Origin of the sequence: Mycobacterium sp. 4858 (genome assembly GCF_900240975.1) — a bacterium.
Taxonomy (GTDB): domain Bacteria; phylum Actinomycetota; class Actinomycetes; order Mycobacteriales; family Mycobacteriaceae; genus Mycobacterium.
Genome location: NZ_LT968776.1, coordinates 56,656 through 113,674, shown reverse-complemented (window position 1 = coordinate 113,674; position 57,019 = coordinate 56,656). Strand labels below are relative to the sequence as shown.

Annotated in this window: 53 protein-coding genes (2 of these 53 running past the window's edge); 35 read left to right on the top strand and 18 right to left on the bottom strand. The window is 69.5% G+C overall.

Annotation, left to right across the window (positions count from 1 at the left end; translation table 11 throughout):
* Positions 1 to 2,392, top strand: the 3' portion of a protein-coding gene (locus tag C1737_RS08680) for a fumarate reductase/succinate dehydrogenase flavoprotein subunit (RefSeq protein WP_102417890.1). The gene continues 296 nt to the left of window position 1, outside the view; the window shows 2,392 of its 2,688 coding nt (coding positions 297–2,688); its start codon lies off the left edge, out of view; its stop codon occupies positions 2,390 to 2,392.
* 90 nt (positions 2,393 to 2,482) lie between these two features.
* On the opposite strand, the gene C1737_RS08675 is transcribed toward C1737_RS08680, so the two are convergent.
* Genes C1737_RS08675 through C1737_RS08665 form a run of 3 tightly spaced genes read right to left on the bottom strand, consistent with a single transcriptional unit; the run spans position 2,483 to position 4,626 of the window.
* A complete protein-coding gene (locus C1737_RS08675; protein WP_067923656.1) occupies positions 2,483 to 3,022 on the bottom strand; it encodes a GNAT family N-acetyltransferase in 540 nt (179 codons plus the stop codon).
* A gap of 4 nt (positions 3,023 to 3,026) precedes the next feature.
* Positions 3,027 to 4,232, bottom strand: coding sequence for a serine hydrolase (locus C1737_RS08670; RefSeq protein WP_199182819.1), 1,206 nt, complete (start codon positions 4,230 to 4,232; stop codon positions 3,027 to 3,029).
* Positions 4,233 to 4,275: 43 nt separating this feature from the next.
* Entirely contained in the window at positions 4,276 to 4,626 is a 351-nt protein-coding gene (locus C1737_RS08665; RefSeq protein ID WP_067923654.1) for an STAS domain-containing protein, read from the bottom strand.
* A 173-nt stretch (positions 4,627 to 4,799) separates the two neighbouring features.
* Here C1737_RS08665 and C1737_RS08660 point away from each other — a divergent pair, with 173 nt between their 5' ends.
* On the top strand, positions 4,800 to 5,225 hold the full coding sequence (locus C1737_RS08660; protein WP_102417889.1) for a cellulose-binding domain-containing protein: 426 nt from the start codon (positions 4,800 to 4,802) through the stop codon (positions 5,223 to 5,225).
* Here C1737_RS08660 and C1737_RS08655 read toward each other — a convergent pair.
* A complete protein-coding gene (locus tag C1737_RS08655; RefSeq protein ID WP_102419859.1) occupies positions 5,222 to 5,854 on the bottom strand; it encodes a class I SAM-dependent methyltransferase in 633 nt (210 codons plus the stop codon). The genes C1737_RS08660 and C1737_RS08655 overlap by 4 nt on opposite strands.
* A 214-nt stretch (positions 5,855 to 6,068) precedes the next feature.
* Here C1737_RS08655 and pyrR point away from each other — a divergent pair, with 214 nt between their 5' ends.
* From pyrR to pyrF, 7 genes are all read left to right on the top strand, one after another.
* Complete coding sequence (gene pyrR / locus C1737_RS08650; protein ID WP_067923647.1) at positions 6,069 to 6,638, top strand: bifunctional pyr operon transcriptional regulator/uracil phosphoribosyltransferase PyrR; 570 nt, start codon at positions 6,069 to 6,071, stop codon at positions 6,636 to 6,638.
* Entirely contained in the window at positions 6,635 to 7,594 is a 960-nt protein-coding gene (locus C1737_RS08645; protein ID WP_102417888.1) for an aspartate carbamoyltransferase catalytic subunit, read from the top strand. The genes pyrR and C1737_RS08645 overlap by 4 nt, the downstream gene beginning before the upstream one ends.
* A complete protein-coding gene (locus C1737_RS08640) occupies positions 7,591 to 8,883 on the top strand; it encodes a dihydroorotase (protein ID WP_102417887.1) in 1,293 nt (430 codons plus the stop codon). The genes C1737_RS08645 and C1737_RS08640 overlap by 4 nt, the downstream gene beginning before the upstream one ends.
* Positions 8,880 to 9,380 (top strand): transporter, encoded by a 501-nt coding sequence (locus tag C1737_RS08635; RefSeq protein ID WP_067923722.1) that lies wholly within the window; start codon positions 8,880 to 8,882, stop codon positions 9,378 to 9,380. Before C1737_RS08640 ends, C1737_RS08635 begins: the two co-directional genes overlap by 4 nt.
* Entirely contained in the window at positions 9,377 to 10,507 is a 1,131-nt protein-coding gene (gene carA / locus C1737_RS08630) for a glutamine-hydrolyzing carbamoyl-phosphate synthase small subunit (RefSeq protein ID WP_067923637.1), read from the top strand. The genes C1737_RS08635 and carA overlap by 4 nt, the downstream gene beginning before the upstream one ends.
* A gap of 85 nt (positions 10,508 to 10,592) precedes the next feature.
* Positions 10,593 to 13,961, top strand: coding sequence for a carbamoyl-phosphate synthase large subunit (gene carB, locus C1737_RS08625; RefSeq protein WP_102417886.1), 3,369 nt, complete (start codon positions 10,593 to 10,595; stop codon positions 13,959 to 13,961).
* Positions 13,958 to 14,785, top strand: a complete 828-nt coding sequence (gene pyrF, locus C1737_RS08620; protein ID WP_102417885.1) for an orotidine-5'-phosphate decarboxylase — start codon at positions 13,958 to 13,960, stop codon at positions 14,783 to 14,785. Before carB ends, pyrF begins: the two co-directional genes overlap by 4 nt.
* Positions 14,786 to 14,792: 7 nt before the next feature.
* On the opposite strand, the gene C1737_RS08615 is transcribed toward pyrF, so the two are convergent.
* The gene (locus C1737_RS08615; protein WP_067923628.1) at positions 14,793 to 15,215 is read right to left on the bottom strand and encodes a molybdopterin-binding protein; all 423 of its coding nucleotides are present in this window, start codon (positions 15,213 to 15,215) and stop codon (positions 14,793 to 14,795) included.
* Positions 15,216 to 15,680: 465 nt separating this feature from the next.
* On the opposite strand from C1737_RS08615, the gene mihF reads away from it, so the two are divergent.
* The 5 genes from mihF (at position 15,681) to metK (ending at position 19,678) form a co-directional block, all read left to right on the top strand.
* Positions 15,681 to 15,995 carry an integration host factor, actinobacterial type gene (gene mihF, locus C1737_RS08610; RefSeq protein ID WP_007171927.1) on the top strand — a complete coding sequence of 105 codons (315 nt, stop codon included), beginning with the start codon at positions 15,681 to 15,683 and terminating at the stop codon, positions 15,993 to 15,995.
* A gap of 49 nt (positions 15,996 to 16,044) precedes the next feature.
* Entirely contained in the window at positions 16,045 to 16,704 is a 660-nt protein-coding gene (gene gmk / locus C1737_RS08605; protein ID WP_102417884.1) for a guanylate kinase, read from the top strand.
* Positions 16,705 to 16,759: 55 nt separating this feature from the next.
* Entirely contained in the window at positions 16,760 to 17,086 is a 327-nt protein-coding gene (gene rpoZ, locus C1737_RS08600) for a DNA-directed RNA polymerase subunit omega (protein WP_102417883.1), read from the top strand.
* Positions 17,087 to 17,106: 20 nt separating this feature from the next.
* The gene (gene coaBC, locus C1737_RS08595) at positions 17,107 to 18,369 is read left to right on the top strand and encodes a bifunctional phosphopantothenoylcysteine decarboxylase/phosphopantothenate--cysteine ligase CoaBC (RefSeq protein WP_068054235.1); all 1,263 of its coding nucleotides are present in this window, start codon (positions 17,107 to 17,109) and stop codon (positions 18,367 to 18,369) included.
* A gap of 97 nt (positions 18,370 to 18,466) precedes the next feature.
* Positions 18,467 to 19,678, top strand: a complete 1,212-nt coding sequence (metK, locus tag C1737_RS08590) for a methionine adenosyltransferase (protein WP_067928504.1) — start codon at positions 18,467 to 18,469, stop codon at positions 19,676 to 19,678.
* Here the strand turns inward: metK and C1737_RS08585 are convergent.
* Genes C1737_RS08585 through C1737_RS08575 form a run of 3 tightly spaced genes read right to left on the bottom strand, consistent with a single transcriptional unit; the run spans position 19,675 to position 23,143 of the window.
* Positions 19,675 to 21,171 (bottom strand): NAD(P)/FAD-dependent oxidoreductase, encoded by a 1,497-nt coding sequence (locus C1737_RS08585; RefSeq protein WP_102417882.1) that lies wholly within the window; start codon positions 21,169 to 21,171, stop codon positions 19,675 to 19,677. The two genes, metK and C1737_RS08585, sit on opposite strands and share 4 nt — an antisense overlap.
* A gap of 21 nt (positions 21,172 to 21,192) precedes the next feature.
* On the bottom strand, positions 21,193 to 22,158 hold the full coding sequence (locus C1737_RS08580) for an alpha/beta hydrolase (RefSeq protein WP_067928498.1): 966 nt from the start codon (positions 22,156 to 22,158) through the stop codon (positions 21,193 to 21,195).
* A gap of 22 nt (positions 22,159 to 22,180) precedes the next feature.
* Positions 22,181 to 23,143, bottom strand: a complete 963-nt coding sequence (locus C1737_RS08575) for an alpha/beta hydrolase (RefSeq protein ID WP_067928496.1) — start codon at positions 23,141 to 23,143, stop codon at positions 22,181 to 22,183.
* Between C1737_RS08575 and C1737_RS08570 the strand changes: the two genes are divergently transcribed.
* The 3 genes from C1737_RS08570 to C1737_RS08560 all read left to right on the top strand — a co-directional run bounded on the left by C1737_RS08570 (position 23,142) and on the right by C1737_RS08560 (position 26,555).
* Positions 23,142 to 23,876 carry a lysoplasmalogenase gene (locus C1737_RS08570; protein ID WP_102417881.1) on the top strand — a complete coding sequence of 245 codons (735 nt, stop codon included), beginning with the start codon at positions 23,142 to 23,144 and terminating at the stop codon, positions 23,874 to 23,876. The genes C1737_RS08575 and C1737_RS08570 overlap by 2 nt on opposite strands.
* 119 nt (positions 23,877 to 23,995) lie before the next feature.
* The gene (locus C1737_RS08565; RefSeq protein ID WP_067928514.1) at positions 23,996 to 25,939 is read left to right on the top strand and encodes a primosomal protein N'; all 1,944 of its coding nucleotides are present in this window, start codon (positions 23,996 to 23,998) and stop codon (positions 25,937 to 25,939) included.
* Between the two features lie 127 nt (positions 25,940 to 26,066).
* On the top strand, positions 26,067 to 26,555 hold the full coding sequence (locus tag C1737_RS08560) for a MarR family winged helix-turn-helix transcriptional regulator (protein ID WP_067928491.1): 489 nt from the start codon (positions 26,067 to 26,069) through the stop codon (positions 26,553 to 26,555).
* A 30-nt stretch (positions 26,556 to 26,585) separates the two neighbouring features.
* Here C1737_RS08560 and C1737_RS08555 read toward each other — a convergent pair whose 3' ends face one another.
* Positions 26,586 to 27,398, bottom strand: a complete 813-nt coding sequence (locus C1737_RS08555; RefSeq protein WP_102417880.1) for a class I SAM-dependent methyltransferase — start codon at positions 27,396 to 27,398, stop codon at positions 26,586 to 26,588.
* Between the two features lie 168 nt (positions 27,399 to 27,566).
* Between C1737_RS08555 and fmt the strand changes: the two genes are divergently transcribed.
* From fmt to ribD, 4 genes are all read left to right on the top strand, one after another.
* Positions 27,567 to 28,499: a methionyl-tRNA formyltransferase gene (gene fmt / locus C1737_RS08550; protein WP_102417879.1), complete on the top strand. Its 933-nt coding sequence runs from the start codon at positions 27,567 to 27,569 to the stop codon at positions 28,497 to 28,499.
* Positions 28,496 to 29,884, top strand: coding sequence for an RsmB/NOP family class I SAM-dependent RNA methyltransferase (locus C1737_RS08545; protein WP_102417878.1), 1,389 nt, complete (start codon positions 28,496 to 28,498; stop codon positions 29,882 to 29,884). The genes fmt and C1737_RS08545 overlap by 4 nt, the downstream gene beginning before the upstream one ends.
* 61 nt (positions 29,885 to 29,945) lie before the next feature.
* Positions 29,946 to 30,632, top strand: coding sequence for a ribulose-phosphate 3-epimerase (rpe, locus tag C1737_RS08540; protein WP_082973069.1), 687 nt, complete (start codon positions 29,946 to 29,948; stop codon positions 30,630 to 30,632).
* Positions 30,629 to 31,651: a bifunctional diaminohydroxyphosphoribosylaminopyrimidine deaminase/5-amino-6-(5-phosphoribosylamino)uracil reductase RibD gene (gene ribD / locus C1737_RS08535; RefSeq protein ID WP_102417877.1), complete on the top strand. Its 1,023-nt coding sequence runs from the start codon at positions 30,629 to 30,631 to the stop codon at positions 31,649 to 31,651. Before rpe ends, ribD begins: the two co-directional genes overlap by 4 nt.
* 6 nt (positions 31,652 to 31,657) lie before the next feature.
* Here ribD and C1737_RS08530 read toward each other — a convergent pair whose 3' ends face one another.
* Both C1737_RS08530 and C1737_RS08525 read right to left on the bottom strand, forming a co-directional pair.
* On the bottom strand, positions 31,658 to 33,220 hold the full coding sequence (locus C1737_RS08530) for an MFS transporter (RefSeq protein WP_102417876.1): 1,563 nt from the start codon (positions 33,218 to 33,220) through the stop codon (positions 31,658 to 31,660).
* Positions 33,217 to 33,924: an LppX_LprAFG lipoprotein gene (locus C1737_RS08525; RefSeq protein WP_067928474.1), complete on the bottom strand. Its 708-nt coding sequence runs from the start codon at positions 33,922 to 33,924 to the stop codon at positions 33,217 to 33,219. Before C1737_RS08525 ends, C1737_RS08530 begins: the two co-directional genes overlap by 4 nt.
* 129 nt (positions 33,925 to 34,053) lie before the next feature.
* Here C1737_RS08525 and C1737_RS08520 point away from each other — a divergent pair, with 129 nt between their 5' ends.
* The gene (locus C1737_RS08520) at positions 34,054 to 34,656 is read left to right on the top strand and encodes a riboflavin synthase (protein WP_068098171.1); all 603 of its coding nucleotides are present in this window, start codon (positions 34,054 to 34,056) and stop codon (positions 34,654 to 34,656) included.
* A 31-nt stretch (positions 34,657 to 34,687) separates the two neighbouring features.
* Here C1737_RS08520 and C1737_RS08515 read toward each other — a convergent pair whose 3' ends face one another.
* Entirely contained in the window at positions 34,688 to 34,963 is a 276-nt protein-coding gene (locus C1737_RS08515; RefSeq protein WP_067928469.1) for a hypothetical protein, read from the bottom strand.
* 217 nt (positions 34,964 to 35,180) lie between these two features.
* Here C1737_RS08515 and C1737_RS08510 point away from each other — a divergent pair, with 217 nt between their 5' ends.
* From C1737_RS08510 to C1737_RS08500, 3 genes are read left to right on the top strand one after another with little or no spacing between them, the layout of a single operon-like run.
* On the top strand, positions 35,181 to 36,458 hold the full coding sequence (locus tag C1737_RS08510; protein ID WP_067928467.1) for a bifunctional 3,4-dihydroxy-2-butanone-4-phosphate synthase/GTP cyclohydrolase II: 1,278 nt from the start codon (positions 35,181 to 35,183) through the stop codon (positions 36,456 to 36,458).
* Positions 36,455 to 36,937 (top strand): 6,7-dimethyl-8-ribityllumazine synthase, encoded by a 483-nt coding sequence (gene ribH / locus C1737_RS08505; protein WP_102417875.1) that lies wholly within the window; start codon positions 36,455 to 36,457, stop codon positions 36,935 to 36,937. The genes C1737_RS08510 and ribH overlap by 4 nt, the downstream gene beginning before the upstream one ends.
* A 47-nt stretch (positions 36,938 to 36,984) precedes the next feature.
* The gene (locus tag C1737_RS08500) at positions 36,985 to 37,395 is read left to right on the top strand and encodes a PH domain-containing protein (RefSeq protein WP_068098180.1); all 411 of its coding nucleotides are present in this window, start codon (positions 36,985 to 36,987) and stop codon (positions 37,393 to 37,395) included.
* A 57-nt stretch (positions 37,396 to 37,452) separates the two neighbouring features.
* On the opposite strand, the gene C1737_RS08495 is transcribed toward C1737_RS08500, so the two are convergent.
* Positions 37,453 to 37,791 (bottom strand): hemophore-related protein, encoded by a 339-nt coding sequence (locus C1737_RS08495; protein ID WP_067928460.1) that lies wholly within the window; start codon positions 37,789 to 37,791, stop codon positions 37,453 to 37,455.
* A gap of 282 nt (positions 37,792 to 38,073) precedes the next feature.
* Here C1737_RS08495 and uvrC point away from each other — a divergent pair, with 282 nt between their 5' ends.
* The 7 genes from uvrC to C1737_RS08460 all read left to right on the top strand — a co-directional run bounded on the left by uvrC (position 38,074) and on the right by C1737_RS08460 (position 47,215).
* Positions 38,074 to 40,044 carry an excinuclease ABC subunit UvrC gene (gene uvrC / locus C1737_RS08490; protein ID WP_068098170.1) on the top strand — a complete coding sequence of 657 codons (1,971 nt, stop codon included), beginning with the start codon at positions 38,074 to 38,076 and terminating at the stop codon, positions 40,042 to 40,044.
* The gene (rapZ, locus tag C1737_RS08485; protein WP_102417874.1) at positions 40,041 to 40,958 is read left to right on the top strand and encodes an RNase adapter RapZ; all 918 of its coding nucleotides are present in this window, start codon (positions 40,041 to 40,043) and stop codon (positions 40,956 to 40,958) included. The genes uvrC and rapZ overlap by 4 nt, the downstream gene beginning before the upstream one ends.
* 8 nt (positions 40,959 to 40,966) lie before the next feature.
* Positions 40,967 to 42,031 (top strand): uridine diphosphate-N-acetylglucosamine-binding protein YvcK, encoded by a 1,065-nt coding sequence (gene yvcK, locus C1737_RS08480; protein WP_102419858.1) that lies wholly within the window; start codon positions 40,967 to 40,969, stop codon positions 42,029 to 42,031.
* A complete protein-coding gene (gene whiA / locus C1737_RS08475; protein WP_102419857.1) occupies positions 42,028 to 43,005 on the top strand; it encodes a DNA-binding protein WhiA in 978 nt (325 codons plus the stop codon). Before yvcK ends, whiA begins: the two co-directional genes overlap by 4 nt.
* Positions 43,006 to 43,058: 53 nt before the next feature.
* On the top strand, positions 43,059 to 44,447 hold the full coding sequence (locus C1737_RS08470) for a wax ester/triacylglycerol synthase family O-acyltransferase (protein ID WP_067928583.1): 1,389 nt from the start codon (positions 43,059 to 43,061) through the stop codon (positions 44,445 to 44,447).
* A gap of 298 nt (positions 44,448 to 44,745) precedes the next feature.
* Complete coding sequence (gene hsaA, locus C1737_RS08465; protein WP_102417873.1) at positions 44,746 to 45,930, top strand: 3-hydroxy-9,10-secoandrosta-1,3,5(10)-triene-9,17-dione monooxygenase oxygenase subunit; 1,185 nt, start codon at positions 44,746 to 44,748, stop codon at positions 45,928 to 45,930.
* A 34-nt stretch (positions 45,931 to 45,964) separates the two neighbouring features.
* A complete protein-coding gene (locus C1737_RS08460) occupies positions 45,965 to 47,215 on the top strand; it encodes a cytochrome P450 (RefSeq protein WP_068098167.1) in 1,251 nt (416 codons plus the stop codon).
* A 9-nt stretch (positions 47,216 to 47,224) separates the two neighbouring features.
* Here the strand turns inward: C1737_RS08460 and C1737_RS08455 are convergent, their stop codons facing one another.
* The 5 genes from C1737_RS08455 to C1737_RS08435 form a co-directional block, all read right to left on the bottom strand.
* Complete coding sequence (locus tag C1737_RS08455) at positions 47,225 to 48,370, bottom strand: Rieske 2Fe-2S domain-containing protein (RefSeq protein ID WP_102417872.1); 1,146 nt, start codon at positions 48,368 to 48,370, stop codon at positions 47,225 to 47,227.
* 140 nt (positions 48,371 to 48,510) lie between these two features.
* Positions 48,511 to 49,875: an HNH endonuclease signature motif containing protein gene (locus tag C1737_RS08450; RefSeq protein ID WP_102417871.1), complete on the bottom strand. Its 1,365-nt coding sequence runs from the start codon at positions 49,873 to 49,875 to the stop codon at positions 48,511 to 48,513.
* A gap of 171 nt (positions 49,876 to 50,046) precedes the next feature.
* Positions 50,047 to 51,333 carry an alpha/beta hydrolase gene (locus tag C1737_RS08445; RefSeq protein ID WP_102417870.1) on the bottom strand — a complete coding sequence of 429 codons (1,287 nt, stop codon included), beginning with the start codon at positions 51,331 to 51,333 and terminating at the stop codon, positions 50,047 to 50,049.
* A complete protein-coding gene (fadD12, locus tag C1737_RS08440; RefSeq protein ID WP_102417869.1) occupies positions 51,333 to 52,973 on the bottom strand; it encodes an acyl-CoA ligase FadD12 in 1,641 nt (546 codons plus the stop codon). Before fadD12 ends, C1737_RS08445 begins: the two co-directional genes overlap by 1 nt.
* Before the next feature lie 3 nt (positions 52,974 to 52,976).
* Positions 52,977 to 53,717 carry a lysophospholipid acyltransferase family protein gene (locus C1737_RS08435; RefSeq protein ID WP_102419856.1) on the bottom strand — a complete coding sequence of 247 codons (741 nt, stop codon included), beginning with the start codon at positions 53,715 to 53,717 and terminating at the stop codon, positions 52,977 to 52,979.
* 233 nt (positions 53,718 to 53,950) lie between these two features.
* Here C1737_RS08435 and C1737_RS08430 point away from each other — a divergent pair, with 233 nt between their 5' ends.
* From C1737_RS08430 to C1737_RS08420, 3 genes are all read left to right on the top strand, one after another.
* A complete protein-coding gene (locus C1737_RS08430; protein ID WP_233214720.1) occupies positions 53,951 to 54,406 on the top strand; it encodes a hypothetical protein in 456 nt (151 codons plus the stop codon).
* 148 nt (positions 54,407 to 54,554) lie between these two features.
* Entirely contained in the window at positions 54,555 to 56,312 is a 1,758-nt protein-coding gene (locus tag C1737_RS08425; RefSeq protein ID WP_102417867.1) for a DUF3556 domain-containing protein, read from the top strand.
* Positions 56,309 to 57,019 carry the beginning of an NAD(P)/FAD-dependent oxidoreductase gene (locus C1737_RS08420; protein WP_102417866.1) on the top strand. The gene runs 717 nt beyond the window's last position, so 711 of the gene's 1,428 nt are visible here — the first part of the coding sequence; it begins with the start codon at positions 56,309 to 56,311; its stop codon lies beyond the right edge, outside the window. Before C1737_RS08425 ends, C1737_RS08420 begins: the two co-directional genes overlap by 4 nt.

The following is a 57,019-nucleotide window of genomic DNA, read 5'->3' as shown; positions in this document are numbered from 1 at the left end:
ATTCGCGATGGTGCAGCGGCTGGAGCGCTATGGGGTGAAGTTCGAGAAGGACGAACACGGCGAGTACGCGGTGCGCCGGGTGCACCGCTCGGGCTCCTATGTGCTGCCCATGCCGGAAGGCAAGGACGTCAAGAAGGCGTTGTACCGGGTGCTGCGGCAGCGGTCCATGCGGGAGAAGATCCGCATCGAGAACCGGCTGATGCCGGTGCGGGTGCTGGTGCAGGACGGCCGCGCGGTGGGGGCCGCCGCGTTGCACACCCGCACCGGCGAATTCGTGGCCGTCGGCGCCAAGGCGGTGATCCTGGCCACCGGCGCCTGTGGGCGGCTGGGCCTGCCCGCGTCCGGTTACCTCTACGGCACCTACGAGAACCCGACGAACGCCGGCGACGGGTACGCGATGGCCTATCACGCCGGCGCGGAACTGTCGGGAATCGAGTGTTTCCAGGTCAATCCGTTGATCAAGGACTACAACGGACCCGCGTGTGCCTATGTCGCCAACCCGTTCGGCGGCTACCAGGTCAACGCGCATGGGGAGCGGTTCGTGGACTCCGACTACTGGTCGGGTCAGATGATGTCCGAGGTGAAGAGCGAGATCGACTCCGCCCGCGGACCGATCTACCTCAAGGTGTCCCACCTGCCCGACGAGACCCTGTCCGCGCTGGAGAACATCCTGCACACCACCGAACGGCCGACCCGCGGCACGTTCCACGCCAACCGCGGCCACGACTATCGCACCCACGACATCGAGATGCACATCTCCGAAATCGGCTTGTGCAGCGGGCATTCCGCGTCCGGCGTGTGGGTCGACGAGCACGCCCGCACCACGGTGCCCGGGCTGTACGCCGCCGGGGACATGGCCTGCGTCCCGCACAACTACATGATCGGGGCGTTCGTCTTCGGCGACCTCGCCGGCACGGACGCGGCCGCGTCCTGCGCGGATACCGCTGCGCCGCAACGACTCCCGGAGGACCAGCTGCGCGCCGCGCACGAGCTGATCTACCGCCCACTGCGGCATCCGGACGGGCCACCCCAGCCGCAGGTCGAATACAAGCTGCGCCGGTTCGTCAACGACTATGTGGCGCCGCCCAAGACGGCGGCCAAGCTGTCCATCGCCGTGCGCACCTTCGACCGCATGCAAGGCGAGATCGCCGAGATGGGCGCGCGGAACCCGCACGAGCTGATGCGCGCCGTCGAGGTGTCCTTCATCCGGGACTGCGCCGAGATGGCCGCCCGATCCTCGCTCACCCGCACCGAATCGCGGTGGGGCCTCTACCACGACCGCGCCGACCTGCCCGGCCGCGACGACAGCGCATGGGGCTATCACCTCAACCTGCGCAAGAACGCCGACGGCGCGATGGTGTTCCTCAAGCGTCCGGTCGCCCCCTACTTCGTGCCGGTGCCGGAGCTGGACGGCCTGCCGCCCGTGGACCAGACCGTGCAGGCGGTGGAGCAGCCGCCACTGGTCGGCGGTCAGGCCCCCGCCACCACACGGTCCCGAATCGGCGCGCCCGTAACCACAGTCGAGCCGCCGTCGCCGCGCATCGCCGAGGTGCTTGCCCTCGAGGAGCCGACGATCGCCGGGCTGCGACCGTACCTGGCCGACCCCGACCCCGGGGTCCGCCGCACCGCGGTGGCCACGCTCACCGAGCACATTCCCGATGGCTACGCGACCGCCCTGGTCGCCGCGCTGGATGACGCCGACGCCACGGTGCGCCGCACCGCCGCCGACGGGATCCGCGAGCTGGTCGAGGTGTTGCCGGCCCCGGCCGAGGTCGGGTCACGCCTGGACTCCGGCGACACGGCGGTGCGTGCCGCCGCCCTCTACGTGCTGGCCGCGCGGCGCGTCGGCGACGCCGGGGACTACCGCCGCACGCTGAAAGATCCCGACCACCGGGTGCGCATCGAGGCCGTGCGGGCGCTGGTGTCGGTCGACGACGTGGCCGGTGTGGTCACCGCGACGGGTGACGACAACCGGGAGGTCCGGATCGCCGCGGCCGCCGGCCTGGGCACGCTGCGCGGCGGCGGCGAGGCCGTCAGCGCGCTGCTCGGCGACCCCGACCCGCTGGTGCGCGCCGCCGCACTGGCCGCGTTGGGCGAAATAGGCTGCAGCGCGGGCGATATCGCCGACGTCGCAGCGGCGTTGCGGGCGCCGGCGTGGCAGGTGCGGGAGGGCGCGGCGCGGGCGCTGTCGGGCGCGCCGGCCGACGTCGCGGTGCCGGCGCTGGCCGAGGCGTTGAACGACGCGCACCTCGACGTGCGGAAGGCCGCCGTGCTCAGCCTGATCCGCTGGTCCGCTCAACCCGCCGCCCGTGATGCGCTCGGCATCGCGCTCAAGGACGGCGACGCCGACGTGCGGGCCTACGCGCGCCGCGCGCTCGACCAAGCCGGGTAGCCGGCGATCGGGTGTGCGCTTACGGCGTCCGGTGTGCGTGCACGGCGGCGACACGCCGACGATGACCGCCCTGGCCGCACACTCAAAAGCTCAGCGCAGGATCCTGGCGTAGAGCAGGCTGTCCTGCGGCTCGGGGCCCAGGTTGGGGTAGACGGCGTGGCGGGCGAGTCGTCCTTCCAGGACGAAACCGGCGCGCTCCAGCAGCCGGGCCGACCGTTCGTTGTCGACGTTGCACGTGGCCCACACCCGATACACCGCCCGATCGCTGTCGAGTGCGGTCAGCAGCATGTCGAGCACCTCGGCCATCAAACCCTTGCCCCACCACCGCCGGCCCAGGCAGTAACCGATCTCGACCGAGTGCGGCACCGGACGCCGGCAGCTGGTCAACCCGACGATCTCGCCGCTGTGCCGCAACTCGATCACCCAGGTCCGGTCGTCGGGGGTGGCGTTGAGTTTCTCGGTGATCACCCGCCGCGTCGCCGCCACGTCGGGATGCGGCGCCCACATCAGATACTTGGTCACCTCGGGGTCGCGGGCCACGCGCTGAAACAGTGCGCCGGCGTCGTCGAGCACGGGCCGGCGCAGCACCAGCCGGGGACCGGTGATGCGGTCGGGTGGGTAATCGGCCACGGTGCTAGAGGCCGAGCGCCTGATAAGTGCGCCGAACGAATTTCGGTTGCACCGATTGGAGTTTCGCCAGCGAGGTGTTGCCGGCGACGGCCGCGGCCACGTCGGCGGACATGTCGGGCAGGTTCTGCACCAGATACAGCAGAACCAGGTCGGCGGTCGGGTCGGCCTGCCACCACGTCCCGTAGGCGCCCGGCCAGCTGAAGGTTCCGAGCCCGCCCGGACCGAACAGCGGCGCGCTCCTTGCCGGGTCGGTCACCACCGACAGGTTCAGCCCGAAGCCGCGGCCCACCCAGTACGGCGCCCCCAGGAAGTTGTGGCGCTTCTGCTCGTCGGTCAGCCGGTCGGTCCGCATCAGGCGGGTGGACTCGGCCGACAACACCCGCACACCGTCGATCGTTCCCTCGCCGAGCACCATCCGCACGAACCGCAGGTAGTCGTCGGCGGTGGACCACAGGCCCCCGCCCGCGTTGGCGAAGGAGGGCGGCTTGATGTGCGGCGGCCCCATCACGTCGTGGTGCAGTTGGCCCTGCTCGTCGAGCCGGTACATGGTCGCGGCGCGGCGGCGCGCCTCGGGGGAGACGAAGAACCCGGTGTCCGGCATGCCCACCGGGCCCAGCACCCGCTCGTCGAGAACCTGGTGGAACGGCTTGCCCTCGATGCGCGCCGCGATGACGCCAAGCAGGTCGATGGAATGGCTGTAGGTGAGCCGCTCACCGGGCTGATGCACCAGCGGCAGCTTGGCCAGCTCGGCCAGCCAGGTGTCGGGACCCTGACTGAACGGCAGCCGCATGTAGGCCTTGGCGATCGGCCCGGACACCGAGAAGCTGTAGGCCAGGCCGCTGGTGTGGGTGAGCAGGTCCTCGATCAGGATGGCGCGCTGCACCGGATGCGTCCGGTCCAGCGGGCCGTGCGGCTCGTCGAGCACCCGCACGTCGGCCAGCTCCGGGGCCCAGCGCACGACGGGGTCTTTCAGCGTCAGCTTGCCCTCGTCGACCAGGCTCATCACCGCGGCGACGGTCACCGGCTTGGTCATCGACGCGATCCGGAACAGCGTGTCCCGCTGCATCGGCAGGCCCGCGTCCACGTCCCGATAACCGATTTCGTTGACCTGCAGCACTTCTCCGCGCCGCCAGACCATCGTCACCGCGCCGGCAAGCATGCCGGCATCGCACACTTCGCGGATGGAGCCCGCGTTGACGTCGAGATTCACCCGAATCACGTTAGCGGCGTGCCCGGGGAGCGCGAACGTCACACTAGGACTCGCGCCCCTCCAGCGCCTCGTCCACCGTGGGATACAGCTCGATGAACTCGTCGAGGCCCACGATGCGCAGCGGCCGGCTGGTGGCCGAGCCGTCGGCCGCCACCCGCAGCGAGGTCGGGCTGTCCTGGGTCAGGCGCTGCACCTCGACCAGCACGGTGATGCCGGCCGAGGACAGGAAATCGACCTCGGTGAGGTCGATGACGAGCACCGCAGGCGTGCCGGACAGGGCGATGTCGATATGCGTGGCGAGCGAGGGCGCGGTGATGATGTCGACGACGCCGCTGACCTCCAGGATCACCGCCTCACCGGCATCGCGGCGGTTGACCCAAAACTCCTCGCTCATGACGATCCGAACCGTATCGCCTTCTCACCACGGCCGGTTAACCGGGCCGTTACCCGCTCGTTCCGTCGGCGACAAAGGCCAAAATTTCATGACGGTTTCGGTTGAGCAAAGGTACGGCAGCTACCCGCGATGCCAGGACCGGCGTCGCGTGTCCGGCTTTAGTGTTGGTTGCTATGGCCGCACTGAGCAATTGCGTGAAGCGCTGGCGCACAGCGCTTCACATCATGGTGTCGGCATCCGTCGTTGCCCTGGGGCTCGCCGTCGCGCCCGTGGCTCACGCGGCCGCGGCCGCGGCGACGTTGTCGGTGGAACATGCGTGGCAGACCGGTTTCATCGCCAACTTCACCGTCACCAATCTGAGCACGGTGCCGCTAACCGATTGGCGGATTGACTTTGACATGCCGGCCGGACAATCCGTCCTGCACACGTGGAACAGCACCGTCACCCAATCGGGCACCCACTACGTGCTCACCCCCGCGAATTGGAATCGCAGCATTGCGCCCGGTGGTTCGGCCACGGGTGGCATGAGAGGCGTGGTGACCGGTTCCTTCACGCCGCCGTCGAATTGCGTGCTCAACGGCCAGTATCCCTGCAGCTAGCGGCGCTGGGCGCGGACGTACCAGAACGCCATCTCGACCTGTGCGCCGTCCACCTCGCGGCGCATTGTGGCGGGCTCCAGTGACTCGATGTCCCACCCCGCGCCGCCGAGGACGTCGCGCAGCGTCTGCTCGGACACCGCCGGCCGGGGCCACCGTTCGTCGGGGGCGTTCGCGTCGGAGAAGCAGCTGATCAACAGCGTGGCGCCCGGCCTGGCGGCGCGGTGCGCCGCGGCGGCGTAGCTGCGCTTCCCGTCGTCGTCGAGGCAGTGGAACATGCCGCTGTCGATGACGGTGTCGAACGCGTCGGTGTAGCCCGCCAGCTGGGTGGAGTCGGCCACCGCGAACGTGATGTCGACGCCGGCATCGGCGGCCCGGCGCTCGGCGGTGACCAGGGCGGTGGGCGAGATGTCCAGCCCGGTCACCCGGAACCCGTTCAGCGCCAGGTAGATGGCGTTGTCACCGAGCCCGCAGCCGATGTCCAGGACGTCACCGTGGACCCAGCCCCCGCCAAGCCAGGCGATGACGTTGTCCTTGGGCGCCTTGGTGTCCCACGGCGGTGTCGTCATCGGCGGGATGCCCTCGCCGGGGCTCTCGCCGCGATAGAGCGCGTCGAAGTCCATTTGCTGCAGTCTGGAGAAGCCTGAGCCGGTCACTTTCGCCAGGGTAGCGCGGCCGCGTCCGCTCAAGCCGGGACACGTGGGGCGCAAGTGGCGCAGCGGGTGATCGAGCACGTCACGGCCCGTGCCGCGCGCCGCGTCCTTTCGAAGAAGTGCTACGCTGCCGGGCAGTCGACATCCTTTAACGATCCGTCCGGCGAGGCGGAGAAGGAGGTCAGGGTTTCGCATGGGTGCAGCGGGTGACACCGGCACCGGCCGCGAGTTGATGTCGGCGGCCGACGTGAGTCGCACCATTTCCCGTATCGCGCATCAGATCATCGAGAAGACCGCGTTAGATGACGCGAGCCGGTCCGCGCCCAGGGTGGTGCTGCTGGGAATCCCGACCCGCGGCGTGATCCTCGCCAGGCGGCTGGCCACCAACATCGCCGAATACAGCGGGGTCGACGTCGGTTGCGGCGCCCTCGACATCACCCTGTATCGCGACGACCTGATGCAGAAACCGCCGCGACCGCTCGAGGTCACCTCGATCCCGGCCGGCGGCATCGACGACGCGCTGGTCATCCTCATCGACGACGTGCTCTACTCCGGTCGCTCGGTCCGCTCGGCGCTGGACGCCCTGCGCGACGTCGGCCGCCCGCGGGTGGTGCAGCTGGCGGTGCTGGTCGACCGCGGCCACCGCGAGCTGCCGCTGCGCGCCGACTACGTCGGCAAGAACGTCCCCACCTCCCGCAGCGAGAGCGTGCACGTACTGCTCAGCGAGCAGGACGGGCGCGACGGGGTGGTGATCTCGCGATGACGCGCCACCTGCTGGCCGCCGGCGACCTGACCCGCGACGAGGCCATCGCCATCCTCGACGACGCGGACCGGTTCGCCGAGGCGCTGGTGGGCCGCGAGGTGAAGAAGCTGCCGACCCTGCGCGGCCGCACCGTGATCACGATGTTCTACGAGAACTCCACCCGCACCCGGGTGTCGTTCGAGGTGGCCGGCAAGTGGATGAGCGCCGACGTCATCAACGTCAGCGCCGCCGGGTCGTCGGTGGGCAAGGGCGAGTCGCTGCGCGACACCGCGCTGACGCTGCGGGCGGCCGGCGCCGACGCGCTGATCATCCGCCATCCGGCCTCGGGTGCCGCCCACCTGCTGGCCGACTGGACGTGCGCCGGCAACGACTCCGGCCCCTCGGTGATCAACGCCGGCGACGGCACGCACGAACACCCGACGCAGGCGCTGCTGGACGCGCTCACCATCCGCCAGCGCCTCGGCGGCATCGAGGGCCGGCGCATCGTGATCGTCGGCGACATCCTGCACAGCCGGGTCGCCCGCTCCAACGTCATGCTGCTGAACACCCTGGGCGCGGAGGTGGTGCTGGTCGCGCCGCCGACGCTGCTGCCGGCCGGGGTCGACTCCTGGCCGGTCACCGTCTCAGGCGACTTCGACGCCGAGCTACCCGCCGCCGACGCGGTGCTGATGCTGCGGGTGCAGGCCGAACGGATGAACGGCGGCTTCTTCCCGTCGGTGCGCGAATACTCCTCCCGCTACGGGCTTTCCGATCGCCGCCAGGCCATGCTGCCCGGCCACGCCGTGGTGCTGCACCCGGGTCCGATGCTGCGCGGCATGGAGATCGCGTCGTCGGTGGCGGATTCGTCGCAATCGGCCGTGCTGCAACAGGTTTCCAACGGCGTGCACGTGCGGATGGCCGTGCTGTTCCACGTGCTGGTGGGTGCGGAATCCGCCGGAAAAGAGGGGGCGGCGTGAGCGTGCTGATCCGCGGGGTCCGGTTGTACGGCGAGGGCGACCGGGTCGACGTGCTGGTCGATGACGGCCAGATCGCCGACATCGGCCCGGGCCTTGCCATCCCGGATACGGCCGACGTCATCGATGCGACGGGCCAGGTGCTGCTGCCCGGCTTCGTCGACCTGCACACCCACCTGCGCGAGCCGGGCCGAGAATACGCCGAGGACATCGAAACGGGCTCGGCCGCAGCGGCTCTCGGCGGATATACCGCCGTGTTCGCGATGGCCAACACCAATCCCGTCGCCGACAGCCCGGTGGTCACCGACCACGTCTGGCACCGCGGCCAGCAGGTCGGCCTGGTCGACGTCCACCCCGTCGGGGCCGTCACCGTCGGATTGGCCGGCACCGAACTCACCGAGATGGGCATGATGGCGGCCGGGGCCGCGCAGGTCCGGATGTTCTCCGACGACGGCAGCTGCGTACACGACCCGCTGGTGATGCGCCGCGCGCTCGAATACGCCACCGGCCTGGGCGTGCTGATCGCCCAGCACGCCGAGGAGCCCCGGCTGACCGTCGGCGCCGTCGCCCACGAGGGACCCACCGCCGCCCGGCTGGGCCTCTCGGGCTGGCCCCGGGCCGCCGAGGAGTCCATCGTCGCCCGGGACGCGTTGCTGGCGCGCGACGCCGGTGCCCGCGTCCACATCTGCCACGCCTCCACCGCCGGTACCGTCGAGCTGCTGAAATGGGCTAAGGGGCAAGGCATCTCGATCACCGCCGAGGTCACCCCGCACCACCTGCTGCTCGACGACAGCAGGCTGGCCAGCTACGACGGGCGCAATCGCGTCAACCCGCCGCTGCGCGAGGCCTCCGACGCTGTGGCGTTGCGCCAGGCCCTGGCCGACGGCGTCATCGACTGTGTGGCCACCGACCATGCGCCGCACGCCGAGCACGAGAAGTGCGTGGAGTTCGCGGCGGCGCGTCCCGGCATGCTGGGCCTGCAGACCGCGCTGTCGGTCGTGGTGCACACCATGGTGGCGCCCGGGCTGTTGACGTGGCGGGACGTCGCCCGGGTGATGAGCGAGAACCCGGCGCGCATCGTCGGACTGCCCGATCACGGCCGCCCGCTGGAGGTGGGGGAGCCGGCCAACCTGACGGTGGTGGACCCCGACGCCACCTGGACCGTCGCCGGGTCCGACCTGGCCAGCCGGTCGGCCAACACGCCCTTCGAGTCGATGGCCCTGCCCGCCACCGTCACGGCGACCTTGCTGCGCGGGAAGGTCACGGCTCGAGACGGGAAGTGCCCGGCATGAATTCGGGCACGCTGGTGGGGTCGCTGATCTTCGCGGCCGTGCTGGTGGTGGTGATCGCGGTGGTGATCCAGCTGATGATGCGCAGCTGGCGGCGCCGCTCGCAGCGGCAGGCCGAACTGATCGGCCGGCTGCCCGACGTGCCCGACCAGGTGGGTGCGGCGACGATCACCACCCAAGGCCACTATTGCGGGTCGATGATGGCCCCGGGCTGGAACGAGCGGATCGCCGTCGGCGATCTGGGGTACCGGAGCAAGGCGGTGCTGACCCGCTATTCGAGCGGTATCATGGTGGAACGCCTACGCGCCCAACCGCTTTGGATTCCACGCGACTCGATCACCCATATCCGCATGGAGCGCGGGATGGGCGGCCGGGCCGTAGCCCGGATCGGGATTCTGGCGATTCGGTGGCGGCTGCCGTCGGGAGTCGAGATCGACACCGGCTTTCGGGCCAACCACCGCGACGAATACACCGACTGGCTCAAAGAGGAAGTAGCGTGACGACAAAAGCAGTTCTGGTACTCGAGGACGGGCGCGTCTTCACCGGCACGCCGTTCGGCCAGGTCGGCCAAACCCTCGGCGAGGCCGTGTTTTCCACCGGCATGTCCGGCTACCAGGAGACGCTGACCGATCCCAGTTATCACCGGCAGATCGTGGTGGCCACCGCGCCACAGATCGGCAACACCGGCTGGAACACCGAGGACGCCGAAAGTCGCGGCGACAAGATCTGGGTCGCCGGCTACGCGGTGCGCGACCCGTCCCCGCGGGCGTCGAACTGGCGCGCCACGGGAACCCTGGAGGACGAGCTGGTGCGCCAGCACATCGTCGGGATCGCCGGCATCGACACCCGGGCGGTGGTGCGCCACCTGCGCACCCGCGGCTCCATGAAGGCGGGGGTGTTCTCCGGCGAGGCGCTGGCCGACCCTTTGAACATCGACGAGTTGGTGGAGCGGGTGCGGGGGCAGCAGTCGATGCTGGGTGCCGACCTCGCCGGCGAGGTCAGCACCGCGGAGCCCTACATCGTGGAACCCGACGGGGCGCAACGGTTTACGGTGGTGGCGCTGGACCTGGGCATCAAGACCAACACCCCGCGCAACTTCGCCCGCCGGGGAGTCCGCAGCCACGTGCTGCCGTCGTCGACGAGCTTCGAACAGATCGCCGACATCGCACCCGACGGCGTGTTCTTGTCCAACGGCCCCGGTGACCCCGCCACCGCCGACCACGTCGTCGCGCTCACCCGCGAGGTGCTGGGCGCCGGAATCCCGTTGTTCGGCATCTGCTTCGGCAACCAGATCCTGGGCCGGGCACTGGGCCTGTCCACCTACAAGATGGTCTTCGGCCACCGCGGGATCAATATCCCCGTCATGGACCATGCCACCGGTCGGGTGGCGGTGACCGCGCAGAACCACGGCTTCGCGCTGGAAGGCGAGGCGGGTCAATCCTTCGACACGCCGTTCGGGCCCGCCGTCGTCAGCCACACATGCGCCAACGACGGGGTGGTCGAGGGCGTCAAACTCGCCGACGGGCGGGCGTTCTCGGTGCAGTACCACCCGGAGGCCGCCGCCGGCCCACACGACGCGGAATACCTGTTCGATCAATTCATCGAGCTGATGGCCGGTGAGAGATGACCGCGAGCGACCGTGTTTGTACGGCGACACGCCGTAAACGGTGTACAAACGCGGTCGCTCGCGCCAAGAAAGAAGGAGGGCGCTAGTGCCGCGGCGCAGCGATCTCAACCACGTGCTGGTGATCGGCTCGGGGCCGATCGTCATCGGCCAGGCGGCCGAATTCGACTACTCGGGCACCCAGGCCTGCCGGGTGCTGCGAGCGGAGGGGCTGCAGGTCAGCCTGATCAACTCCAACCCGGCGACCATCATGACCGACCCCGAGTACGCCGACCACACCTACGTCGAGCCCATCACCCCGGCCTTCGTGGAGCGGGTGATCGCGCAACAGGCCGAGCGCGGCAACAAGATCGACGCGCTGCTGGCCACGCTGGGCGGGCAGACCGCGCTCAACACCGCGGTCGCGCTGTACCAGAACGGCGCGCTCGAGCGCCACGGGGTCGAGCTCATCGGGGCCGACATCGACGCCATCCAGCGCGGCGAGGACCGGCAGATGTTCAAGGACATCGTCGCCAAGGTCGGCGGTGAATCCGCCCGCAGCCGAGTGTGTTTCACCATGGAAGAGGTCCGCGAGACGGTCGAGGAACTCGGTCTTCCGGTGGTGGTGCGGCCCAGCTTCACCATGGGCGGCCTCGGCTCGGGCATGGCGCGATCCGTCGAGGAGGTCGACCGGATGGCCGGCGCCGGCCTGGCCGAAAGCCCCAGCGCCAACGTGCTGATCGAGGAGTCTATCTACGGCTGGAAGGAATTCGAGCTCGAGCTGATGCGCGACGGCAACGACAACGTCGTCGTGGTCTGCTCGATCGAGAACTTCGACCCGATGGGCGTGCACACCGGCGACTCGGTCACCGTCGCGCCGGCCATGACGCTGACCGACCGGGAATACCAGCGGATGCGGGACCTGGGCATCGCGATCCTGCGCGAGGTCGGGGTCGACACCGGCGGCTGCAACATCCAGTTCGCCGTCAACCCGAGCGACGGCCGGCTGATCGTCATCGAGATGAACCCGCGGGTGTCGCGGTCCAGCGCGCTGGCCTCCAAGGCCACCGGCTTCCCGATCGCCAAGATCGCCGCCAAGCTGGCCATCGGGTACACCCTCGACGAGATCGTCAACGACATCACCAAGGAAACGCCGGCCTGCTTCGAACCCACCCTCGACTACGTCGTCGTCAAGGCGCCGCGGTTCGCGTTCGAGAAGTTCCCCGGGGCGGACCCCACCCTGACCACCACGATGAAGTCCGTCGGCGAGGCGATGTCGTTGGGCCGCAACTTCATCGAGGCGCTCGGCAAGGTGATGCGGTCTCTGGAGACCACCCGCGCCGGGTTCTGGACCAAACCGGACGGCCCGGACTGCAACGTCGGCGAGGTGCTCGACCGGCTACGGACCCCGACCGAGGGCCGGCTCTACGACATCGAGCTGGCGCTGCGGCTGGGCGCCTCGATCGAGCAGGTCGCCGAGGCCAGCGGCGTCGACCCGTGGTTCGTCGCCCAGATCGGCGAGCTGGGCACGCTGCGCGCGGAGCTGGTCGACGCCCCGGTGCTGGACACCGACCTGCTGCGGCGGGCCAAGCACAGCGGGCTGTCGGACCGCCAGATCGCCGCCCTGCGGCCCGAATTGGCGGGGGAGAACGGGGTGCGCTCGCTGCGCGAGCGGCTGGGCATCCACCCGGTGTACAAGACGGTGGACACCTGCGCGGCCGAGTTCGATGCCAAGACGCCCTATCACTACAGCAGCTACGAGCTCGACCCGGCGGCCGAGACGGAGGTGGCCCCGCAGGCCGAGCGGCCCAAGGTGCTGATCCTGGGATCCGGGCCCAACCGCATCGGCCAGGGCATCGAATTCGACTACAGCTGCGTGCACGCGGCAACCACGTTGAGCCAGGCCGGTTTCGAGACCGTCATGGTCAACTGCAACCCGGAGACGGTGTCCACCGACTACGACACCGCCGACCGGCTGTACTTCGAGCCGCTGACCTTCGAGGACGTCCTGGAGGTGTTCCACGCCGAACAGCAGTCGGGGGGTGACGGGCCCGGGGTGGTCGGCGTCATCGTGCAGCTGGGCGGCCAGACCCCGCTCGGGTTGGCGCAGCGCCTGGCCGACGCCGGAGTCCCGATCGTGGGCACGCCGCCGGAGGCGATCGACCTGGCCGAGGACCGCGGCGCCTTCGGTGACGTGCTGACCGGCGCCGGATTGCCGGCGCCGAAATACGGCATGGCAACCACTTTCGCGCAGGCCCGCCGGATCGCCGAGGACATCGGCTACCCGGTGCTGGTGCGGCCGTCGTACGTCCTGGGCGGCCGAGGGATGGAGATCGTCTACGACGAGGAGACACTGGAGGGCTACATCACCCGCGCCACCGAGCTCTCGCCCGAACACCCGGTGCTGGTCGACCGCTTCCTCGAGGACGCGGTCGAGATCGACGTCGACGCCCTGTGCGACGGCACCGAGGTCTACATCGGCGGCATCATGGAGCACATCGAGGAGGCCGGCATCCACTCCGGCGACTCGGCGTGCGCGCTACCGCCCGTCACGCTGGGCCGCAGCGACATCGAGAAGGTGCGCCGCGCGACCGAGGCCATCGCGCACGGCATCGGGGTGATCGGCCTGCTCAACGTGCAGTACGCGCTGAAGGACGACGTGCTCTACGTCCTGGAGGCCAACCCGAGGGCCAGCCGCACCGTTCCCTTCGTCTCCAAGGCCACCGCGATCCCGCTCGCCAAGGCGTGCGCCCGGATCATGTTGGGCGCCACCATTCCCCAGCTCCGCGCCGAGGGCATGCTGGCGGCGTCCGGGGACGGCGCCCACGCGGTCCAGAACGCCCCGATCGCGGTCAAGGAGGCGGTGCTGCCGTTCCACCGCTTCCGGCGGGCCGACGGCGCCGCCATCGATTCCCTGCTCGGCCCGGAGATGAAATCGACCGGTGAGGTGATGGGCATCGACCGCGACTTCGGCACCGCCTTCGCCAAGAGCCAGACCGCCGCCTACGGTTCGCTGCCGGCCGAGGGCACCGTGTTCGTCTCCGTCGCCAACCGGGACAAGCGGTCGCTGGTGTTCCCCGTCAAGCGCCTGGCCGATCTGGGCTTCCGTGTGCTGGCCACCGAGGGCACCGCGGAGATGTTGCGCCGCAACGGGATTCCCTGCGACGAGGTCCGCAAGCACTTCGAGCCGCCGCAGCCGGGCCGCCCGGCCGTGTCCGCCGTCGACGCGATCAAGGCCGGCGAAGTCGACATGGTGATCAACACGCCGTACGGCAATTCCGGCCCGCGTATCGACGGCTACGAGATCCGTTCGGCCGCGGTGTCGGTCAACATCCCCTGCGTCACCACCGTGCAGGGCGCGTCCGCCGCCATCCAGGGCATCGAGGCCGGTATCCGCGGCGACATCGGCGTCCGGTCCCTGCAGGAGCTGCACAGCCTGATGGGGCAGGGCGCCGCGCCCGGCGAAGGCGCCCGGTGACGGGCTTCGGCCGGCGGCTGGCCGAGGCCAAAGCGCAGCGCGGCCCGCTGTGTGTGGGGATCGACCCGCACCCCGAGCTGCTACGCGCCTGGGATTTGCCGGCGGCCGCCGACGGGCTGGCCAAGTTCTGCGACATCTGTGTCGAGGCGTTCTCCGGTTTCGCCGTCGTCAAGCCGCAGGTGGCGTTCTTCGAGTCCTACGGCGCCGCCGGGTTCGCGGTGCTGGAACGCACGATCGCGGCGCTGCGTTCGGTCGGGGTGCTGGTGCTGGCCGACGCCAAGCGCGGCGACATCGGCACGACGATGGCGGCGTACGCCGCCGCCTGGGCGGGTGACTCGCCGCTGGCCGCCGACGCCGTGACCGCCTCGCCATACCTCGGGTTCGGCTCGCTGCGGCCGCTGCTCGAGGCCGCCGCCGCGCACGATCGGGGCGTGTTCGTGCTGGCCGCCACTTCCAACCCCGAGGGCGCGACCGTGCAGCGCGCCGCGTTCGACGGCCGCACGGTGGCCCAGCTGGTCGTCGACCAGGCGGCGGTGGTGAACAAGTCCGCCACGCCGTCCGGTCCCGGATATGTCGGCGTGGTGGTGGGCGCGACCGTCCTGCAGGCCCCCGATCTGAGCGCGCTGGGCGGGCCGGTGCTGGTGCCGGGCCTGGGTGTGCAGGGCGGACGGCCCGAGGCGCTCGCCGGGCTGGGCGGGGCGGATTCCGGCCAGCTGCTGCCCGCGGTGGCCCGCGAGGTGCTGCGTGCCGGGCCGGGGGTGGCCGAACTGCGGGCGGCCGGCGAGCGGATGCTGGACGCCGTCGCCTATCTGGGAGCGCCGTAGAGGCGGGTCAGTCCGATGCGGCCGCCGAGCTGGGCCGGGCGGTCTCCACGATCACCGTGGTGGCCTTGACGACCGCGACCGCCACACTGCCGGGCCGCAGCTGCAGCTCCTCGGCCGCCTCGGTGCTCATCAGCGACACGACGGTGAACGGGCCGCACTGCATCTCCACCTGGGTCATCACCTTGTCACTGGTGACCTTTGTGACCAGCCCGACGAAGCGGTTGCGGGCCGAGCTGCCGATGCTCAGCGGGTCGGGCGGCGGGGTGGGGGCGTTGGTCCGGGAGAACCGGGCCAGGTCCTCGCTGGCGATGACCTTGCGGCCGGCCGCGTCCTGCCCGACCGTCAACGATCCCTGGTTGATCCATCGCCGGACAGTGTCGTCGCTGACCCCGAGCAGCTCAGCGGCCTGACGGATCCGCAGGTTCGACACCGCTAGATCCTAACTCCGCGAGTGTTAGCTGGCTGTCGTACCAGCAATCCACGCGTGATCGCGCCCGGCCGGTCGGCGCGGCGCGACACGCGCGACACGCGACGAAAAATGCGTGACCCCCCGCACGAGGCGTTTCGGCGCGCCTCCGGCGTCGTTTCCCGCCGCCCCCACAGCGACCCCGCGGCGGTCCGTCGCGCTAAAATCCCTGGTCAGAGCGGTGGCGTGGGGGTTCGAGGTGGCCACACCGCCGCCCCCGCACCGCGGGGCGCGCCCGGCGCCCACGATGCCCGACGGCCTGCTTTTTCGGGCCACACGCCGGGCTCATGCTGGGACTTTGTCCCCTTAACCAGGGGGTCGGGTTAGATTTCGTCAGGAGGCCTGAGTACGGTCGTCTCCGCTGGCTGAAGTACCCGGCAGAGACAAAAAGAGATCGATTGACAGTGATTGATCAGATACGGAGGAATCGTGGCCCTTCCCCAGTTGACCGACGAGCAGCGCGCGGCCGCGTTGGAGAAGGCGGCTGCCGCACGTCGAGCGCGAGCAGAGCTCAAGGACCGGCTGAAGCGCGGCGGCACCAACCTCACCCAGGTGCTCAAGGACGCCGAGACCGACGAAGTCCTGGGCAAGATGAAGGTTTCCGCGCTGCTTGAGGCGTTGCCCAAGGTGGGCAAGGTCAAAGCGCAGGAAATCATGACCGAGCTGGAGATCGCCCCTACCCGCCGCCTGCGCGGCCTCGGCGATCGGCAGCGCAAGGCCCTGTTGGAAAAGTTCGGCTCCTAACCCGGCCTCGGCCAACCCGCCCTGTGGGCGCGCCGGCCCAGGAGGGCCAGTGAGCGCCGGCGGGGGACCGGACGCCGAGCACGGGACGCGTCCCACACCACCGGGTAAGGGACGCGTGGTCGTGCTGTCCGGTCCCTCCGCGGTCGGCAAGTCGACGGTGGTCCGGTGCCTGCGCAAGCGGATTCCGGACCTGCATTTCTCCGTCTCGGCCACGACGCGGTTGCCGCGGCCGGGCGAGGTCGACGGCGTCGACTACCACTTCGTCAGCCCCGCCCGTTTCCAGCAGCTCATCGACGACGGCGCGCTGCTGGAGTGGGCCGAGATCCACGGCGGACTGCACCGATCGGGCACCCTGGCCGAGCCGGTGCGAAAAGCCACCGCCGCGGGGATCCCGGTGCTCATCGAGGTCGACCTGGCCGGCGCGCGGGCGGTCAAGCGGGCGATGCCCGAGGCCATCACCGTGTTCCTGGCGCCGCCCAGTTGGGAAGACCTGGAGGCCAGGCTCGTCGGCCGCGGCACCGAAACGCCGGAGGCCATGCGGCGTCGGCTGGAGACCGCCCGCGTCGAGATGGCGGCCCGGGACGACTTCGACGAGGTCGTGGTCAACCGTCAATTGGAGTCTGCGTGCGCTGAATTGGTATCCTTGCTGGTGAATACTGCGCCGGCTCCGCATGACCCGTCCGGCCAGACCAAATCCGATCGAGACTGAGCATCGAATCGCCGGCGGTACCAGCCGCTGTAATCCGCCAAGGAGAACGACCTAAGTGACTACTTCGCAGTCCGACGCGGCATTGGCCGCCGTCCCCGACCGGTTCGACCCGTCGGCGGGCGGACAACGCGCCTACGACACCCCGCTGGGCATCACCAACCCGCCCATCGACGAGCTGCTGGACCGCGTGTCGAGCAAATACGCCCTGGTCATCTACGCGGCCAAGCGCGCCAGGCAGATCAACGACTACTACAACCAGCTCGGCGAGGGGATCCTCGAATACGTCGGGCCGCTGGTCGAGCCGGGGCTGCAGGAGAAGCCGCTGTCGATCGCGCTGCGCGAGATCCACGCCGACCTGCTCGAGCACACCGAGGGCGAGTAACAGGCTGGGCCGGGCGCGCTGTGGACAACCGCGATCGGGTCGCGAAAAACGTCATCGTCGGCGTCTCCGGTGGTATCGCCGCCTATAAGGCGTGCACGGTCGTCCGTCAGCTCTCCGAGGCCGGTCACCGGGTGCGGGTCATCCCCACCGAATCCGCGCTGCGGTTCGTCGGGGCCGCCACGTTCGAGGCGCTGTCCGGCCAGCCGGTGCACACCGGGGTCTTCGAGAACGTCCCAGACGTGCCGCACGTCCAGCTCGGCCAGAAGGCCGACCTGGTCGTGGTGGCGCCGGCCACCGCGGATCTGCTGGCCCGCGCGGTGCACGGCCGCGCCGACGACCTGCTGACCGCGACCCTGCTCACCGCGCGCTGCCCGGTGCTCTTCGCGCCCGCGATGCACACCGAGATGTGGTTGCACCCGGCCACCGTCGACAACGTGGCCACCCTGCGGCGGCGCGGAGCCGTGGTGCTCGAACCCGCGTTCGGCCGGCTCACCGGCGCCGACAGCGGCTCGGGACGGCTGCCCGAGGCCGAGGAGATCACCACGCTGGCCGAGCTGCTGCTCGAACGCCACGACGCGCTTCCCTACGACCTGGCCGGCTGCAAGGTGCTGGTGACCGCCGGCGGCACCCGCGAGCCGATCGACCCGGTCCGTTTCATCGGCAACCGCAGCTCGGGCAAGCAGGGCTATGCGGTGGCCCGCGTCGCCGCCCAGCGCGGCGCCGAGGTCACGCTGATCGCCGGGCACACCGCCGGACTGATCGATCCCGCCGGCGTCGAGGTCGTCCACGTCAGCTCCGCCGAGCAGCTCGGCGACGCGGTGGCCAAGCACGCCCCGGCGGCCGATGTGCTGGTGATGGCGGCGGCCGTCGCCGACTTCCGGCCCGCACAGGTTTCCGCCGCCAAGATCAAAAAGGGTCCGGACGACCGGGACGAGCCGCCCGTTATCGAGCTGGTGCGCAACGACGACGTGCTGGCCGGCGCCGTGCGGGCGCGCGCCCACGGCGAGCTGCCCAACATGCGGGCCATCGTCGGATTCGCCGCGGAAACCGGCGACGCCAACGGCGACGTGCTCTTCCACGCCCGCGCCAAGTTGCGCCGCAAGGGCTGCGACCTGTTGGTGGTCAACGCGGTGGGCGACGGCAGGGCGTTCGAGGTGGACAGCAACGACGGGTGGCTGCTTACCGCCGACGGCACCGAGTCCGCGCTGCAACACGGTTCCAAGACGCTGATGGCCAGTCGTATCGTGGATGCGATCGGCGCGTTCCTGCACGGCGGCGGGTAATACGGTTCGGTTTCCCTGTGGCGCCAGGCCAGGTGCCGGCTGGCGCCATGCCAGCCGATATAATTCGGTTAACTAACTATTCGGAAGGGTTGAGATTGTGAGCGAAAAGGGTCGCCTGTTTACCAGTGAGTCGGTGACTGAGGGACATCCCGACAAGATCTGTGACGCGATCAGCGACTCGGTTCTCGACGCCCTGCTGGCGCAGGACCCCCGCTCACGTGTCGCGGTGGAGACGCTGGTCACCACCGGTCAGGTGCACGTCGTCGGTGAGGTGACGACGACGGCGAAGGAGGCGTTCGCCGACATCACCAACACGGTCCGCGAGCGCATCCTCGAGATCGGCTACGACTCGTCGGACAAGGGTTTCGACGGGGCGTCGTGCGGGGTGAACATCGGCATCGGCGCCCAGTCGCCCGACATCGCCCAGGGCGTCGACACCGCCTACGAGGCCCGGGTCGAAGGTGAGCGGGACCCGCTGGATGCCCAGGGCGCCGGTGACCAGGGCCTGATGTTCGGCTACGCGATCGCCGACACCCCCGAACTCATGCCGCTGCCCATCGCGCTGGCCCACCGCCTGTCCCGGCGGCTGACCGAGGTGCGCAAGAACGGTGTGCTGCCGTACCTGCGCCCGGACGGCAAGACGCAGGTCACCATCGAATACGAGGACAACGTCCCCGTCCGGCTCGACACCGTGGTGATCTCCACTCAGCACGCGGCCGACATCGACCTGGAGAAGACCCTGACCCCCGACCTCCGGGAAAAGGTGGTCAACACCGTGCTCGACGATCTGGCGCACGACACGCTGGACACCTCGCAGACGCGGCTGCTCTTCAACCCGACCGGCAAGTTCGTCCTGGGCGGCCCGATGGGCGACGCGGGGCTGACCGGCCGCAAGATCATCGTCGACACCTACGGCGGATGGGCCCGCCACGGCGGCGGCGCCTTCTCCGGCAAGGATCCGTCCAAGGTGGACCGCTCGGCCGCGTACGCGATGCGCTGGGTGGCCAAGAACATCGTCGCCGCCGGTTTGGCGGAGCGGGTCGAGGTTCAGGTGGCCTACGCGATCGGCAAAGCCGCCCCCGTCGGCCTGTTTGTCGAGACGTTCGGCACCGCCACGGTCGACCCGGTCAAGATCGAGAAGATCGTCCCGGAGGTCTTCGACCTGCGGCCCGGCGCCATCATCCGCGACCTGGACCTGTTGCGCCCGATCTACGCGCAGACCGCCGCGTACGGCCACTTCGGCCGCACCGACATCGAGCTGCCGTGGGAGCAGCTCAACAAGGTCGACGACCTCAAGCGCGCCGTCTAAGGCGCGCCGGCGTTGGTGAACCGGTAGTCGTCGAGGTCGAACCGCCGGCTGCGCCAGTAGGCCTCCACCGTGGTGGTGGGGCGCAGCGGCACGTCGCCGTTCTTGTCGAAGTAGTAGCTGTTGGCCAGCCGGCAGCTGTCCTGCCAGAAGATCTGCCGGTGCCGCCGGCGCATCATCTCGGCGAAGTAGCGCTCGTTGGCTTCCTCGGTGACCTCGACGCGCGTCGCACCCTCACGCTCGGCGCGCTTCAGGCACCGCACGATGTGGTGGGTCTGCGTCTCGATGAGCGCGAAATACGAAGAGCCGACGTAGCCGTAGGGGCCGAACACCGTGAACAGGTTGGGGAAATCGGGGACGCTGACACCCTCGTAGGCCTGCAGCCGGTGTTCGTCCCAGAACCGGCTCAGCGACTTGCCGCCGCTTCCGGTGACCGCGAACGTCGGGACGTCGTCGGGGTCCATCACTTTGAACCCGGTGGCCAGGATCAGCACGTCTACCTCGTGGTCCTCGCCGTCGGTGGTGGCCACCGCCGTGGGCGTGATCTTGTCGATCGGCTCGGTGACCAGCCGCACGTTGTCGCGGTTGAACGTGGCCAGGTACTCGTTGTGAAAGCCCGGGCGTTTGCAGCCGACGGCGTAACGCGGGGTGAGCTGGTCGCGCACCGCCGGATCGTGCACCTGTTTGCGCAGATAGGCCCGCCCGGCCGACTCCATCCGTTTGGCCAGCGGCACCACCGTGAAGTAGTGCGCGGAGATCGGGAAGGTGACTTCGACGAAGGCCTGGCTGAGTAGCCGCTGCACGACCTTGCCTCCGGGGACCCGCATCGCCCACCGGGCCGGCGCGGGCAACGCGACGTCCAGCTTGGGGAAGCACCAGATCGGGGTGCGCTGAAACACGGTGAGCCGCTTGACGATCGGTGCGATCTCGGGGATGACCTGGACGGCCGAGGCGCCGGTGCCGATGATCGCGACGCGCTTGCCGCTCAGGTCCTGGTCGTGATCCCAGCGCGCGGTGTGCATGGTGACGCCGCCGAAGCTGTCCACGCCGTCGATGTCTGGGAGCTTGGGGACGGTCAGGACGCCGCACGCACTGATCAGGAACCGGGCGGTGACCGTGCCCCCGGGATCGGTCTGCACCCGCCAGAGGCACTGCTCGTCGTCGAACTCGGCCGACTGCACCTTGGTGTTCAACCGGATTCGCGACCGCAGGCCGTACTTGTCGACGCAGTGTTCGGCGTACGCCTTGAGCTCGCGCCCCCGCGCGTACGTCCGCGACCAGTCCGGGCTCTGCTCGAAGGAGAACTGGTAGGAGAACGACGGGATGTCCACGGCGATACCGGGATAGGTGTTCCAGTGCCAGGTCCCGCCCACGCCGTCGCCCGCCTCGACGACGAGATAGTCGGGAAGTCCGGCGTTGTCGAGCTTGATGGCGGCGCCGATCCCGGAGAAGCCGGCGCCCACGATCAGCGTGTGGTAATCGGGTGTGCTGCTCATCGTTCGCCGCCTAGGGGTCGACTAAGGGTGTAGTGCCTTCTTCAGCGCGGCCAGTCCGCGGTCGGTGGCGTCGCCGGCCGCGGGTATGACCATGGCGAAGCTGGCGTAGCCGTGCACCAGGTCCGGCTCGTTGCTCAGCTCGGCGGGCACACCGGCGGCATCCAGCAGCTCGGCGTAGCGGGCCCCGTCGTCGCGCAGCGGATCGTGTTCGGCGGTCGCGATGTAGGCGGGCGGCAACCCGGACAAGTCCGTCGCGTTCGCCGGGGCAAGCGTGACGGGCAGTGCCGTCGGGTCGCTGAGGTCGATGTCCGGCAGGTACCAGGACAGGAAGGCGTCGATCACGTCGCGGTCCAGGATCGGCGCGTTGGCGTTCTCGGTGAACGACGGCAGCGACAGGTCGGCGGTGACGACCGGGTACCACAGCAGCTGGAAACTCAGCGCGGGGCCGGCGTTCTCGCTGGCCAGGTGCGTCATCACGGCGGCCAGGTTGCCGCCGGCCGAGTCGCCGGCGACGGCGATACGGTCCGGGTCGCCGCCCAGCTCGGCCGCGTGCGCGGCCACCCACTGCAACGCCGCCCAGGCGTCGTCGACCGCGGCCGGGAACGGATGCTCGGGGGCCAGCCGGTAGTCCACCGACACCACGATGGCCTCGGCGCCGACGGCGTGCGCGCGGGCGAGGGGGTCGTGGGTGTCCACGCCGCCCAGGCAGAACCCGCCGCCGTGGTAGAAGACGACGACGGGCAGCGCCTCCTGCGGCTCCAGGGGCGGCCAGTAGATGCGCACGGGGATGTCGGCGAGCTCGCCGTGGCCGATCGTGCGGTCCTCGATCCGCAGGTCGGGGAGCATTTCGGTCGGTACCTTGAGCAGCCGCAGCCGCTTTCGGGCGACCTCCACCCCGTCGGCGGCGCTGAAGGTCATCGGGAAGGCGTCGAGCAGCGCCTTGAACGCCGGATCGATGCCCGGGCGGGCGAAGGTGGGCTCCGTCATGGATTCACCGTACGCTCCGGATTCACCCGCGCAGCCCGGTCCGCAGGGCCGCCAGCCCGCGTTCCATCGCGGCGGTGGCCGCCGGCACCACACCGCCGTAACCGAGGTAGCCGTGCACCAGCGTCTCGGCGTTGTGCACTTCGACGGCCCCACCGGCGGCGGCCAGCAGCTCGCCGTAGCGGATGCCGTCGTCGCGCAGCGGGTCGTAGCCGGCGACGGCGATGTAGGCCGGAGGCAGGTTCGACAGGTCATCGGCCCGGCCGGGCGCCATACCGGGTGGCGGGGCCGACAAGTCGACGTCGCCCGCGTACCAACGCGAGAACTCGGCGACGGCCTTGACGTCGAGGATCGGCGCGCCGGCGTTCTCGGTGAAGGACGGCAGCGTGGCGTCCCACATGGTCGACGGGTACCACAACAGCTGGAACGCGATCGGCGGCGCGCCGCTGTCCCGCGCCCGCTGTGCGACCACGGCGCTGATGGTCCCGCCGGCCGAATCCCCGGCCACGGCCATCCGATTCGGGTCACCGCCCAGCTCGGCGGCGCGCTCCGCGGCCCAAAGCGTTGCGGCCCAAGCGTCTTCGACGGCGGCGGGATAGGTGTGCTCGGGCGCCAACCGGTAGTCGACCGACACCACGATCGCGTCGGCGCCGACCGCGTGCTGGCGCGCGGTGCCGTCGTAGCTGTCCAGGTCGCCCACGACGAAGCCGCCGCCGTGAAAATAGAGCACGACCGGCGCCGCGGCGTCTTGCGAATGGCTTGGCGGCCAATAGATCCGGACGCCGATCGATCCCGCCGGGCCGGGGACGGCCCGGTCCTCGACGCGCAGCTCGGGGTGCAGCGCCCGGCGCGGCAGGTCGCGGAACCGCTGCCTGGCGGCGTCGACACCGTCGTCGGTGGATAGCCGGAAGGGAACCGCATCCAGTACCTTCTGCAGGATGGGGTCGATCGCGGGCTTATCGTCGGCTGTGTTGTCCAAGCTTGGCATGGACGTACCGTACGCACCTCGCCTGGTGGTCGGCGGCTGGGTGGTGGCCGGCTGGGCGGCCCTCGGCTACGGCGTCTACCTGACGGTGCTGGCGCTGGGCTCGCCGCCGGGGACTGAGCTGACCGGGCACTGGGCGCTGCAGCCGCTGTTCAAGGCGTCGATGGCGTTGTTGCTGACCGCTGCGGCGGCGGGCCACGCGATCGTCCGCGAGCGGCGGTGGTTGATGCCGGCGCTGCTGCTGTCGGCCGTCGGCGACTGGGCGCTGGCGGTCCCGTGGTGGACGCAGTCCTTCGTGGTGGGCCTGGCCGCATTCCTGTTGGCGCACTTGTGTTTCCTGGGGGCGCTTGTGCCGTTGGCGGCGCTGCGCGCGTCGAAGCTGCGCATCGCCGCCGTGGTCGCCATGTGCGTGGCCACCGTCGCGCTGCTGGCGTGGTTCTGGCCGCACCTGAACAAGCTGGCGCTTCCGGTGACGGCCTACATCGTGGTGCTGACCGCGATGGTGTGTGCCGCCCTGGTGGCGCGGTTGCCGACGATCTGGACGGCGGTGGGGGCGGTGTGTTTCGCGGCCTCCGACTCCCTGATCGCCGTCGGCCGCTTCATCCTGGGCAACGAGGCGCTGGCCGTGCCGATCTGGTGGTCCTACGCCGCGGCGCTGATCCTGATGACGGCCGGGTTCTTCTTCGGCCGTGAGGCATCGGCCGATGCCGGCTCCCCGGGGTCGACCGAAAGCTGACCGCTTCCGAACCGGACGGTAAAGCCATTGAACGACATAGTATTTCGATACCAGCGGGCGCCTTGACCGTCGGCGCGCCCACGCCCGTTCAGGTCGAACCCATCGCACGGGTGCTGCCGATGCTCTCGGTGCCGCACCTGGACCGCGAGTTCGACTACCTGGTGTCGGCCGAGCAGTCCGACGACGCCCAGCCGGGCGTGCGGGTGCGGGTGCGGTTTCACGGCCGGCTGGTCGACGCGTTCGTGCTGGAGCGCCGCAATGACACCGACCACCACGGCAAGCTCGGCTGGCTGGACCGTGTCGTGTCGCCCGAACCGGTACTGACCCCCGAGATCCGCCGATTGGTCGACGCGGTGGCGGCGCGCTACGCGGGCACCCGGCCGGACGTGCTGCGCCTGGCCGTGCCGGCCCGGCACGCGCGGGTGGAGCGGGAACCGGCGACCGCACACCGGCTGCCGGTACCCGCGCCCGTCGACCCGGCGGCGTGGGAGTCCTACGGCCGGGGCGCGCAGTTCCTGGACGCCCTGGCGGAATCGCGGGCCGCGCGGGCCGTCTGGCAGGTGTTGCCGGGGGAGTCGTGGGCGGACCGATTCGCCGAGGCCGCCGCGCAGACCATCCGCGCCGGGCGTGCGGTGCTGGCGATCGTGCCCGACCAGCGCGATCTGGACACGCTGTGGCGGGCCGCGACCGGGCGGATCGACGAGAACGGCGTGGTGGCGCTGTCTGCCGGGCTGGGTCCGGCCGCGCGTTACCGGCGGTGGCTGGCGGCGCTGCGCGGTCAGGCCCGGCTGGTGATCGGCACGCGCAGCGCGGTTTTCGCGCCACTGAGCGACCTGGGCCTCGTCATGGTGTGGGCCGACGCCGACGACAGCCTCTCGGAGCCGCGGGCGCCGTACCCGCACGCGCGCGAGGTGGCGATGCTGCGCGCGCATCAGGCGCGGTGTGCGGCGCTGATCGGGGGCTATGCGCGTACCGCCGAGGCGCAGGCGCTGGTGCGCAGCGGGTGGGCGCACGACATCGTTGCGGCCCGGGCGGTGGTGCGCGCCCGCACGCCGCGGGTGGCCGCCCTCGACGACACGGGCTACGCGGATGAGCGCGACCCGGCCGCCCGTACGGCGCGCATCCCGTCCATTGCGCTGCGCGCCGCGCGCTCGTCGCTGCAGGCGGGGGCGCCGGTGCTGGTGCAGGTGCCGCGGCGCGGGTATGTCCCGTCGCTGGCCTGCGCGCGCTGCAGGGCCATCGCCCGGTGCCGGCACTGCACCGGGCCGCTGTCGTTGCAGGAGGGCGGCCCCGCACTGGTCTGCCGGTGGTGCGGGCGTATCGACCCGACGCGTCGCTGCGCGCGCTGCGGGTCCGACGCGGTGCGCGCCGTCGTCGTCGGGGCCCGCCGCACCGCCGAGGAACTCGGGCGCGCCTTCCCCGGCACCACCGTGGTCACCTCGTCGGGAGAGGGCGTCGTGCCGGAGGTCGCCGCCGCCCCGGCGCTGGTGGTGGCGACACCGGGGGCGGAACCCACCGCGGCGGGCGGCTACGGGGCCGCGCTGCTGCTCGATACCTGGGCGCTGCTGGGCCGGCAGGACCTGCGCGCCGCCGAGGACGCGCTGTGGCGCTGGATGAGCGCCGCGGCGCTGGTGCGTGCCCGCGGCGACGGCGGGGTGGTGCTCGCGGTCGCCGAATCGTCCATTCCCACAGTGCAATCGCTGATCCGCTGGGATCCGGTCGGTCACGCCGAGGCGGACCTGGCGGCTCGAACCGAAGTGGGTCTGCCCCCGAGCGTGCACATGGCGGCCCTGGACGGCGCCGCCGAGGCGGTCGCGGCGCTGCTCGAGGAGGCCGGGCTGCCCGAGGGGGCCGACGTGCTGGGGCCGGTCGATTTGCCGGCGGGCGTGCGCCGCCCGCCGGGGACGCCGGCCGGCGTGCCGGTGACCAGGATGCTGGTGCGCGCCCGCCGCGACCAGGGGCTGGCGTTGGCCGCGGCGCTGCGCCGCGGTGTGAGCGTGCTGTCCGCCCGTCAGGCCCACGAGCCGGTCCGGGTGCAGATCGATCCCCTGCACATCGGGTGACCTCGCCAAATCCTGACCCAGGGGATAGTATGCGTCGGAAATAGTTCCTGACTACTTCATTAACGGTTGTTACACTTCCTGTTCTTTAGCCGCCGACAGGCCGGAGAGGATCCGGAGAAGGGCCGACATGGCAGCGGACAACGCGACGACGGCGGACGAGTCGCTGGACGTGATCACCGACGCTTTGCTGACGGCTTCCCGCTTGCTGGTTGCCATTTCGGCGCGCTCGATCGGGCAGGTGGACGAGACGATCACCATCTCGCAGTTCCGGACGCTGGTGATCCTGTCCAACCGGGGTCCGGTCAACCTGGCCACGCTGGCCGGTCTGCTGGGGGTGCAACCGTCCGCCACCGGACGGATGGTCGATCGCCTGGTTGCGGCCGGGCTGATCGACCGCCTCCCGCACCCGACGTCGCGGCGCGAGCTGTTGGCCGCGCTGACCAAGCGCGGGCGGGAGGTCGTCCGTCAGGTGACCGCGTACCGGCGGGCCGAAATCGCGACCATCGTGGAGCAGATGCCACCGGCGGAGCGCCACGGCCTGGTGCGTGCCCTGACCGCGTTCACCGCCGCCGGCGGTGAGCCGGACGTGCACCTCGACGCCGACATCGATCTTTAGCGGACCTCTAGCGGACTTTTTAGCGGACCTCTAGCGCTTCTCGGCGGTGACCAGCAGGTACTCCCAGCTCATCGCGCCGTTGTCGAGGTGTTGCTCCGCAAGCTCGACCAGTTGGGCGTCCAGCTCGGCGGCCAGCACCCGGTTGTGGCCGACGTTCGCGTAGGCCTCGATCGTCGGGCCGTAGTGGTTCTTGAAGTAGGTGTGCACCGCGTCGGCGCTGTCGAAGCGGTCGACTTCCAACATTCCCCGCACCGCGGTCATCCGGCCGACCCGCTCGCCGAGCAGTCCGGTGACGTAGCCCTCACGTCCCCACAGCGCGGCGGGCGGCACGGCCTGCGACAGGCTGGGCCGGTAGGGCCGGATGGTGGCGAGCATCCGGCCGAAAAACCCGTCCGGGGTCCAGCTGATCACGCCGATCGTCCCGCCCGGCCGGCAGACCCGGACCAGTTCGTCGGCGGCCCGCTGCTGGTCCGGCGCGAACTGCACCCCGATCGCGGAGATGACGACGTCGAACTCGCCGTCGCCGAAGGGCAGCGCGTGCGCGTTGGCTTCCCGGTAGTCGATCGTCAGGCCACGTGCCGCGGCCCGGGCCTGCGACCGCTGCAACAGTTCGGGGGTCAGGTCACTGGAAACGACGGCGGCGCCCGTCGCGGCGGCCGGCAGCGAGATGTTGCCCGAGCCGGCCGCGACGTCGAGCACCCGCACGCCCGGTCCGATGCCGCCGGCCCTGATCAGGACCGGGCCCAGCGGGGCCATCACTTCCTCTGCCATCAGGGCGTAGTCGCCGAGCGCCCATACCGCGCGGTGCGGGGCGGCGTCGCTGATCGTCGTGTCGAGAGTCATCGGACCTCCTGGAGATAAGGAAAGGGCTGCCCGGTCGACCTCGTTGTCGCTAGCGCGGCAGAGCGGCCACCCGGCGAGACGATGACCTCTAGCAATAGTATGCATTAGAAATAATAAACGTGCGCAAGTTACGGTCGGACGGGGTTGGCGTCTTCCTAGACTGGGCCGGTGCGTCTCGTCTTCGCCGGTACCCCCGAACCCGCGCTGCCCGCGCTGCGTCGCCTCGTCGACTCGCCCCGCCACGAGGTGATCGCCGTGCTGACGCGGCCCGACGCCGCCGTCGGCCGGCACGGCAAGCCGCAGCCGTCGCCGGTGGCGCGTGAAGCGCTCGACCGCGGCATCCCGGTGCTGCGGCCGGCGCGACCGAACTCGCAAGAATTCGTCGCTGAGCTCTCGGAGCTGGCACCGGACTGCTGCGCGGTCGTGGCCTACGGCGCGTTGCTGCGCGACGCCCTGCTCGCGGTGCCGCCGCACGGCTGGATCAACCTGCACTTCTCGCTGCTGCCCGCCTGGCGCGGGGCGGCGCCGGTGCAGGCCGCGATCGCGGCCGGGGACACCATCACCGGGGCGACGACGTTTCGGATCGAGCCCAGCCTGGACTCCGGGCCGATCTACGGTGTTGTCACCGAGACGATCCGGCCCACCGACACCGCCGGCGAATTGCTTGAGCGACTGGCCGTTTCGGGTGCGGCCCTGCTGTCGACCACGCTGGACGGGATCGCCGACCAGACGTTGACGCCCCGCCCGCAACCCGCCGACGGCGTCAGCGTCGCACCGAAAATCACCGTCGAGCAGGCCCGGGTGCGCTGGGATCTGCCGGCGCTGGTGGTGGAGCGACGGATCCGCTCGGTCACGCCGAACCCGGGCGCCTGGACGCAGATCGGCGACCTGCGCCTCAAGCTCGGCCCGGTGCGGATCGACGCGGACGCCCCGGAAGCCTTGGCGCCCGGCGCTATCCACGTCGGTCGCAAGGACGTCTGGGTCGGGACGAGCTCGCAGGCCGTCCGGCTGGGCCAAATCCAGCCGCCCGGAAAGAAACTCATGAACGCCGTCGACTGGGCCCGCGGCGCGCGACTCGACTCCGCTGTGCGGGCGACGTGAGCCGGCCCAGGCCGCCGGATCGCGGACGCGGCAAGCGGCGCCGACCACTCGACCCCGCGCGCGCCGCCGCGTTCGAGGTGCTGCGGGCGGTCAGCGAGCGCGACGCATACGCGAACCTGGCCCTGCCCGCCCTGCTGCGCGAACGCGGGATCACCGGCCGCGACGCCGCGTTCGCCACCGAGTTGACCTACGGCACGTGCCGCACCCGGGGCCTGCTGGACGCGGTCATCGGCGCCGCCGCGGGCCGCTCGCCGGACACGATCGACCCGGTGCTGCTCGACCTGCTGCGGCTCGGCACCTACCAGCTGTTGCGCACGCGGGTGGACACCTACGCCGCGGTGTCCACCACGGTCGAGCAGGCCGGAATCGAATTCGACTCGGCCCGAGCGGGTTTCGTCAACGGCGTGCTGCGTGCCATCGCCGCCCGAGACGAGAAGTCCTGGGTCGAAGAGCTGGCGCCCGACCCGTCGCGGGACCCGGTGGGGCACGCCGCCTTCGTCCACGCGCATCCGCGCTGGGTCGCGCAGGCCTTCGCCGACGCGCTGGGGTCCGCCGCGGGCGAGCTCGACGCGGTGCTGGCCAGCGACGACGAACGGCCGCAGGTGCACCTGGCGGCCCGCCCCGGGGTGCTGACCGCCGCGGAGCTGGCCGATGCCGTCGGCGGCACCGTCGGCAGGTATTCGCCCTACGCGGTCTACCTGCCAGGCGGCGATCCCGGGCGGCTGGCGCCGGTGCGAGACGGCGCCGCGCTGGTCCAGGACGAGGGCAGCCAGCTGGTGGCCCGCGCGCTCACGCTGGCACCGGTCGAGGAAGACGCCGGGCGCTGGCTGGATCTGTGCGCCGGCCCGGGCGGCAAGACCGCGCTGCTGGCTGCGATCGGCGCCGGTGCGGGGGCCCGCGTCACGGCGGTGGAGCCGGCCCCGCGCCGCGCCGACCTGGTGGCCGAGAACACCCGGGGGCTTCCCGTCGAGGTGCTGCGGGTCGACGGCCGGCAGACCGGACTCGAGCCGACGTTCGACCGGGTGCTGGTCGACGCGCCCTGCACCGGCCTGGGGGCGTTGCGGCGCCGACCCGAGGCGCGGTGGCGTCGTCAGCCTTCCGACGTGCCGGTGCTTGCCAAGCTGCAGCGCGAGCTGCTGGGCGCCGCGATCGCGCTGACCCGGCCCGGCGGTGTGGTGCTGTACGCGACGTGTTCTCCGCACCTGGCCGAAACCGTCGGGGTGGTCGCCGACGCGTTGCGCCGGCACCCGGTGCGCGCGTTGGACACCCGGCCGCTGTTCGAGCCCGTCACCGGCTTGGGGGACGGGCCGTATGTCCAGTTGTGGCCGCATCGCCACGGCACCGACGCCATGTTCGCCGCCGCGCTGCGCCGCGAAGCGGGGTAGCGCGACGGCGACTTGACGGGCCGGGCCGCCGCCGCGCTGCGCCGCGGATAGTGTGGCGCACATGCCTGACAACACCGGTAGGCCGCTGATCGCGCCGTCCATCCTGTCCGCTGACTTCGCGCGGCTGGCCGACGAGGCGGCGGCGGTGCGTGGCGCCGACTGGTTGCACGTGGACGTGATGGACAACCATTTCGTGCCCAACCTGACCATCGGCCTGCCCGTGGTCGAGAGCCTACTGGCGGCCTCCTCCATCCCGATGGACTGCCATCTGATGATCGAGGACCCGGACCGTTGGGCGCCGCCCTACGCCGAGGCGGGCGCCTACAACGTCACCTTCCACGCCGAGGCCACCGACAACCCGGTCGGGGTGGCGCGCGACATTCGCGCCGCGGGCGCCAAGGCGGGCATCAGCGTCAAGCCGGGGACACCGCTGGAGCCGTATCTGGAAATCCTGCCGCAGTTCGACACCCTGCTCATCATGTCGGTCGAGCCGGGGTTCGGCGGCCAGAGCTTCATCCCCGAGGTGCTGAGCAAGGTCCGCGCCGTGCGCAAGCTGATCGAAGCGGGGGAGCTGACGATCCTGGTCGAGATCGACGGTGGCATCAACGACGACACCATCGAGCAGGCCGCCGAGGCCGGCGTCGACTGCTTCGTCGCCGGGTCAGCCGTGTACGGGGCCCAGGACCCGGAGGCCGCCGTCGCGGCGCTGCGCAGGCAGGCGGCCGCCGCGTCACCGCACCTGCGATGAATCAGGCCGTCGACGGCCTCGACGCGGCCATGCGGCTGGCGATCGAGCAGTCCGACCAGGTCAAGGGCACCACCTATCCGAACCCACCGGTCGGCGCCGTCGTCCTGGACGCGGACGGGGTGGTCGTCGGCGTCGGCGGGACCGAACCGGCCGGCGGCGACCATGCCGAGGTGCTGGCGTTGCGGCGGGCCGGCCGACTGGCGGTCGGCGGGACCGCGGTGGTCACGCTGGAGCCCTGCAATCATTACGGCAAGACCCCGCCGTGCGTGAACGCCCTGCTGGACGCGGAAGTGGGCGCGGTGGTTTACGGCGTCGCCGACCCGAACCCGACCGCCGCCGGCGGCGCGGCGAGGTTGACCGAGGCGGGCGTGCAGGTGACGGCCGGGGTGCTGGCCGACGAAGTGGCCGGTGGGCCGTTGCGGGAGTGGCTGCACAAGCAGCGGTCCGGGTTGCCGCACGTGACCTGGAAATACGCCAGTAGCGTCGATGGCCGCAGCGCGGCCGCCGACGGCACCAGCCAGTGGATTTCCAGCGAGGCCTCCCGGCTGGACCTGCATCGCCGCCGGGCGGCGGCCGACGCGATCGTGGTCGGCACCGGCACCGTGTTGGCCGACGATCCGGCGTTGACCGCCCGGTTGCCCGATGGCTCGCTGGCCGACCGGCAGCCGCTGCGCGTGGTGGTGGGCATGCGTGAAATACCGCCGGAGGCAAAGGTTCTCAACGACGATTCGCGGACCATGGTGATTCGCACGCACGATCCCATGGAGGTGATCAGGGCGCTTTCCGATCGCACCGATGTCCTGCTGGAGGGCGGTCCCACCCTCGCGGGCGCCTTCCTGCGGGCGGGGGCGGTCAATCGCATCCTGGTTTATGTCGCGCCGATGCTGCTGGGCGGTCCCGTCTCCGCGGTCGACGACGTCGGGGTGCCCACGATCGCGCGGGCGTTGCGCTGGCAGTTCGACGGAATCGACCGCGTCGGGCCGGATTTGCTGCTCAGCCTGGTGCCGCGCGCCGAGTAGGAGCGGTTAGCGCTGGTGTTCCCCGAGCGCGACGGTCTGCGGCTCGGGAATCTCCGGTTCCTCGGCGTGCTCCTTGCGGCCGCCGATCAGCAGGCCGAGCAGCGCTCCCACGATGCAGATGGCCACGGTGGCGCTGAAGATGTCCCCGTACATCATGGCGAACGCCTTGAGGTACATCGTGCCCTGGGCGGCGATCCGCTCCAGCAACGATGCGTTGGGCGGGATCGCGGCCGTCAATCCGGCCACGATCTGGTTGAACCGGTACAGGCCCCACGCGCTCAGCGCGGCCACGCCGATCAACATGCCGGTCATCCGGGCCACCACCACCGCCGCCGAGGCGATGCCGTGCTGCGCCGCGGGAACCACGCGGAGGGCGGCGGACGTCAGTGGTCCGATCACCAGGCCGAGGCCGACACCGGCCACCAGAAGGTCGGCGTGCAACACGGGGACGCTGAACACCCCGAAGATGTCGTGCTTCTGGCTCAGCACGTCTTGGCGCCAGTAGTGGATCAGCCAGTAGCCGTAGGCCGCGATCAGCAGCCCGATGAAGGTCATCACCCGGTCGCCCACCCGGGTGGCGATCCAGCCGCCGAGCACCGCCCCGATCGGCAGGGCGATCAGGAACCACAGCAGCAGCCCGGCGGCCTGCGTCTGGTCCATCTGCAGCACCCCCTGGCCGAACAGCTCGACGTCCACCAGGGTCACCATCAGCGCCGCCCCCGCGGCCAGCGAAGCCCCCAGCGCGGCCAGGAACGGGCGGAAGTGCACTCCCGCCGGCTCGATCAGCCGGGTGCGCGAGAACCGTTCCCACAGCAGGAACAGCACGGCGACCACGACGGCCCCGATCACCAACGGCGCCCCGTAGCTCGGCAGGATCTGTTTGCCGTCGGGCTGGGGGTTGTACAAGCCGATCACGGCGAGGCCCAGGGCGACCGCGAGCAGCACGCCACCGACCAGGTCCACCCGCTCGGGCTCCTCCACCCGCTCGTGCGACGGCAGGCTGAACTGGATCATCACCATCGCGATCAGGGTCAGCGGGACGTTGATCCAGAAGACGTAGCGCCAATCGTGGAACAGGTACACGATGAAGATCCCATACAGCGGGCCCAGCACGCTGCCGAGCTCCTGCGCGGCGCCGATGCCGCCCAGCACGCCGGCGCGGTTGCGTTGCGCCCACAAGTCGGCGCCCAGGGCCAGCGTGACCGGCAAAAGCGCGCCGCTGGCCACACCCTGGATGGTGCGGCCGCCGATCAAAAGGTGGAAGTCGCCCCAGTGCCCGGCCAGTGCGGTCACCACCGAGCCCACCATGAACAGGGTCAGGCTGACCTGCAGCACCAGCTTGCGGCCGAACCGGTCGGAGGCCCGTCCCAGCAGCGGCATCGCCGCGATGTAGCCCAGCAGGTACATCGTGATGATCCAGGTGATGCGCTGCAGCTGGTTGATCGGGATGTGAACGTCGCTCATGATGTCGCGCATGATCGTCACGACGACGTAGGCGTCCAGGGCGCCCAACAGCACCGCCAGACTGCCGGCGCTGATCGCGACGCGGCGCCCGGTCTGCGAACTCATGAACTCACCGGGGGCTTGGTCACCTGCACCTGCTCGCCCCAGTTGGACAGCGTGACCTGGATGGAATTGCCCGAACTCTTCTGCATGTTGGCCTGAACCAGCTGGTGGTCACCCGTCTCCTGGATCCACACCGTGCTCGGCACCGGCTGCGTCGCGTTGAACTGCGGCATGATCTTGTTCACCGCGTCCGCCGACACGTTGCCGCTGACGCGAATGGTGCTCTGGCCGTTGATGGTTTCGCGGCCCTCGGCCTTGGCGTTGGTGAAGTTCGCCAGCGCGTTGGCCAGGCCGGTGTCCGGGTTGAGCAGCACCGACACGTCGTAGATGTCGGATGCCTTGCCGAAGTCGCTCCACTTGTTCGGCGTCAGCGTGGCGTACAGGGTGCCGTCGACGACCACGAAGTTGGCGTCGATGTCGGAGCCGCCGAGGGTGATCGTGGCGTTGCCCGACGCGGCGGTGGCCGGCGCCGTGGTGAGGTCACCGGTCAGCGTTTTGATCGGCAGCCCCTGGATCTTGCCCTGAATGCTGAGCACGAGGTGCACGCTCTTCACATTCTTGGTGGCGTCGGCCGACTGCTTGACCAGGGTCGTGGCGTCGGGCAGCGGGGCGCCGCTCTGCTTCGAGCCCGACGAACAGCCGGCGATCAAGGCGGTGGCGAGGGTCAGGGATGCGAGGACGGCCGATAGACGGCGGCGGGTCTGCATACCTTGCATCGTAGAGGGTGCCGGTGACCGGCTTGGGAGACGCGGGGCCGAGGTGTCGCGCCGGCGCCGAGCCTTCGGCCTGCTCACCAGCGCGGCGGCGGGTCTCCGGCGGCCGATTAACCTGATGACATGTTCACCGGAATTGTCGAGGAACTCGGAGAGGTGACGGCTCGCGACATGCTGGCCGACGCCGCGCGGCTGACCATCCGCGGACCCGTCGTCACCTCCGACGCCGGGCACGGCGACTCGATCGCCGTCAACGGCGTCTGCCTGACCGTCGCCGAGCTGCTGCCCGACGGGCAGTTCACCGCCGACGTGATGGCCGAGACCCTCAACCGCTCCAACCTGGGCGCGCTGCAGGTCGGCAGCCCGGTCAACCTGGAGCGCGCGGCGGCCGTCAACAGCCGCCTGGGTGGGCACATCGTGCAGGGGCACGTGGACGGGACCGGGCAGGTGGTGGCCCGGACGCCGTCCGAGCACTGGGAAGTGGTGCGGATCGAGATCCCCGCGGGTGTGGCCCGCTACGTCGTCGAGAAGGGGTCGATCACGGTCGACGGGATCTCGTTGACGGTCTCCGGGCTCGCCAGCGAACCGGGGGACTGGTTCGAGGTTTCGCTGATCCCCACCACCCGCGAGCTGACCACCTTGGGACGTGCCCCGGTCGGAACGCAGGTGAACCTCGAGGTCGACGTCATCGCCAAATACGTCGAACGGTTGCTCACCGCGCGCTAGCTGGTGCGCGTTGGGGGCCGTGCCGAACGCGTTAGCAGGGCTCGCCCGGCGGCGTCCAATACGGCTCGCCGGACGGGGTGTAGCACGGCGGCGGTGCGTCGGGCGGCGGGGCCGTCATCGCATCGGCCGGAAGAACCCAGTTACCCCAGCGCCCGGGATCGGTGCACCCGCCGACGCTCACATGCCGGCCGCCGACGTCGGCGCACGCGTCGGCCGTCGCCGGTTGCGGGGAGGCGATGCCCGCTGCGAGTCCGCCGGCGAACATCAAGGTCACGGCCGGTACCGCCAGTCTCACTGTGATTTTCATCCGCTCAGCGTAGATTGCTGGCACTCGATCGGGGGTCGTTTCGCCGCGCCGGTCCTCCGAACCGCCTATTGCTGCGGGGGCACCGGGAGCCGGGGGCACCGGTGGCGCGTCGGTCAGCACGAAATGCAGCGGCAATAAGGCGGCCCGGGCGGTGGTTCATACTGAATGCAACACTTGGGCTCTTCCTGCGGACCCCTGAGACAGCAAGGTAGCGACGATGACGAGGTTGGACTCCGTCGAGAGGGCGGTTGCCGACATTGCGGCCGGTAAGGCCGTCGTCGTCATCGACGACGAGGACCGCGAGAACGAGGGCGACCTGATCTTCGCCGCCGAAAAGGCGACCCCGGAGCTGGTGGCGTTCATGGTTCGCTACACCTCGGGGTACCTGTGCGTGCCGCTGGACGGCGCGATCTGCGACCGGCTGGGCCTGCTGCCCATGTACGCGGTGAACCAGGACAAGCACGGAACCGCCTACACCGTCACCGTCGACGCGAGAAACGGTGTGGGTACCGGGATCTCGGCCTCCGATCGGGCCACCACCATGCGCCTGCTGGCCGATCCGGCCAGCGTCGCCAACGATTTCACCCGCCCCGGCCACGTGGTTCCGTTGCGCGCCAAGGACGGTGGCGTGCTGCGCCGCCCCGGCCACACAGAGGCCGCGGTCGACCTGGCGCGGATGGCGGGGCTGCAGCCGGCGGGCGCGATCTGCGAGATCGTCAGCCAAAAGGACGAAGGCGCGATGGCGCAGACCGACGAGCTGCGGGTCTTCGCCGACGAGCACGACCTCGCGCTGATCACCATCGCCGACCTGATCGAGTGGCGACGCAAGCACGAGAAGCACATCGAGCGGATCGCCGAGGCCCGCATACCCACCCGGCACGGCGAGTTTCGCGCGATCGGCTACGCCAGCATCTATGAGGATGTCGAACACGTTGCGCTGGTTCGCGGCGAGATCGCCGGGCCGAACGCCGACGGCGACGACGTGTTGGTCCGCGTGCACTCCGAGTGCCTGACCGGTGACGTGTTCGGTTCTCGCCGTTGCGATTGCGGCCCCCAACTGGACGCGGCGATGGCGATGGTGGCGCGGGAGGGGCGCGGCATCGTGTTGTATATGCGCGGCCACGAGGGCCGCGGCATCGGCCTGATGCACAAATTGCAGGCCTACCAGCTGCAGGACGCCGGCGAGGACACCGTCGACGCCAACCTCAAGCTCGGATTGCCCGCGGACGCACGGGATTACGGAATCGGTGCGCAGATACTGGTCGACCTCGGGGTTCGCTCGATGCGGCTGTTGACCAACAACCCGGCCAAGCGGGTGGGGCTGGACGGCTACGGTCTGCACATCATCGAGCGGGTGCCGCTGCCGGTGCGCGCCAACGCGGAGAACATCCGTTACCTGATGACCAAGCGCGACAAGATGGGCCACGACCTGGCGGGGTTGGACGACTTTCACGAATCCGTCCATCTGCCGGGCGAATTCGGCGGTGCTTTGTGAGTCCCGCCGCGGGTGTGCCGGATTTTCCACCCCTGGACGCATCCGGCCTGCGGCTGGCCCTCGTCGCGAGTACCTGGCACACCGAGATCTGCGATGCCCTACTGGCCGGTGCGCGCAAGGTGGCGTCCGAGTCCGGTATCGACAACCCCACGGTGGTTCGGGTGATCGGCGCGATCGAGATTCCCGTGGTGGCCCAGGAACTGACCCGCAACCACGACGCCGTGGTCGCCCTCGGAGTGGTGATCCGTGGGCAGACACCGCATTTCGATTACGTCTGCGATGCGGTGACGCAGGGACTGACCCGGGTCTCGTTGGATTCGTCGACGCCGGTGGCCAATGGGGTGCTGACCACCGACACCGAGCAGCAGGCGCTGGACCGCGCCGGCCTTCCCGAATCGGCCGAGGACAAGGGCGCCCAGGCGACCGGCGCGGCGCTGCAAACCGCGCTGACGCTGCGCGACCTGCGCTCCCGGTCGTGACCGACCGACAGGACTGGGACGTCGAGTTGCGGCCCCATCGCACGCCGATGTTCGTTTACGCGGCGGCCGTCGTCATCGTGGCGGTGCACATCGCGATCGGCTTCCTGCTCAAGGTCGGCTCCACCGGCGTGGTGTTCCACACCAGCGACCAGGTGGCGATGGTGTTGCTCGGGGTGGTTCTCGCCGGCGTGATCCTGCTGTTCGCCCGGCCCCGGCTCCGGGTCGGGGCGGCCGGGATATCGGTGCGTAACCTGTTGGGCGACAAGCTCATCGAATGGCCGGATGTCGCCGGTGTCTCGTTTCCGGCGGGTAACCGCTGGGCGCGCATCGACCTGCCCGACGACGAGTACATCCCCGTGATGGCGATCCAGGCCGTCGACAAGGAGCGCGCGGTCAGCGCGATGGATACCGTGCGGTCATTGCTGGCGCGGTACCGGCCCGACCTGCACACCCACTGAAAAGGCTACTGAAAGGGCTATCCGCGCAGGCACGGATAGCCCTTTCAGGTGGACGGGTCAGAAGTTCTTGCAGTCGGTCATCATCTGCTGGAAGATCGGCAAAGCCTGCTGCGCGCCCTGGTTGTGCTCGATGGCGTGGAGCAGGTTCACGCGCTGATCCGGCGACGACGCCAGGTACTGCTGCAGGAACTGCTGGTTCGGCGGCGACTGGTCGAGGTACTGAGCGGCCATCGGGTTTTCCGCGTGCACAGCCCGCATCGCCTGGTCATAACTGCACGTCGTGTTGATCATCGGGCCGTAATCGGGGGCAGCGGATGCGACCCCGGCGGCGGCGGTCGACGCCAATGCCAGACCGCCGACCCCCATCGCGAGTCTGGTCAACGAGCGCTTGAACATCTGTGGACTCCCTCCATTGATTACCACCCACTGTAACGTCCAGCTACACCCTTGGTAACCGGAACGGGAGCCCTCCAAACTGTCCTCGCCAACGGTGAATTGCCGTAACCCCAGGTCGCCGCCGTTAATTTCGCCGATGGCTGACTACCGAGGCCCGCCCTACCATCGAACGCACGTTTGAAAATGCGTGCCGATCGCGGGTGGCCCGGCCGCGGCTCGGCGCGATCCAACCACCCGATCCCGACAACCCGCGGCCCTCGTCGCGGCTACTAGCCTGGATGGGTGCCAGATCCCGCCACGTATCGCCCCGCGCCCGGGTCCATCCCGGTCGAGCCGGGCGTGTACCGGTTCCGGGATACGCACGGTCGGGTCATCTACGTCGGCAAGGCCAAGAGCCTGCGCAGCCGGCTGACGTCCTACTTCGCCGACGTCGCCGGCCTGCACCCACGTACCCGGCAGATGGTGACCACCGCCGCCAAGGTGGAGTGGACGGTGGTCAACACCGAAGTCGAGGCGCTGCAGCTCGAATACAACTGGATCAAGGAGTTCGACCCGCGCTTCAACGTCCGTTACCGCGACGACAAGACCTACCCGGTGCTGGCCGTGACGCTCAACGAAGAGTTTCCCCGGCTGATGGTCTATCGCGGTCCGCGCCGCAAAGGCGTCCGCTATTTCGGGCCCTACTCCCACGCGTGGGCGATCCGGGAAACGCTGGACCTGCTCACCCGGGTCTTTCCGGCCCGCACCTGTTCGGCCGGTGTGTTCAAGCGGCACAAGCAGATCGACCGTCCCTGCCTGCTCGGCTACATCGACAAGTGCTCGGCGCCCTGCGTGGGCCGGGTCAGTGCCGAGCAGCACCGCCAGATCGTCGACGACTTCTGCGACTTTTTGTCCGGCAAGACCGACCGTTACGCCCGCGAGCTGGAACAGCGGATGCACGCCGCGTCCGACGAACTCGACTTCGAGCGGGCCGCGCGCCTTCGCGACGACCTGGGTGCGCTCAAGCGCGCCATGGAGAAACAGGCCGTGGTGCTCGGCGACGGCACCGACGCCGACGTGGTCGCCTTCGCCGACGACGAGCTGGAGGCGGCGGTGCAGGTGTTCCATGTTCGCGGCGGCCGCGTCCGCGGTCAGCGCGGCTGGATCGTCGAAAAGTCGGCGGAAGCAGGCGATTCCGGCGAAGAACAGTTGGTCGAGCAGTTCCTGACGCAGTTCTACGGCGAGCAGGCCGAGCTGGGCTTCCCAACCGAGCAAGCCGCCGACGAGGCCGCCAACCCGGTGCCGCGCGAGGTGCTGGTGCCGTGCCTGCCGTCCAACTCCGAGGAACTGGCCAGCTGGCTGTCCGGCCTGCGCGGTTCGCGGGTCGCGCTGCGGGTGCCGCGCCGCGGGGACAAGCGGGCCTTGGCCGAAACCGTGCAACGCAACGCCAAAGAGGCGCTGCAGCAGCACAAGCTGAAGCGAGCCGGCGACTTCAACGCCAGATCGGCTGCGCTGCAGAACATTCAGGACGCCCTCGGGCTGGCCGATGCGCCGCTGCGCATCGAATGCGTGGACATCAGCCACGTGCAGGGCACCGACGTGGTGGGCTCGCTGGTCGTGTTCGAGGACGGCCTGCCGCGCAAGTCGGACTACCGCCACTTCGGCATCCGCGAAGCCGCCGGGCAGGGCCGCTCCGACGACGTCGCCTCGATCGCCGAGGTGACCCGGCGCCGGTTCGCGCGGCACCTGAGCGAACAGAACGACCCGAATATGCTTTCGGCCGAAGGGAAATCGCGCCGGTTCGCCTATCCGCCCAACCTCTACGTCGTCGACGGTGGCGCGCCGCAGGTCAACGCGGCCAGCGCCGTGCTCGAGGACCTGGGCATCACCGACGTCGCGGTGATCGGCCTGGCCAAGCGGCTGGAAGAGATATGGGTGCCGTCGGAGCCGGACCCCGTCATCATGCCCCGCAACAGTGAGGGGCTCTATCTGCTGCAACGGATTCGTGACGAGGCGCACCGGTTCGCCATCACCTACCATCGCAGCAAGCGATCCAAGCGAATGACCGCCTCGGCGCTCGATTCGGTGCCAGGATTGGGGGAGCATCGCCGCAAGGCGCTGGTAACCCACTTCGGATCGATAGCCCGCCTCAAGGAGGCCACCGTCGACCAGATCACGGCCGTTCCCGGCATCGGTGTGGCCACCGCCACCGCCGTCCTGGAGGCGTTGCGACCTGAAATGCTGCGGCCCGAGCGGCCCGGAGAAGGCGAATGACGGGTGAGCTGGCGGAGGGCCGCCCGACGGACGCCCGTCCAGACGGTGGGGCCGGGATCGACGTCGTCCTGGTGACCGGATTGTCGGGCGCCGGGCGGGGTACCGCGGCCAAGGTGCTCGAAGACCTCGGCTGGTACGTGGCCGACAACCTGCCGCCCCAGCTGATCACCCGGATGGTGGATTTCGGCATGGACGCCGGGTCGCGCATCACCCGGCTGGCGGTGGTGATGGACGTGCGGTCACGCGGCTTCACCGGCGACCTCGATGAGGTGCGCACCGAGTTGGCCACCCGCAACATCAGGCCCCGGGTGGTGTTCATGGAGGCATCCGACGACATGCTGGTGCGCCGCTACGAACAGAACCGCCGCAGCCATCCACTGCAGGGCGACCAAACCCTGGCCGAGGGCATCGCCGCCGAACGCCGGATGCTGGCGCCGGTGCGCGCCACCGCCGACCTGATCATCGACACGTCGACGCTGTCCGTGCGGGGCTTGCGGGAGAGCATCGAGCGCGCGTTCGGTGGCGACGTCAGCACGTCGATCAGCGTCACCGTCGAGTCGTTCGGCTTCAAGTACGGCCTGCCGATGGACGCAGACATGGTGATGGACGTGCGGTTTCTGCCCAACCCGCACTGGGTCGACGAGCTGCGCCCGCTCACCGGACAGGACCCGGCCGTCAGCGAATACGTGCTGAGCCAGCCCGGCGCCGCGGACTTCCTCGACGCCTACCATCGGTTGCTGTCTTTGGTCGTCGGCGGCTACCGCCGGGAGGGTAAGCGCTACATGACGGTCGCCATCGGCTGCACCGGCGGTAAGCATCGCAGCGTCGCGATCGCCGAGGCGCTGATGGGACTGCTCAAGGGCAACCCGCAACTGTCGGTGCGGGCGCTGCACCGGGATCTGGGTCGCGAATGAGCGCCCCGATGAATCAGGGCATCGTCGCGCTGGGCGGGGGGCACGGCCTGTACGCGACGCTGTCGGCGGCGCGCCGGTTGACCCCCCATGTCACCGCCGTGGTGACCGTCGCCGACGACGGGGGTTCGTCCGGCCGGCTGCGCAGCGAACTGAACGTGGTGCCGCCGGGTGATCTGCGAATGGCGTTGGCGGCCTTGGCGTCCGACAGCCCGCACGGGCGATTGTGGGCGACCATCCTGCAGCACCGGTTCGGTGGCAACGGCGCGCTGGCCGGACATCCGATCGGCAACCTGATGCTCGCCGGGCTGTCCGAGGTGCTGGCCGATCCGGTGGCCGCGCTCGACGAGCTCGGCAGGATTCTCGGCGTCAAGGGCCGTGTGCTGCCGATGTGCCCGATCGCGCTGCAGATCGAGGCGGACGTGTCCGGCCTGGAGACCGATCCGCGGATGTTCCGGTTGATCCGCGGCCAGGTGGCGGTCGCCACCACGCCGGGCAAGGTGCGGCGGGTCCGGCTGCTGCCGTCCGACCCTCCGGCGACCCGGCAGGCCGTCGACGCCATCATGGCCGCCGACCTGGTGGTGCTGGGTCCCGGCTCGTGGTTCACCAGCGTGATCCCGCACGTGCTGGTGCCCGGACTGGCGGCGGCGCTGCGGGCCACCACCGCCCGTCGTGCCCTGGTGCTCAATCTCGTGGCCGAGCCGGGGGAGACTGCCGGCTTCTCCGTGGAGCGGCATCTGCACGTGTTGGCCCAGCATGCACCGGGTTTCACCGTGCACGACATCATCATCGATGCCGAGCGGGTTCCCGGGGAGCGGGAGCGGGAGCACCTGCGGCGCACGGCGACGCTGCTTTCGGCCGAGGTCCACTTCGTCGACGTGGCTCGACCTGGTACACCTTTACATGACCCAGGCAAGCTCGCGGCGGCCCTGGACGGGGTCCGGGCGGCCCGCAAGGGTCCGGCAGCGCCCCCGATCACGGCCACCGCGGATATTCGGGTCGACGGTGCAAGCCCACAGCCCGGGGGCAACGGACCGGCCGGCAGCGGACCAAGGGGTGACGACGCGTGGCGATGACGACCGAAGTCAAGGACGAGCTCAGCCGCCTGGTCGTGAAGTCGGTGAGCGCGCGTCGCGCGGAAGTGACGTCCCTGCTGAGGTTCGCCGGCGGGCTGCACATCGTCGGCGGCCGGGTGGTGGTGGAGGCCGAGGTGGACCTCGGAAACGTCGCCCGGCGGCTGCGCAAGGACATCTTCGAGCTCTATGGGTACAACGCGGTGGTGCATGTGTTGTCCGCCAGCGGGATTCGCAAGACCACCCGCTACGTGCTGCGGGTGGCCAACGACGGCGAGGCGCTGGCACGCCAGACCGGCCTGCTCGACAACCGCGGCCGCCCGGTGCGGGGCTTGCCGGCCCAGGTGGTGGGCGGCAGCATCGCCGACGCCGAAGCCGCGTGGCGCGGAGCCTTCCTGGCGCACGGGTCGCTGACCGAGCCGGGGCGGTCGTCGGCGCTGGAGGTCAGCTGCCCCGGCCCCGAGGCCGCGCTGGCGTTGGTGGGCGCGGCGCGCCGGCTCGGGGTCAGCGCGAAGGCCCGCGAGGTGCGTGGCGCCGACCGGGTGGTGGTGCGCGACGGCGAGGCCATCGGCGCGCTGCTGACCCGGATGGGCGCGCAGGACACCCGGCTCATCTGGGAGGAGCGCCGGATGCGTCGCGAGGTGCGGGCGACGGCCAACCGGCTCGCCAACTTCGACGACGCCAACCTGCGCCGCTCGGCCAGGGCCGCCGTCGCGGCGGCCGCCCGGGTGGAACGCGCGCTGGAGATCCTCGGCGACACCGTCCCCGACCATTTGGCCTCGGCCGGCAAGCTACGCGTCGAGCACCGGCAGGCCTCGCTGGAGGAGCTGGGCCGGCTCGCCGACCCCCCGATGACGAAAGACGCTGTCGCCGGCCGCATTAGGCGGCTGCTGTCGATGGCCGATCGCAAGGCGAAAATCGAGGGCATCCCGGACACCGAATCGGCGGTGACTCCGGATTTGCTGGAAGACGCGTAACCGGTAGCGTCAATCGCTGTTCGCGACGGGTGGGTGGGGGCTACGGTCGGGTGATGAAGCGGCTTTCGAGCGTTGATGCGGCGTTTTGGTCGGCCGAGACCGCGGGCTGGCACATGCATGTGGGCGCACTGGCGATTTGCGACCCGAAGGATTCGCCGGAGTACAGCTTCCAGCGGCTCCGCGAGTTGATCGTCGAGCGGCTGCCCGAGCTGCCGCAGCTGCGGTGGCGGGTCACCGGTGCGCCGCTCGGGCTGGACCGGCCGTGGTTCGTCGAAGACGAGGAGTTGGACATCGACTTCCACATCCGGCACATCGCCGTGCCGGCGCCCGGCGGCCGCCGCGAGCTGGAGGAATTGGTGGGCCGGCTGATGTCCTACAAGCTGGACCGTGCCCGGCCGTTGTGGGAGATGTGGGTGATCGAGGGCGTGGAGGGCGGCCGGGTCGCGTCGCTGACCAAGATGCACCACGCCATCGTCGACGGCGTCTCCGGCGCCGGCCTGGGGGAGATCCTGTTGGACGTCACGCCGGAACCGCGCCCGCCGCAACGGGAAACAGTCGGTTCGCTGGTGGGCTCACGGATTCCGGGCATCGAACGGCGGGCGGTGGGCGCGCTCATCAACGTCGGAGTCAAGACGCCCTTCCGCATCGCCAGGCTCGTGGAGCAAACCGTGCGCCAGCAGATCGCCGCGCTGGGCGTGAGCGGCCGGCCCCCACGGTATTTCGAAGCCCCCAAGACCCGGTTCAACGCGCCCGTGTCCCCGCACCGGCGGATCACCGGCTGCCGTGTCGAGCTGGCCCGGGCCAAGGCCGTCAAGGACGCCTACGGTGTCAAGCTGAACGACGTCGTGCTGGCGCTGGTGGCCGGCGCCGCCCGGGAGTACTTGCAGAAGCGTGGTGAGCTGCCCGCCAAACCGCTCATCGCCCAGATCCCCGTCTCGACCCGCACCGACGACGACAAGGATGACGTCGGCAACAAGGTGAGCTCGATGACCGTGTCGCTGGCCACCGACGTCGACGACCCCGCCGAGCGGCTGCGGGCCATCCACGAAAGCACCCAGAACGCCAAGCTGATGGCCAAGGCGTTGTCGGCGCACCAGATCATGGGCCTGACCGAGACCACGCCGCCGGGGTTGCTGCAGTTGGCCGCGCGGGCCTACACCGCCAGCGGGCTGTCGCGAAACCTGGCGCCTATCAACCTGGTTGTCTCGAATGTGCCGGGCCCGCCGTTCCCGTTGTACATGGCCGGCGCCAAGCTGGATTCGCTGGTGCCGCTCGGTCCGCCGGTCATGGACGTCGCCCTGAACATCACCTGCTTCTCCTACACCGACTACCTGGACTTCGGTTTCGTGACGACGCCCGAGGTGGCCAACGACATCGACGACATGGCGGACCGGATCGAGCCGGCGCTCACCGAGCTCGAGAAGGCGGCCACGCGGGAGTGAGCTAGCGGCGATCGCGAGCGCGGCGTAGCCGGGCGAAGTCGGGTCGCCGCCGAGCTGGGGAGTGCCCTCGGGTCGCCGCCGTCAGCGTTCTCTGCCAAGGTCTGCGCGCGCTCCTCATCCCTGCGCGCGGAACAGCTGTGGGACTTTATGCCCTATCCGCGACCCGGCGTGCGGCCATAATTAGAACAAGTTGCAGAACGGCTATTAATGCGCCTGTACAGCGAAAACAACAAAATACTCGATCAACATCGCAACGTGCTCTAGTCCTCTGACTAAGTCCGCACGGGTGGAGGTAGCAGTGACGACCATTCAAGAAGTCGATGCCCAGTCCGTTCTGGCCGCCATCGACGACTTGCTGCCCAAGCTGCGGCAGCGGGCGCAGGAGACCGAGGAGCTGCGGCGGCTGCCGGACGCCACCGTCAGCGAACTGCAGGAAATCGGTTTCTTTCGTCTGCTACAACCGGGGCAGTGGGGCGGGATGCAGTGTGATCCGACGGTGTTCTTCGAGGCCGTCCGGCGCCTGGCCAGTGCGTGCGGGTCGACCGGGTGGGTGGCGTCGATTCTGGGCGTGCACAACTGGCATGCGGCACAGTTCGACCAGCAGGCCCAGCACGACGTATGGGGCGAGGACGCCAACGTGCGCATCTCCTCCTCATATGCCCCCATGGGTGCGGGCCAGGTGGTCGACGGTGGTTATCTGGTCAATGGCTCGTGGAACTGGTCGTCGGGTTGCGACCATGCCACGTGGACCTTCGTCGGTGGCCCGGTGATCAAGGACGGCCAGCCGGTCGACTTCGGCAGCTTCCTGATCCCCAAAAGCGATTACCGCATCGACGACGTCTGGCATGTCGTCGGCCTGAAGGGCACCGGCAGCAACACCCTGGTCATCAGGGACGTGTTCGTGCCCCGGCACCGGTTCCTGTCCTACAAGGCGATGAACGACCACACCGCCGGCGGTTTGGTGACCAACACCGCCCCGGTCTACCAGATGCCATGGGGCACCATGCATCCCACCACGATCACTGCACCCATCGTCGGCATGGCATACGGCGCCTATGAATCCCATGTCGAGCATCAAGGCAAGCGGGTGCGCGCGGCGTTCGCGGGGGAGAAGTCCAAAGACGACCCCTTCGCCAAGGTCCGTATCGCCGAGGCGGCCAGCGATATCGACGCCGCGTGGCGGCAGTTGATGGGCAACGTCGGCGACGAGTACGCGTGTCTGATGGCGGGCCGGGAGGTCCCGTTCGAGCTGCGGGCCCGGGCCCGTCGCGACCAGGTGCGCGCCACCGCTCGCGCGGTCGCCTCGATCGACCGGCTGTTCGACGCCTCGGGCGCCACCGCGTTGGCCAATAGCGCTCCGATTCAACGGTTTTGGCGTGACGCGCACGCCGGCCGGGTGCACGCCGCCAACGATCCCGAGCGGGCCTACCTGATCTTCGGCAACCACGAATTCGGGCTGCCACCCGCCGACACGATGGTCTAACTCAACGCTGGTCTGACTCGCAGAGGAGCCACCGATGACCTGCCCACATCTTCCCCCCGGATTCGACCCGACCGACCCGGACATCTACGCAGAGCGACTGCCCGTCGAGGAGCTCGCGGAACTCCGCCGCAACGCACCCATCTGGTGGTGTGACCAGCCCATCGGCAAGGGCGGCTTCAACGACGGCGGCTTCTGGGTGGTGACGAAACACAAGGACGTGAAAGAGGTCTCGCTGCGCAACGACGTCTTCTCCAGCTGGCTCAACGGCGCCATCCCGCGCTTCGCCGACGACATGAGCCGCGAGGACATCGACTTGCAGCGGCTCGTCCTGCTCAACATGGACCCCCCGCACCACACTCGGCTGCGCAGGATCATCTCCCGCGGGTTCACGCCGCGCGCGATCGGCCGGCTGCGTGACGAGCTCAACGAGCGGGCCCAGGCCATCGCCAAGGCCGCTGCCGCCGGAGCCTCCGGGGATTTCGTCGAGCAGGTGGCGTGCGAACTGCCGCTGCAGGCCATCGCCGGGCTACTCGGCGTGCCGCAAGAGGACCGCGGCAAGCTCTTCCGTTGGTCCAACGAGATGACCGGCGCCCAGGACCCGGAGTACGCGCACGTCGATCCCAAGGTGTCCTCGGCGGAGGTGCTGGCCTACGCGATGAAGATGGCCGAGATCAAGAACGAAAATCCCGGCGACGACATCGTTTCCACGTTGCTGCAGGCGGATATCGACGGCGAGAAGCTCTCCGACGACGAGTTCGGGTTCTTCGTGATGATGCTGGCGGTCGCCGGCAACGAGACCACGCGCAATTCGATCACCCAGGGCATGATGGCCTTCTGCGACTTCCCCGACCAGTGGGAGCTGTACAAGAAGGAACGCCCGGAGACCGCGGCGGACGAGATCGTCCGGTGGGCCACCCCGGTGACCGCATTCCAGCGGACCGCCAAGGAGGACACCGAACTGTCGGGCGTGCCGATCAAGAAGGGCCAGCGGGTGTTGATGTTCTACCGCTCGGCCAACTTCGACGAGGACGTCTTCACCGATCCGTTCCGATTCGACATCCTACGTAACCCCAACCCGCACGTCGGTTTTGGCGGCACCGGCGAGCACTACTGCATTGGCGCCAACCTGGCCAAGTTGACGATCAACCTCATGTTCAACGCCATCGCCGACCACATGCCCGACCTCACGCCCATCGCAAAACCGCAGCGGATCCGGTCGGGGTGGCTCAACGGCATCAAGCACTGGCAGGTCGACTACACCGGCGGGTGCCCCGTCGCGCACTGAATGGCGCGACTATTGGGGCTGTGCAACCTTAGGCCGCAGGTTCTCTTCCACCTCGGTGTGCCAATACTTGTTCGCGGCGGTGGTGTCGACCTCGTACTCGAAGCGGTCGGTCATCTCCTGCGTGACGTCGGCGGCGTCGACATAGAACTGCTGATACCAGCGGCGCAGCTGATAGACCGGGCCGTCCTCTTCGACCAGCAACGGGTTTTCGATCCGGGTCTTGCGCTTCCAGATCTCGACGTCCTGCAGGAAGCCCATGCTGACGCCTTCGGTGAATGCCTTGGACAGCTTCTCGGTGGCGGCGTCGTCCATGCCCTCGGGCTTTTTCACGATAATGCCCCACTGCAGCATGAAGGAGTTCTGCGTGACGGGGTAGTGGCAGTTGACGAGGATCGATTCCACCTTGTAGCCGCCGTAGCTGTTGTGCAGCCAGTTGATCATGAACGACGGGCCGAAGTAGGAGGCCTCGGAATCCAGTGTCTGTTCGCCGGTGTAGTGCGAACCGCCGAGCAGCACATCGGGCCGGCCCGCGGTGCGCAGGTATTGCGAAGCGATATGGCCTTCGAAGACGTTTTTGAAGTACGTCGGGAAGCCGTAGTGGATGTAGAAGAAGTGCGCCATGTCGACGATGTTGTCAACGATCTCGCGGCAGTTCGAACCCTCGATGAGCTCACTGCGCCAACGCCATTCGGTCCATTCGTCACTGGCGGCCTCGGGAATGTCGGGAATCTGCAATTCCGGTGACGGCGGGTTGCCCTCCTGGTCGTGCCAGACGAACAACAGACCGTTGTGCACCTCGGTGGGCCAGGAGCGCGTGCGCGCCATTCGCGGAGTGCGCTTGGCATACGGCACCTCTTTGCACCTGCCGTCGCCGCCCCACCGCCAGTCGTGAAACGGGCACGCGACGGTATCGCCCTTGACCACTCCCTGCGACAAGTCCCCGCCCATGTGCCGGCAGTAGGCGTCGAGAACGTGCAGATTGTGTTCGGTGTCGGCGAAGACGACGAGCTTGGTGCCGAAGATGTTGACCGCGTGGGGCTTGCCGTCCAGGAAGTCCTTGACCACGCCTAGGCAGTGCCAGCCGCGAGCAAACCGGGTCGGCAACGTTCCGACGTCAATCTCCCGGACGCCGACGCCAGCGGTATCGATGCTCACTCCACGCCTCCAGTAGCTCATCGGCCGAACTAGAACACGTTATAGTTTCCGCGCATCGCCGCGGCATGGATGCAGGCTAAAGCCCCTAGACGTGTGACTTATTGCCCTAGTGGTGAAGCCTTGCTAGGCCAATCGCTGTGTCATCCGGGTTCGTCGTCGTCGCCGTCTTCGAGGAGTCGTTCGGGGTGGTGGTAGCTGTTGGTGCGTGGTTGTCCGCGGTCGAGGTGGGGTGGGGGGAGCCATTCGGTTTCGCCGCGGGCGTTGGTGCGGGTGGTCCAGCCTTGTTCGGCGAGTCGGTTGTCGGGGCCGCAGGCCAGGGTGAGGTCGTCGATGTCGGTGCGGCGGGTGGCTTGCCATCCGCGGACGTGGTGGACCTGGCTGTGGTAGGCCGGCGCGTCGCAGCCGGGTTTGGTACACCCACGGTCCTTGGCGTACAACATGATTCGCTGCGCCGGGGAGGCGAGACGTTTGGTGTGCCACAGCGCTAGTGATCGGCTCTTGTCGAAGATCGCCAGGTAATGGTGGGCGTGGCCGGCCCAGCGGATCACGTCCGACATGGGCACCAGGGTGCCGCCGGCGGTCAGCGCCTTGCCGGCGGCGGCTTCGAGGTCTTGCAAGGTGGTGGTGACCACGATCGACACCGGCAGCCCGTTGTGGGAGCCCAGGTCCCCCGACGCTAGGAGTCCGCGCAGTGCGGCCAGGAAGGCGTCGTGGTGGCGTTGGGCGGGGCTGCGGGTGTCGTGGCGCACCGCGTCTTCGTCGGGTGTCTCGTCGACCACCGGGGTTTCATCCTCGGGGTTGCACACTCCGGGGGCGGCGAGTTTGGCCAGCATGGCTTCGATGGCGGCCCGCAGCTCCGGGGTGATCAGCCCGGTCAGCCGTGACATGCCGTCGCATTCCTGCTTGCCCAACGTGATGCCGCGTTTGCGGGCCCGCTCGGCGTCGCTGTAGTCCCCGTCGGGGTGTAGCCAATCCAGGATCCGCTGGGCGTATTTGGCCAGCTCGTCGGGCCGGTAGCCGGCGGCCTTGCCGGCCAGGTCGGCCTCGGCGGCCTGGCGGGTGAACACGTCGACCTCAGCCGGGAGTTGGGCGAAGAATCCGCGGATCACGTTGACGTGTCCGTCACCGATCAGCCCCTGGCGCTGGGCGGCGGCGGTCGCGCTCAACCGCGGCGCCAACGGCTCACCGGTCAACGCGCAGCGCTCGCCCAGATCGCGGGCCTCGGCGATGCGCCGGCCGGCCTCGGCTTTGGTGATGCGCAACCGGTCGGCCAGCCCGGTGCGCAGCGAGCCACCCAACTCCTCGGGACTGGCCTGGGCGCCGAGCTGGTTGATCAACGCGTGCTGAGGCGCGCGCAGCTGGCGGGCCACCTGCTCCACCCGCTCCAGGGCAGCCAACCGCTCCGGGGTGGTCAGCACGTCAAAAGACAACCCGCACAACCGGTCCGCGTCGTTATCGAGCGCGTCGATGACCTCGACGATCTCCTCACGACTACTGCCACCCATACCCCAAACCCTAGAAACACCCACCGACAAAAAACGCCACGTTGTGACCACAGAAACCAAAGTGACACAAGGGATTTGCGAGAGCGCACCAGCGGCCCGCTAGCCGCGGGCGGGGCGGGTTCGTCGTGTAGATCCAGGACAGGAACCGCGCGAGAGCGCACGAGCGGCCCGCTAGTCGCGATCGGGCGGGGTTGTCGCGTACACCCAGGACAGGAACCGCGCGACGGCCTCCGCGGACCGATGCGCACGGGGCGAGCTGAAGATGTCGAAAGCGTGTTGCGCGCTGGGCAATTCGGCGTAGGCGACCGGGGACTTAGACACCGCGCGCAGCTCCTCGATGAACTCCTGGGCTTCGCCGACGGGGATCAGGGAGTCGTCGCGGCCGTGCAGGACGAAGAACGGGGGCGCGTCGGCGTGCAGCCGGCGGATCGGCGAGGCGTCGATGTAGACGTCGCGGTGCGAGCTGAATCCCCGCTTCACCACGAACTTTTCGAGCAGCGAGATGAACTCGGGACGACCCTCGCCTTCGGTGGAGAACCAGTCGTAGCGGCCGTAGATCGGGACCGCGGCCGCCACCGACGTGTCGGCGTCCTCGAATCCGGGCTGGAATGACGGGTCGTTGGGGGTCAGCGCCGCCAGCGCGCACAGGTGCCCGCCCGCGGAACCGCCGGTGACGGCGACGAATTCGGGGTCACCGCCGTAGTCGGCGATGTTCTCCTTGACCCACGCCAACGCCCGCTTGACGTCGACGATGTGGTCGGGCCAGGTGTGGCGGGGCGAGACGCGGTAACCGATCGACACGCACACCCACCCGCGGGCGGCCAGGTGGCTCATCAGCGGGTAGGCCTGTGGCCGGCGCATCCCGATCATCCAGGCGCCCCCGGGCACTTGGAGCAGCACGGGAGCCTTGGCGTCGCGCGGCAGGTCGCGGCGGCGCCAGATGTCGGCGAGGTTGGCGCGGCCGTTCGGGCCGTAGGACACCACGTTGGTCTTCTCGACGTAGCGCCGGCGCGCCACCGTGTTGCCCAGGGGCAGGCTGCGCCGCCCGCTGCGGGTGGGTTTGGCGTGGGGCAGGTCGTTCAGCGCCTCGGCGTAGTCGTGGCCGAGCTGCTCGCGCAGGCCCGCCTCCAGCACCGGGCCCGGGGTGGTGATGCCGCGGTAGCGGATCACTCCCAGGATCGCCCACGACGCCGCGGTCATGGCCAGCGCCGCCTTGCCGCGCCGTCCCGCGAAGTGGCCCAGCCGCGCGCGCCGCACTGCGTCCAGCAGCGAGACGGAGAAGTAGATGCCGGGCACCTCCGACGTCGGCCAGCCGAACCAGAAGACCAGCACGGTGCTGTAGCCCTTGCGGGCCAGCGGCCGTAATCCATTGGCGGCGTTGGCCAGTTCGAGCGCGGCCCGCGCCAATGGGCGGGGGCGCACCAAAGGACGCACCAGGCGGCGCGGCAACCGGCGCATCAGCCCTTGACCCGCGACTGCAGTTCGTTGCGCTGGATCTTGCCGGTGCTGCCGCGGGGGAGTTCGTCCAGCACGGCGATCTCGCGGGGCACCTTGTAGTTGGCCAGGTTTTCCCGGACGTGTTGTTTGAGGGCCTCGGGTGTGGCCTCCTTGTCGAGGGAAGCGCCCGGGCTCAACACCACGAATGCCGCCAGCCGCTGCCCGTACTGCTCGTCGTCGACGCCGATCACCGCGGCCTCGGCCACGTCGGGGTGGGCCGCCAGCGTCTTCTCCACCTCGATCGGGTAGACGTTCTCGCCGCCGGAGACGATCATCTCGTCGTCGCGACCCACGACGAACAATCGGCCGGCGTCGTCCAGGTAGCCGACGTCGCCCGACGACATGAAGCCGGCGTGGAAGTCTTTCGTGGTGCCCGACGTGTAGCCCTCGAACTGGGTGTCGTTGCGGACGTAGATGGTGCCGACCTCGCCGGTGGGCAGCTCGTTGAATTCGCTGTCCAGGATCCGGATTTCGGTTCCGCCCGCGGCCCGGCCCGCGGTGTCGGGTGCCGCGCGCAGGTCGGACGGGGTGGCGGTGGCGATCATGCCGGCCTCGGTGGCGTTGTAGTTGTTGTAGATCACGTCGCCGAATTCATCCATGAACGCGATGACGACATCGGGCCGCATGCGCGAGCCGGACGCGGCCGCGAAGCGCAATGACTTGCAGCTGTACCGCTTTCGCACTTCGGGCGGCAGTTCCATGATGCGATCGAACATCACCGGCACCACCGCCAGACCGGTCGCCTGGTTCCGGTCGATGAGGTCCAGCGTCGCCTCCGGGTCGAACTTGCGCCGGGTGACCACCGTGCACGCCATCGACGCCGCGAAGATCAACTGCGAGAAGCCCCAGGCGTGGAACATCGGCGCCGCGATCACCACCGTCTCCTCGGCGCGCCACGGCGTGCGGTCGAGGATGGCCTTGAGCGTGCCGATGCCGGCGTTTCCGCCGGTTTGGTTGGCCCCCTTGGGGGTTCCCGTCGTGCCGGAGGTCAGCAGAATCATCCTGCCCTTGCGGCCGGATCGTTCGGGCCGTTGGCCGGTGTGCTCGGCGATGAGCTGCTCAACGGTCAGTTCGTGGTCGCCGTCGGTCCAGGCCACGATGCGGGTGGCGTCCGGCTTGTCGGCCAGCGCGCGGTCCACCGTCTCGGTGAACTCCTCGTCGTAGACGACGGCGTCGACGCCTTCGCGGTTGACCACCTCGGCCAGCGCTGGCCCGGCGAAGGACGTGTTGAGCAGCACGACGTCCGAGCCGATCCGGTTGGCGCCCACCACCGCATCGACGAACCCGCGGTGGTTGCGGCACATGACCCCGACGACCTTGGGAGTCCCCGAGGGCAATCCCTGCAGCGCCGCGGCGAACGCGTTGATCCGCTCGTCGAGCTGGCGCCAGGTCAGGGTGCCGAGTTCGTCGACCAGGCCCGCCCGGTCCGGGCAGCGTTGGGCCGCGGTGGCAAAGCCCACGGTCATCCCCATGCCCTCGCGGCGCATGGCCGCGGCCATCTTCAAGTAGCGGTCGGGCCGCATCGGCGCGATCATGCCGGCGCGCCTCAGGGTCGTGATGATGCCGACGGCGTCGTTGACGGGACCAAGGAGGGAAGCCACGGCTCAGCCGAGTATCGGGAAGCGTCGCTTGGCGGCCAGGTCCGTGAGGGCCTGCTGCATCACCGACCGCACGTGCTCGTCGACCTCGTCGACGTCCGGGTCGTCACCGAACTCGGCGGCGATGTCAATCGGCTCGAGCACCTGGGTGACGATCTTGGTGGGCAGCGGCAGGTTGGGCGGGATCACGGCACTGAATCCGAAGGGGAAGCCGAACGACAGCGGCAGGATGGCGCTGCGCAGGAGGCGCTTGACCCCCAGCCGCTCGGCCAGCCAGGTGCCGCGTGACAAGTAGAGCTGCGTCTCCTGCCCGCCGATGGACACGGCGGGCACGATGGGAACGCCCGTCTCGATCGCGGTCCTCACGTATCCCTTGCGGCCGTTGAAATCGATGACGTTCTCCGAGAGCGTCGGACGGTAGGCGTCATAGTCGCCGCCGGGGAAGACGATCACGACCCCGCCGGACCGCAGCGCTTGGGCCGCGTTCTCCCGGTTGGCGCGGATGTATCCGGTGCGCCGGAAGAACTCGCCGGTGGGGCCGGTCATCAGGATGTCGTGGCTCAGCGTGTAGACCGGCCGGTCGTAGCCGAACTTCTCGTAGAAGTGGACGCTGAAGATGGGGACGTCCATCGGGAACATGCCGCCCGAGTGGTTGCCGACGACCAGCGCCCCGCCGGGGGGGAACGAATCCAGGCCGCGCATCTCCGACCGGAAATAGGCCTTGAGGGCGGGGCGCATCACGCCCATCAGGCGCTGGGTCAAGACGGGGTCGAATTTGCCGATGTCGCCGGCATCGGGGCGATCGTTGTCGGTCACGTTCCTCCCTAGACGCTCCCGCGAGGCCGCTCGAGGGTGGGGGCCGCGTCGCGTTTCTCGATGGTAGCGATCGGGGTACAACCGCCGTCATGGTGCTTATCTCTTTTCGCTGTCCGGGGATATGGTGCCGTCCGGTCGCGGACGCTATTGTTACGACGCCCTAAGTGAAAATCTCGAGAAGCGGGGAGCCGATGGACGTTGCCGGTTTGTCCCACGAGCGCGGCGCTCGGCGCAGCGTCGGCCTCCGTGAGCGGCGCGCTCGTGCGCCCCACGCCGGCGCCCCGGGCCCCTCGCCGTCCGCCGACCGGCGCGCGGCCGCCGTGGATCCGGGCGCCCCGGATGCGGCGGATCATCGGCAGGCCGACTATTTCCTCCGGCTGCTCTCGCAGAACCGCAGGCTCATCGAGCAGCGGATCGACGACTATCAGAAGGCGATCGCCACCGCGCAGGCCAACGGCGACGTCGATGCCGTCTGCAACCTTCGGCGCATGGCGCGGATCGAGGAACAGGACCGCGAGAACCTGGACGCCATGCTCGAGAAGCTGCGCCACCGTTTCGCCCGCCGGGCTCCGGGTCAGCCGCCGGCGCCCGCCCCGCGGCCGCGCAGCGCGATCCGCTAGCGCGGCATCAATTCACCGGCGGCGCAGCGGTTCTCGCCGCTCGTGCGGCAGCCCGAGGGTGGGCCGCCCCGAATCGGCCCCGCCCGCATCGCCGTCCCGATACATTTGACGGGCCAACTGGTTCTGCCGACACCGAACGAGGCCGCCCATGGGATTCATGACCCCGGACATTCCCGACGTCGACCCCCAGAGCTGGCCCGGTTTGCCGCGATCGACCAGGCGGCAGATCATGACCCGGCACTGGGTCGAACACGGCTTCGGCTCCCCGTACGCGGTCTACCTCTTCTACATCGTCAAGATCGCGGTGTACGTCGTCGGCGCCGCCGCGGTGATCTCGCTGACGCCGGGCCTGGGCGGGCTCGGGCGCATCGCCGACTGGTGGGCGCAGCCGATCGTGTATCAGAAGGTGGTCATCTTCACGCTGCTGTTCGAGATCCTGGGCCTGGGCTGCGGATCGGGGCCGCTGACCGCGCGGTTCTGGCCAGTGTTCGGTGGCTTCCTGTATTGGTTGCGGCCCAACACGATTCGCCTGCCCCCGTGGCCCGACAAGATCCCGCTGACCGGTGGCGACAACCGCACCGTCGTCGACGTGGCGCTCTACCTGGTCGTGCTGGTCTCGGGCGCCTGGGCGTTGCTCTCGCCCGGGCGAGGTGGGCCGGTGACCGCCGGCGGCGACGTCGGCCTCATCGATCCCGTCCTGGTGGTGCCGACCATTGTCGCGCTGGCCCTGCTCGGGCTGCGCGACAAGACCGTCTTCCTCGCCGCCCGCGGCGAACACTACGGGCTGACCCTGCTGGTCTTCTTCTTTCCCTTCACCGACCAGATCGCCGCCTTCAAGATCATCATGCTGGCGCTGTGGTGGGGAGCCGCGACGTCGAAACTCAACCACCACTTCCCGTACGTCGTGGCGGTGATGATGAGTAACAGCCCGGTGTTGCGCAGCAGGGCGTTCAACTGGTTCAAGCGCAGGCTCTACCTCGACCCGATAAACGACCTGCGCCCGTCGTGGGTGCCCAAGGTGATGGCCCACGTTGGCGGGACGACGGCGGAATTCTTGGTGCCCTTGGTCCTGGTCTTCTTCGCCGACGGGCACCGGTGGGCGTGGTTTCTCATCGCCTTCATGGTCCTTTTCCACCTCAACATCACTTCCACGATTCCGATGGGAGTTCCGTTGGAGTGGAACGTGTTCTTCCTGTTCTCGCTGTTCTACTTGTTCGGCCACTATGCCGGCGTCACGGCCCTCGGCCTCAGCTCACCGCTGCTGTTGGTCATCCTGATCGCCGCGCTCGCGGTGGTGCCGATCGTGGGAAACCTGTTCCCCAAGCAGATTTCGTTCCTGCCGGCGATGCGCTATTACGCCGGAAACTGGGCCACCAGCCTGTGGTGCCTGCGCGCGGGCGCTGAGGACAAGATCGACGCGGCCATCACCAAGCCCGCGGCGCTGGTCCCCAAACAGCTTGCGCGGCTTTACGATCCGAACACCGCCGAAATGATGATCGACAAGTTGATGGGCTGGCGGTCCATGCACACGCACGGGCGGACGCTCAACGGGCTGGTGGCCCGCGCCCTCGACGGGCTGGATGAGGCGGACTACAAGCTGCGCGACGGTGAGATCATCGCCGGGCCGCTGATCGGATGGAACTTCGGCGAAGGCCACCTGCACAACGAGCAGTTGCTCGCGGCGGTCCAGCGGCGCTGCGGGTTCGACGAGGGCGACGTCCGGGTGATCATTCTGGAAAGCCAGCCGATCCACGTCCAGCGCCAGGAGTACCGCATCGTCGACGCCAAGACCGGCGTGATCGAAGAGGGCTACGTCGACGTGGAAAGCATGCTGGCCCGCCAGCCCTGGCCGGAGCCCGGCGATGAGTACCCCGTGCAGGTCACCACGCGACGCAGCGCCCTATGACCAGGGCGGTGGTGGTCGGCGCCGGCCCCAACGGCCTGGCCGCGGCAATCCACCTGGCGCGCAACGGCGTCGACGTGCAGGTGTTGGAGGCGAGCGACACCGTGGGCGGGGGAGCCCGGTCGGGCGAACTCACCATGCCGGGGGTCATCCACGACCACTGCTCGGCGTTTCACCCGCTGGGCGTCGGTTCGCCGCTGTGGAAGCAGATCGACCTGCAGCGCCACGGGTTGCAGTGGAAGTGGCCGGAGGTCGACTGCGCGCACCCGCTCGACGACGGCACCGCCGGCGTGCTCTACCAGTCGATCGAGGAGACGGTGGCCGGCATGGGGTCCGACGGCCCCCGATGGCGGCGGGCGATCGGTGACCTGGCGTCGGGATTCGACGAGCTGGCCGAGGATCTGCTCGGTCCGGTCCTGGGTGTCCCGCGGCACCCCATGCGGCTGGCCGGCTTCGGGCCGCGGGCGTTGCTGCCGGCCACCACCATGGCCCGCTGGTTTCGCACCGAGCAGGTGCGGGCGTTGTTCGGCGGCTCCGCCGCGCACATCTACACCCGGCTGGATCGCCCGCTCACCGCGTCGCTCGGGCTGATGATCCTGGCCAGCGGGCACCGCTACGGGTGGCCCGTCGCCGAAGGGGGGTCGGGCTCGATCACCCAGGCGCTCGCCGCCGCGTTGACGGAGCACGGCGGCACCATCACCACGGGCGTG

Bases quoted from the DNA above. Each gene is read 5' to 3' on its own strand.
- C1737_RS08510 (WP_067928467.1), top strand. From the start codon at position 35,181: ATGACGAGGTTGGACTCCGTCGAGAGGGCGGTTGCCGACATTGCGGCC.
- C1737_RS08635 (WP_067923722.1), top strand. From the start codon at position 8,880: ATGAATTCGGGCACGCTGGTGGGGTCGCTGATCTTCGCGGCCGTGCTG.
- yvcK (WP_102419858.1), top strand. From the start codon at position 40,967: ATGAATCAGGGCATCGTCGCGCTGGGCGGGGGGCACGGCCTGTACGCG.
- C1737_RS08425 (WP_102417867.1), top strand. From the start codon at position 54,555: ATGGGATTCATGACCCCGGACATTCCCGACGTCGACCCCCAGAGCTGG.
- pyrR (WP_067923647.1), top strand. From the start codon at position 6,069: ATGGGTGCAGCGGGTGACACCGGCACCGGCCGCGAGTTGATGTCGGCG.
- C1737_RS08520 (WP_068098171.1), top strand. From the start codon at position 34,054: ATGTTCACCGGAATTGTCGAGGAACTCGGAGAGGTGACGGCTCGCGAC.
- C1737_RS08660 (WP_102417889.1), top strand. From the start codon at position 4,800: ATGGCCGCACTGAGCAATTGCGTGAAGCGCTGGCGCACAGCGCTTCAC.
- C1737_RS08565 (WP_067928514.1), top strand. From the start codon at position 23,996: ATGCTCTCGGTGCCGCACCTGGACCGCGAGTTCGACTACCTGGTGTCG.
- C1737_RS08460 (WP_068098167.1), top strand. From the start codon at position 45,965: ATGACCTGCCCACATCTTCCCCCCGGATTCGACCCGACCGACCCGGAC.
- whiA (WP_102419857.1), top strand. From the start codon at position 42,028: ATGACGACCGAAGTCAAGGACGAGCTCAGCCGCCTGGTCGTGAAGTCG.
- C1737_RS08585 (WP_102417882.1), bottom strand. From the start codon at position 21,171: ATGAGCAGCACACCCGATTACCACACGCTGATCGTGGGCGCCGGCTTC.
- C1737_RS08645 (WP_102417888.1), top strand. From the start codon at position 6,635: ATGACGCGCCACCTGCTGGCCGCCGGCGACCTGACCCGCGACGAGGCC.
- C1737_RS08665 (WP_067923654.1), bottom strand. From the start codon at position 4,626: ATGAGCGAGGAGTTTTGGGTCAACCGCCGCGATGCCGGTGAGGCGGTG.
- C1737_RS08580 (WP_067928498.1), bottom strand. From the start codon at position 22,158: ATGACGGAGCCCACCTTCGCCCGCCCGGGCATCGATCCGGCGTTCAAG.
- C1737_RS08515 (WP_067928469.1), bottom strand. From the start codon at position 34,963: ATGAAAATCACAGTGAGACTGGCGGTACCGGCCGTGACCTTGATGTTC.
- rpe (WP_082973069.1), top strand. From the start codon at position 29,946: ATGCCTGACAACACCGGTAGGCCGCTGATCGCGCCGTCCATCCTGTCC.
- C1737_RS08495 (WP_067928460.1), bottom strand. From the start codon at position 37,791: ATGTTCAAGCGCTCGTTGACCAGACTCGCGATGGGGGTCGGCGGTCTG.
- ribD (WP_102417877.1), top strand. From the start codon at position 30,629: ATGAATCAGGCCGTCGACGGCCTCGACGCGGCCATGCGGCTGGCGATC.
- C1737_RS08555 (WP_102417880.1), bottom strand. From the start codon at position 27,398: ATGACTCTCGACACGACGATCAGCGACGCCGCCCCGCACCGCGCGGTA.
- C1737_RS08570 (WP_102417881.1), top strand. From the start codon at position 23,142: ATGGACGTACCGTACGCACCTCGCCTGGTGGTCGGCGGCTGGGTGGTG.
- C1737_RS08530 (WP_102417876.1), bottom strand. From the start codon at position 33,220: ATGAGTTCGCAGACCGGGCGCCGCGTCGCGATCAGCGCCGGCAGTCTG.
- C1737_RS08500 (WP_068098180.1), top strand. From the start codon at position 36,985: ATGTTCGTTTACGCGGCGGCCGTCGTCATCGTGGCGGTGCACATCGCG.
- C1737_RS08525 (WP_067928474.1), bottom strand. From the start codon at position 33,924: ATGCAGACCCGCCGCCGTCTATCGGCCGTCCTCGCATCCCTGACCCTC.
- C1737_RS08560 (WP_067928491.1), top strand. From the start codon at position 26,067: ATGGCAGCGGACAACGCGACGACGGCGGACGAGTCGCTGGACGTGATC.
- C1737_RS08450 (WP_102417871.1), bottom strand. From the start codon at position 49,875: ATGGGTGGCAGTAGTCGTGAGGAGATCGTCGAGGTCATCGACGCGCTC.
- C1737_RS08575 (WP_067928496.1), bottom strand. From the start codon at position 23,143: ATGCCAAGCTTGGACAACACAGCCGACGATAAGCCCGCGATCGACCCC.
- C1737_RS08435 (WP_102419856.1), bottom strand. From the start codon at position 53,717: ATGGGCGTGATGCGCCCCGCCCTCAAGGCCTATTTCCGGTCGGAGATG.
- rapZ (WP_102417874.1), top strand. From the start codon at position 40,041: ATGACGGGTGAGCTGGCGGAGGGCCGCCCGACGGACGCCCGTCCAGAC.
- C1737_RS08470 (WP_067928583.1), top strand. From the start codon at position 43,059: ATGAAGCGGCTTTCGAGCGTTGATGCGGCGTTTTGGTCGGCCGAGACC.
- C1737_RS08445 (WP_102417870.1), bottom strand. From the start codon at position 51,333: ATGCGCCGGTTGCCGCGCCGCCTGGTGCGTCCTTTGGTGCGCCCCCGC.